Annotated in this window: 51 protein-coding genes and 1 tRNA gene (1 of these 52 running past the window's edge); 34 read left to right on the top strand and 18 right to left on the bottom strand. The window is 70.0% G+C overall.

What is annotated here, in order from left to right; all coding sequences use genetic code 11:
• Window positions 1–922, bottom strand: the 5' portion of a protein-coding gene (gene hemA / locus ML342_RS07470) for a glutamyl-tRNA reductase (protein WP_240126419.1). It extends 344 nt beyond the left edge of the window; only the first 922 of its 1,266 coding nucleotides appear in the window; it begins with the start codon at window positions 920–922; the stop codon falls past the left edge of the window.
• A gap of 87 nt (window positions 923–1,009) precedes the next feature.
• On the opposite strand from hemA, the gene ML342_RS07465 reads away from it, so the two are divergent.
• From ML342_RS07465 to ychF, 8 genes are all read left to right on the top strand, one after another.
• Window positions 1,010–2,698 carry a tetratricopeptide repeat protein gene (locus ML342_RS07465; RefSeq protein WP_240126634.1) on the top strand — a complete coding sequence of 563 codons (1,689 nt, stop codon included), beginning with the start codon at window positions 1,010–1,012 and terminating at the stop codon, window positions 2,696–2,698.
• Window positions 2,695–3,351: a lipoprotein insertase outer membrane protein LolB gene (gene lolB / locus ML342_RS07460; RefSeq protein ID WP_240126418.1), complete on the top strand. Its 657-nt coding sequence runs from the start codon at window positions 2,695–2,697 to the stop codon at window positions 3,349–3,351. Before ML342_RS07465 ends, lolB begins: the two co-directional genes overlap by 4 nt.
• Window positions 3,344–4,234 (top strand): 4-(cytidine 5'-diphospho)-2-C-methyl-D-erythritol kinase, encoded by an 891-nt coding sequence (gene ispE / locus ML342_RS07455; protein WP_240126416.1) that lies wholly within the window; start codon window positions 3,344–3,346, stop codon window positions 4,232–4,234. Before lolB ends, ispE begins: the two co-directional genes overlap by 8 nt.
• Before the next feature lie 121 nt (window positions 4,235–4,355).
• A tRNA-Gln gene (locus ML342_RS07450) sits at window positions 4,356–4,431 on the top strand.
• A gap of 50 nt (window positions 4,432–4,481) precedes the next feature.
• Window positions 4,482–5,441: a ribose-phosphate diphosphokinase gene (locus ML342_RS07445; protein WP_240126415.1), complete on the top strand. Its 960-nt coding sequence runs from the start codon at window positions 4,482–4,484 to the stop codon at window positions 5,439–5,441.
• A 109-nt stretch (window positions 5,442–5,550) separates the two neighbouring features.
• On the top strand, window positions 5,551–6,204 hold the full coding sequence (locus ML342_RS07440; protein WP_240126413.1) for a 50S ribosomal protein L25/general stress protein Ctc: 654 nt from the start codon (window positions 5,551–5,553) through the stop codon (window positions 6,202–6,204).
• A gap of 63 nt (window positions 6,205–6,267) precedes the next feature.
• Window positions 6,268–6,852, top strand: coding sequence for an aminoacyl-tRNA hydrolase (gene pth, locus ML342_RS07435; RefSeq protein ID WP_240126412.1), 585 nt, complete (start codon window positions 6,268–6,270; stop codon window positions 6,850–6,852).
• Between the two features lie 49 nt (window positions 6,853–6,901).
• Entirely contained in the window at window positions 6,902–7,993 is a 1,092-nt protein-coding gene (gene ychF, locus ML342_RS07430) for a redox-regulated ATPase YchF (protein WP_240126411.1), read from the top strand.
• A 99-nt stretch (window positions 7,994–8,092) separates the two neighbouring features.
• Here the strand turns inward: ychF and mfd are convergent, their stop codons facing one another.
• From mfd to ML342_RS07410, 4 genes are all read right to left on the bottom strand, one after another.
• Window positions 8,093–11,848 (bottom strand): transcription-repair coupling factor, encoded by a 3,756-nt coding sequence (gene mfd, locus ML342_RS07425; RefSeq protein WP_240126409.1) that lies wholly within the window; start codon window positions 11,846–11,848, stop codon window positions 8,093–8,095.
• A gap of 90 nt (window positions 11,849–11,938) precedes the next feature.
• Window positions 11,939–12,526: a GNAT family N-acetyltransferase gene (locus tag ML342_RS07420; protein WP_240126408.1), complete on the bottom strand. Its 588-nt coding sequence runs from the start codon at window positions 12,524–12,526 to the stop codon at window positions 11,939–11,941.
• A 59-nt stretch (window positions 12,527–12,585) separates the two neighbouring features.
• The gene (locus ML342_RS07415; protein WP_240126407.1) at window positions 12,586–13,527 is read right to left on the bottom strand and encodes a DUF808 domain-containing protein; all 942 of its coding nucleotides are present in this window, start codon (window positions 13,525–13,527) and stop codon (window positions 12,586–12,588) included.
• A gap of 55 nt (window positions 13,528–13,582) precedes the next feature.
• On the bottom strand, window positions 13,583–14,440 hold the full coding sequence (locus ML342_RS07410) for a 23S rRNA (adenine(2030)-N(6))-methyltransferase RlmJ (protein WP_240126406.1): 858 nt from the start codon (window positions 14,438–14,440) through the stop codon (window positions 13,583–13,585).
• 38 nt (window positions 14,441–14,478) lie between these two features.
• On the opposite strand from ML342_RS07410, the gene ML342_RS07405 reads away from it, so the two are divergent.
• The 3 genes from ML342_RS07405 to ML342_RS07395 all read left to right on the top strand — a co-directional run bounded on the left by ML342_RS07405 (window position 14,479) and on the right by ML342_RS07395 (window position 17,640).
• Complete coding sequence (locus tag ML342_RS07405; RefSeq protein ID WP_240126405.1) at window positions 14,479–15,084, top strand: GNAT family N-acetyltransferase; 606 nt, start codon at window positions 14,479–14,481, stop codon at window positions 15,082–15,084.
• Entirely contained in the window at window positions 15,081–15,971 is an 891-nt protein-coding gene (locus tag ML342_RS07400; protein WP_240126404.1) for a carbon-nitrogen hydrolase family protein, read from the top strand. The genes ML342_RS07405 and ML342_RS07400 overlap by 4 nt, the downstream gene beginning before the upstream one ends.
• A gap of 73 nt (window positions 15,972–16,044) precedes the next feature.
• Window positions 16,045–17,640: a M20/M25/M40 family metallo-hydrolase gene (locus ML342_RS07395; RefSeq protein WP_240126403.1), complete on the top strand. Its 1,596-nt coding sequence runs from the start codon at window positions 16,045–16,047 to the stop codon at window positions 17,638–17,640.
• A 37-nt stretch (window positions 17,641–17,677) separates the two neighbouring features.
• Here the strand turns inward: ML342_RS07395 and ppx are convergent, their stop codons facing one another.
• The 5 genes from ppx to ML342_RS07370 all read right to left on the bottom strand — a co-directional run bounded on the left by ppx (window position 17,678) and on the right by ML342_RS07370 (window position 25,432).
• Entirely contained in the window at window positions 17,678–19,207 is a 1,530-nt protein-coding gene (ppx, locus tag ML342_RS07390) for an exopolyphosphatase (RefSeq protein WP_240126402.1), read from the bottom strand.
• Window positions 19,208–19,531: 324 nt separating this feature from the next.
• Window positions 19,532–21,610, bottom strand: a complete 2,079-nt coding sequence (ppk1, locus tag ML342_RS07385; protein ID WP_240126401.1) for a polyphosphate kinase 1 — start codon at window positions 21,608–21,610, stop codon at window positions 19,532–19,534.
• Entirely contained in the window at window positions 21,607–22,932 is a 1,326-nt protein-coding gene (gene phoR, locus ML342_RS07380; RefSeq protein ID WP_240126400.1) for a phosphate regulon sensor histidine kinase PhoR, read from the bottom strand. Before phoR ends, ppk1 begins: the two co-directional genes overlap by 4 nt.
• Before the next feature lie 115 nt (window positions 22,933–23,047).
• Window positions 23,048–23,749, bottom strand: coding sequence for a phosphate regulon transcriptional regulator PhoB (gene phoB / locus ML342_RS07375; RefSeq protein ID WP_240126399.1), 702 nt, complete (start codon window positions 23,747–23,749; stop codon window positions 23,048–23,050).
• Between the two features lie 75 nt (window positions 23,750–23,824).
• A complete protein-coding gene (locus ML342_RS07370) occupies window positions 23,825–25,432 on the bottom strand; it encodes a M48 family metalloprotease (protein ID WP_240126398.1) in 1,608 nt (535 codons plus the stop codon).
• 122 nt (window positions 25,433–25,554) lie between these two features.
• Between ML342_RS07370 and grxC the strand changes: the two genes are divergently transcribed.
• From grxC to ML342_RS07355, 3 genes are all read left to right on the top strand, one after another.
• Window positions 25,555–25,836, top strand: coding sequence for a glutaredoxin 3 (gene grxC, locus ML342_RS07365; RefSeq protein WP_240126397.1), 282 nt, complete (start codon window positions 25,555–25,557; stop codon window positions 25,834–25,836).
• Window positions 25,833–26,219, top strand: a complete 387-nt coding sequence (locus tag ML342_RS07360; protein WP_240126395.1) for a carboxymuconolactone decarboxylase family protein — start codon at window positions 25,833–25,835, stop codon at window positions 26,217–26,219. Before grxC ends, ML342_RS07360 begins: the two co-directional genes overlap by 4 nt.
• 120 nt (window positions 26,220–26,339) lie before the next feature.
• Window positions 26,340–27,344 carry an isocitrate dehydrogenase gene (locus ML342_RS07355; RefSeq protein ID WP_240126394.1) on the top strand — a complete coding sequence of 335 codons (1,005 nt, stop codon included), beginning with the start codon at window positions 26,340–26,342 and terminating at the stop codon, window positions 27,342–27,344.
• A gap of 93 nt (window positions 27,345–27,437) precedes the next feature.
• On the opposite strand, the gene ML342_RS07350 is transcribed toward ML342_RS07355, so the two are convergent.
• From ML342_RS07350 to ML342_RS07340, 3 genes are all read right to left on the bottom strand, one after another.
• Window positions 27,438–28,205 carry a Bax inhibitor-1/YccA family protein gene (locus tag ML342_RS07350; protein ID WP_240126393.1) on the bottom strand — a complete coding sequence of 256 codons (768 nt, stop codon included), beginning with the start codon at window positions 28,203–28,205 and terminating at the stop codon, window positions 27,438–27,440.
• Window positions 28,206–28,472: 267 nt separating this feature from the next.
• Window positions 28,473–29,357, bottom strand: a complete 885-nt coding sequence (locus tag ML342_RS07345; protein ID WP_240126392.1) for a PhzF family phenazine biosynthesis protein — start codon at window positions 29,355–29,357, stop codon at window positions 28,473–28,475.
• Window positions 29,358–29,389: 32 nt separating this feature from the next.
• A complete protein-coding gene (locus ML342_RS07340; protein ID WP_240126391.1) occupies window positions 29,390–30,256 on the bottom strand; it encodes a PhzF family phenazine biosynthesis protein in 867 nt (288 codons plus the stop codon).
• Window positions 30,257–30,361: 105 nt separating this feature from the next.
• On the opposite strand from ML342_RS07340, the gene ML342_RS07335 reads away from it, so the two are divergent.
• The 4 genes from ML342_RS07335 (at window position 30,362) to ML342_RS07320 (ending at window position 36,634) form a co-directional block, all read left to right on the top strand.
• Complete coding sequence (locus ML342_RS07335) at window positions 30,362–32,977, top strand: bifunctional aspartate kinase/diaminopimelate decarboxylase (RefSeq protein ID WP_240126390.1); 2,616 nt, start codon at window positions 30,362–30,364, stop codon at window positions 32,975–32,977.
• Window positions 32,978–33,002: 25 nt separating this feature from the next.
• On the top strand, window positions 33,003–34,364 hold the full coding sequence (murL, locus tag ML342_RS07330) for a UDP-N-acetyl-alpha-D-muramoyl-L-alanyl-L-glutamate epimerase (RefSeq protein WP_240126389.1): 1,362 nt from the start codon (window positions 33,003–33,005) through the stop codon (window positions 34,362–34,364).
• Window positions 34,365–34,368: 4 nt separating this feature from the next.
• The gene (murD, locus tag ML342_RS07325) at window positions 34,369–35,766 is read left to right on the top strand and encodes a UDP-N-acetylmuramoyl-L-alanine--D-glutamate ligase (RefSeq protein ID WP_240126633.1); all 1,398 of its coding nucleotides are present in this window, start codon (window positions 34,369–34,371) and stop codon (window positions 35,764–35,766) included.
• Between the two features lie 88 nt (window positions 35,767–35,854).
• Complete coding sequence (locus tag ML342_RS07320) at window positions 35,855–36,634, top strand: dienelactone hydrolase family protein (protein ID WP_240126388.1); 780 nt, start codon at window positions 35,855–35,857, stop codon at window positions 36,632–36,634.
• A 21-nt stretch (window positions 36,635–36,655) separates the two neighbouring features.
• Here ML342_RS07320 and ML342_RS07315 read toward each other — a convergent pair whose 3' ends face one another.
• On the bottom strand, window positions 36,656–37,657 hold the full coding sequence (locus tag ML342_RS07315) for a polyprenyl synthetase family protein (RefSeq protein ID WP_240126387.1): 1,002 nt from the start codon (window positions 37,655–37,657) through the stop codon (window positions 36,656–36,658).
• 146 nt (window positions 37,658–37,803) lie between these two features.
• Here ML342_RS07315 and ssb point away from each other — a divergent pair, with 146 nt between their 5' ends.
• Both ssb and ML342_RS07305 read left to right on the top strand, forming a co-directional pair.
• Window positions 37,804–38,313 (top strand): single-stranded DNA-binding protein, encoded by a 510-nt coding sequence (gene ssb / locus ML342_RS07310; RefSeq protein WP_240126386.1) that lies wholly within the window; start codon window positions 37,804–37,806, stop codon window positions 38,311–38,313.
• 43 nt (window positions 38,314–38,356) lie between these two features.
• A complete protein-coding gene (locus ML342_RS07305; RefSeq protein WP_240126385.1) occupies window positions 38,357–38,854 on the top strand; it encodes an acyl-CoA thioesterase in 498 nt (165 codons plus the stop codon).
• A 101-nt stretch (window positions 38,855–38,955) separates the two neighbouring features.
• Here the strand turns inward: ML342_RS07305 and ML342_RS07300 are convergent, their stop codons facing one another.
• Both ML342_RS07300 and ML342_RS07295 read right to left on the bottom strand, forming a co-directional pair.
• A complete protein-coding gene (locus ML342_RS07300; protein ID WP_439655181.1) occupies window positions 38,956–39,642 on the bottom strand; it encodes a C40 family peptidase in 687 nt (228 codons plus the stop codon).
• Window positions 39,643–39,790: 148 nt separating this feature from the next.
• Window positions 39,791–40,357 (bottom strand): C40 family peptidase, encoded by a 567-nt coding sequence (locus ML342_RS07295; RefSeq protein ID WP_439655180.1) that lies wholly within the window; start codon window positions 40,355–40,357, stop codon window positions 39,791–39,793.
• A 58-nt stretch (window positions 40,358–40,415) separates the two neighbouring features.
• Here ML342_RS07295 and ML342_RS07290 point away from each other — a divergent pair, with 58 nt between their 5' ends.
• Both ML342_RS07290 and ML342_RS07285 read left to right on the top strand, forming a co-directional pair.
• The gene (locus ML342_RS07290; RefSeq protein ID WP_240126384.1) at window positions 40,416–40,898 is read left to right on the top strand and encodes an FKBP-type peptidyl-prolyl cis-trans isomerase; all 483 of its coding nucleotides are present in this window, start codon (window positions 40,416–40,418) and stop codon (window positions 40,896–40,898) included.
• 47 nt (window positions 40,899–40,945) lie between these two features.
• Window positions 40,946–42,208, top strand: coding sequence for an NAD(P)/FAD-dependent oxidoreductase (locus ML342_RS07285; RefSeq protein WP_240126383.1), 1,263 nt, complete (start codon window positions 40,946–40,948; stop codon window positions 42,206–42,208).
• 16 nt (window positions 42,209–42,224) lie between these two features.
• On the opposite strand, the gene parE is transcribed toward ML342_RS07285, so the two are convergent.
• Window positions 42,225–44,114: a DNA topoisomerase IV subunit B gene (parE, locus tag ML342_RS07280; RefSeq protein WP_240126382.1), complete on the bottom strand. Its 1,890-nt coding sequence runs from the start codon at window positions 44,112–44,114 to the stop codon at window positions 42,225–42,227.
• On the opposite strand from parE, the gene ML342_RS07275 reads away from it, so the two are divergent.
• From ML342_RS07275 to truD, 8 genes are all read left to right on the top strand, one after another.
• Window positions 44,113–45,300, top strand: coding sequence for a glucokinase (locus ML342_RS07275; RefSeq protein WP_338064998.1), 1,188 nt, complete (start codon window positions 44,113–44,115; stop codon window positions 45,298–45,300). The genes parE and ML342_RS07275 overlap by 2 nt on opposite strands.
• A 132-nt stretch (window positions 45,301–45,432) precedes the next feature.
• Window positions 45,433–47,100 carry a CTP synthase gene (gene pyrG / locus ML342_RS07270; RefSeq protein ID WP_240126380.1) on the top strand — a complete coding sequence of 556 codons (1,668 nt, stop codon included), beginning with the start codon at window positions 45,433–45,435 and terminating at the stop codon, window positions 47,098–47,100.
• Window positions 47,101–47,108: 8 nt separating this feature from the next.
• Window positions 47,109–47,942, top strand: coding sequence for a 3-deoxy-8-phosphooctulonate synthase (gene kdsA / locus ML342_RS07265; RefSeq protein WP_240126379.1), 834 nt, complete (start codon window positions 47,109–47,111; stop codon window positions 47,940–47,942).
• A gap of 36 nt (window positions 47,943–47,978) precedes the next feature.
• Entirely contained in the window at window positions 47,979–49,271 is a 1,293-nt protein-coding gene (eno, locus tag ML342_RS07260) for a phosphopyruvate hydratase (protein ID WP_240126378.1), read from the top strand.
• Window positions 49,272–49,289: 18 nt separating this feature from the next.
• Entirely contained in the window at window positions 49,290–49,625 is a 336-nt protein-coding gene (gene ftsB / locus ML342_RS07255; RefSeq protein WP_240126377.1) for a cell division protein FtsB, read from the top strand.
• A complete protein-coding gene (gene ispD / locus ML342_RS07250) occupies window positions 49,622–50,308 on the top strand; it encodes a 2-C-methyl-D-erythritol 4-phosphate cytidylyltransferase (RefSeq protein ID WP_240126376.1) in 687 nt (228 codons plus the stop codon). Before ftsB ends, ispD begins: the two co-directional genes overlap by 4 nt.
• Window positions 50,308–50,790, top strand: coding sequence for a 2-C-methyl-D-erythritol 2,4-cyclodiphosphate synthase (ispF, locus tag ML342_RS07245; RefSeq protein ID WP_439655179.1), 483 nt, complete (start codon window positions 50,308–50,310; stop codon window positions 50,788–50,790). Before ispD ends, ispF begins: the two co-directional genes overlap by 1 nt.
• Window positions 50,787–51,857 carry a tRNA pseudouridine(13) synthase TruD gene (gene truD, locus ML342_RS07240; protein WP_338064997.1) on the top strand — a complete coding sequence of 357 codons (1,071 nt, stop codon included), beginning with the start codon at window positions 50,787–50,789 and terminating at the stop codon, window positions 51,855–51,857. Before ispF ends, truD begins: the two co-directional genes overlap by 4 nt.
• Before the next feature lie 45 nt (window positions 51,858–51,902).
• On the opposite strand, the gene ML342_RS07235 is transcribed toward truD, so the two are convergent.
• A complete protein-coding gene (locus ML342_RS07235; RefSeq protein WP_240126375.1) occupies window positions 51,903–52,457 on the bottom strand; it encodes a Smr/MutS family protein in 555 nt (184 codons plus the stop codon).
• Between the two features lie 72 nt (window positions 52,458–52,529).
• Here ML342_RS07235 and surE point away from each other — a divergent pair, with 72 nt between their 5' ends.
• Genes surE through ML342_RS07215 form a run of 4 tightly spaced genes read left to right on the top strand, consistent with a single transcriptional unit; the run spans window position 52,530 to window position 55,418 of the window.
• On the top strand, window positions 52,530–53,318 hold the full coding sequence (gene surE, locus ML342_RS07230; protein ID WP_240126374.1) for a 5'/3'-nucleotidase SurE: 789 nt from the start codon (window positions 52,530–52,532) through the stop codon (window positions 53,316–53,318).
• Window positions 53,315–53,995, top strand: coding sequence for a protein-L-isoaspartate(D-aspartate) O-methyltransferase (locus tag ML342_RS07225; protein ID WP_240126373.1), 681 nt, complete (start codon window positions 53,315–53,317; stop codon window positions 53,993–53,995). The genes surE and ML342_RS07225 overlap by 4 nt, the downstream gene beginning before the upstream one ends.
• The gene (locus ML342_RS07220) at window positions 53,995–54,609 is read left to right on the top strand and encodes a YqaA family protein (RefSeq protein WP_240126372.1); all 615 of its coding nucleotides are present in this window, start codon (window positions 53,995–53,997) and stop codon (window positions 54,607–54,609) included. The genes ML342_RS07225 and ML342_RS07220 overlap by 1 nt, the downstream gene beginning before the upstream one ends.
• Window positions 54,609–55,418 (top strand): peptidoglycan DD-metalloendopeptidase family protein, encoded by an 810-nt coding sequence (locus ML342_RS07215; RefSeq protein WP_240126628.1) that lies wholly within the window; start codon window positions 54,609–54,611, stop codon window positions 55,416–55,418. The genes ML342_RS07220 and ML342_RS07215 overlap by 1 nt, the downstream gene beginning before the upstream one ends.
• Window positions 55,419–55,651: the final 233 nt, after the last annotated feature.

The following is a 55,651-nucleotide window of genomic DNA, read 5'->3' as shown; positions in this document are numbered from 1 at the left end:
GGCGGTTGTCTTCGATCGCGCGCTGCAGGTCGTCCACGGTGTACAGAAACACATCGCGCAGCCCGGACACGTCCTGCGCGATGTCGCGCGGCACCGCCAGGTCGATCAGCAGCATCGGCCGGTGCCGGCGCTGGCGCAGCGCGTGCTCGACCTGCTCGCGGTGCAGGATCGGAGTGCGGCTGGCGGTGGCCGAGATCACGATGTCGGCCTCGGCCAGGTGCCGGTCGAGTTCCTCCAGCGGCAGCGCGATCCCGCCGTGGCGGCTGGCCAGCGCCTGCGCATGGGCGAGGGTGCGGTTGGCGATCAGCAGTCGCTGCACGCGCGCCTCGGCGAGGTGGCGGGCGGCCAGCTCGATGGTCTCGCCGGCGCCGATCAGCAGCACGCAGGATTCGTCCAGGCGCGCGAAGTTTTCCTCCGCCAGGCGGACCGCCACCGATGCCACCGAAACCGGATGGGCGCCGATGCGGGTGTCGGTGCGGGCGCGCTTGGCGGTGGCGAAGGCATGCTGGAACATGCGGTCGAGCGGGCCGCCCAGAGTGCCGGCGGCGCGCGCGGCGCTCCACGCCTGCTTGACCTGGCCCAGGATCTGCGGCTCGCCCAGCACCAGCGAGTCCAGCCCGCTGGCGACCCGGAACAGGTGGCGCACGGCGTCGCCGTCGCGATGGCGGTACAGATAGGCGTGCAGGTCTTCGCCCGCATCGGGGTGGCGCGCCAGCCAGTCGGCCAGCGCCGTATCGTCGCCATCGACGCGCGCGTACAGCTCGGTGCGGTTGCAGGTGGACAGCAGCACCGCTTCGCGTACGCCGTCCACCGCGCGCAGGGCCTGCAGCGCCGACGGCAGCGCTTCCGCGCCGAACGCCACCCGTTCGCGCAGGGCGACCGGCGCGGTCTGGTGGTTGATGCCGAGGGCGAGCAGGGGCATGGGCGGGGATGGCGTGGACGCGGGAGGACTCGTTCAGGCGCCTGCGCTAAGCTGCGGGCCCGACCGATCATTGTAGCCGCCGTGTCCATGCCCATACCGTTCTGCTCTGGCTTGCGCCTGTCCATTCTGTTGTTGGCGCTGGCCTGCGGCGCGCCTGCACGGGCCGTGCCGATTTCCGAGCCGGGCGCACAGGCAGCGCGAGTGGACCCGCTGGAGGCCAGCATGGCCGGCGAGTTCGCGCTGCAAAGCGGCTTGCTGGCAGAGGCGGCGCGTGATTATCTGGCCGCTGCGCGAGCGGCCGCCGACCCAGTGCTGGCCGAGCGCGCCACCCGCATCGCGCTGCTGGCCGATCGCGACGCGCTCGCCGCCGAGGCGCTGGCGGCCTGGCGTCAGCTGCAGCCGCAGGACAGCCAGACCCGGCACATGCTGGCCGCCACCTTGGCCTTGCGTGCCGGGAAAAAATCCACGGCGCGACGTGAGCTGCGGCAGCTGCTGACTGCTCCGGATGGCTGGCAGGCCGCGCTGGCCGCGCTCACCGGTGCCATCGGGCAGCGGCAGCCGCTGGTGGTGGCGATGCTGGAGGAGATCGTCGCGCGCGGCGAGCTGCCGGCGCAGCTGCAGGCCTGGCTGGCATTCGGCGGGTTGGCGCAGCGCCTGGAGCAGCCCAAGCTGGTCGATCGCATCATCGCCCAGCTGGTGGCGCGGTTTCCGAATGAGCCGCAGGTGGCCCTGCTGCGTGCGCAATGGTTGCGTGAGGCGGGCGCAGTGGAGCAGGCGCATGCAGTGCTGGATGCAGTGCCGGCGCTGGCCTGGCAATCGACCGCCCTGCGCAGCAGCCTGGCCAGCGAATACGAGGCCCTGGGCGATGCCGCGCGCGCCGCGCAGGTACTGGCGTCCGGCCCGCAGGACGACTCTACCTATGCGCGGCGTGCCGATCTGTTGGATGCACTGGGCGACAAAGAGGCGCTGGCGGCGCTGTATGCCGAGCTCAAATCCGGTGCCACCCAGCCCAACCCGATGCGTCGCCTGCTGCTGGGCCAGGTGGCCGAGCTGCTGCAGCGCTATGACGAGGCGCTGGCGTGGTATGCCAGCGTGCCGGGCAGCCGCGCGCAGGCGCTGGCGCGGCTGCGCGCGGTCGGCGTGCGGCATGCGATGGGGCAGAAGGCGCAGGCTTACGCGGAGGCGCGTGCGTTGCAGTCGGATGCCAGCCTCGACGATACGGCGCGCCGCGACGGCTATCTGCTGGAGGCCGAGCTGCGGCAGAAAGATGGTGACGTCGCCGCTGAGCGGGATGCCTACGCGCGCGGGCTGGCGGCGTTTCCCGACAACCTCGAGCTGCTGTATGCGCGCGCCCTGATGTGGGAGCGGCAAGACCAAATCGATCGCGCCGAGGCCGACCTGCGCCGGATACTGGTGATCGCGCCGGACAACGTGGCCGCGCTGAACGCGCTCGGCTACACCCTGGCCGACCGCACCAACCGCTACCGCGAGGCGCTGGAGTTGATCGACCGCGCGCGTGTGGCCGATCCCGGCAACGCCGCCATCATCGACAGCTACGGCTGGGTGCTGTTCAAGCTGGGCAAGCCGCGCGAAGCGCTGGAGCAGCTGCGCCGCGCCTATGCCCTGCAGAAGGATCCGGACATCGCCAGCCATCTTGGCCAGGTGCTGTGGGTACTGGGGCGCAGGGACGAGGCGCGCCGTTATTTCGACGAGGCGCGCAAGCTCGATCCGAACAACCGCGCTCTGCAGCGCGCGCTGCGGGAGACCGGCGCGTGAGATGGCAGAGGTGCATGGCGCTGACGGCGCTGCTGGGATTGGCCGGCTGCGCATCGCTGCCGCCTCCGGCGGCGCCGGCGGGCGATGCGGACACGGGCGCGGCCGCCCAGCGCCGGCGCCTGCAGGCCCTGGGCCTGGACGACGGCGGCGATTGCACAACGCCCGCCTGGCGATTGACGGCGCGGGTGGCCCTGGCCAGCGGGCGCCAGGGTGGTAGTGGCCGGCTCGACTGGTCGCAGGGCGCAGGCCAGCTGCATCTGCAGCTGGCGGCCCCGGTGACCCGCCAGGGCTGGGCGCTGGACGTGGATGCCGGCGGCGCCACCCTGCGCGGGCTCGAGGGTGGGCCGCGGCGGGATGCCGAGGCCGCGCGTCTGCTGCGTGATGCCACGGGCATGGAGATCCCGCTGGGCGCGCTCGGCTGCTGGCTGCGTGGCGCGCAGGCGCCGCAGGCCGCCTTCGGTCCGGCGCGGATCACCTATGCGCCCGACCTGCTGCCGCAGCGGATCATGCAGGCCGGCTGGGTGGTCGATTACACCGCCTGGGCGGCCGGATCGGATCGCGTGCCGGCATTGCCGACCCGAATCGAGCTCCGCCGCGGCGAGGATCGGGTGCGGCTGGTAGTGGAGGCCTGGGAGGAAGGCGCGGATGAATGAGTGGATGGCCGGCACGGCGGCTTTCCCGGCGGCAGAGGGCTGGAGTGCCTGGCCGGCGCCGGCCAAGCTGAACCTGTTCCTGCACATCACCGGCCGCCGCCCCGATGGCTATCACGAACTGCAGACGGTGTTCCGCCTGCTCGAGTGGGGCGATACCGTGTTCCTGCGCCCGCGCACGGACGGCCGCATCGTGCGCGCCGATGCCGGCGTGCCCGGCGTGGCGGAGATCGACGACCTCCTGCTGCGTGCCGCGTATCTGCTGCAAAAAGATGCAAACTGCGCGAATGGTGTGGAGATCGGCATCGAAAAGCGCATTCCGATGGGGGGCGGCTTCGGTGGCGGCTCGTCCGATGCCGCCAGCGTGCTGGTGGCGCTGAACCGGCTCTGGGGATTGCACTTGGGCGAGGACCGGCTGGCCGCGCTGGGCCTGCGGTTGGGGGCCGACGTGCCGGTGTTCGTGCGTGGTCGCAACGCCTGGGCGGAGGGCGTGGGCGAGAGGCTGACGCCGATCGACTTGCCGGCGGCCTGGTACGTGCTGGTGCACCCCGGCGTGCACGCCGCCACCGCCGCGCTGTTTCAGTCGCCCGATTTGACGAAGAATGCCAAGCCCGCGAAAATACTGGACTTCGTTTCCGGGCACGTGCGCGGCAACGCGTTCGAGCCGGTACTGCGCCGCCGCGAGCCTGCCGTCGAAGCGGCGTTCGCGGTGCTGGCGCGGGTCGGACAACCGCGTTTGACCGGCTCCGGCAGCGGCTGCTTCCTGGAATTCGCCGATCGCGATTCTGCGGAAGCAGCGTTGGCGGCGCTCCCGCCAGGCATGAACGCCTGGCTGGCGCGCGGCGCGGAGCGATCCCCACTGCTGGAGGCGGTGGGACGAGTTTAGGGAGCCTCTGTTCAACTCAGAGGTTTCCGCCGGCCATGGAGGCCGTGTGAGCCGAGTCCGGGCCCATACCGGACTCGGCGTGGGCTGACAACGCCTGGATGGCGTTGTTCAGGCCTTCCTTAGGGGCGTCGCCAAGTGGTTAAGGCACCGGGTTTTGATCCCGGCATGCGTAGGTTCGAATCCTTCCGCCCCTGCCAGATTCAACCCGTCACGCTCACCTTCTTTGCCATTCGACGCGGTCATCGCCATGCAGGACAAACCCAACTTGCTGGTTTTCTCGGGCAATGCCAATCGCGCATTGGCGCAGGCCGTGTGCCGCGAACTCGGCGTGCGGCAGGGCAAGGCGCTGGTCGGCCGCTTCTCCGATGGTGAGGTGCAGGTCGAAATCGAGGAGAGCGTGCGCGGGCAGGAGGTATTCGTCATTCAGCCGACCTGCGCGCCGACGGCCGAGAACTTCATGGAGCTGCTGGTGCTGATCGATGCGCTCAAGCGCGCATCGGCCGATCGGGTGACGGCTGTGGTGCCGTACTTCGGCTATGCCCGTCAGGACCGCCGCCCGCGCTCGGCGCGGGTGCCGATCACCGCCAAGGTCGCCGCCAAGATGTTTGGCGCGGTGGATACCGACCGCGTGCTGACCGTGGATCTGCACGCCGACCAGATCCAGGGCTTCTTCGACATCCCGGTGGACAACGTCTACGCCTCGCCGCTGCTGCTGGCGGACATTTGGCGCGTGCATGGCACCGAAGGCGTGATCGTGGTGTCGCCCGACGTCGGTGGCGTGGTGCGCGCGCGTGCGATCGCCAAGCGCCTGGACGATGCCGAGTTGGCCATCATCGACAAGCGTCGCCCGAAGGCCAACGTAGCCACGGTGATGAACATCATCGGCGACGTCGAGGGCAAGACCTGCGTGCTGGTGGATGACATCGTCGACACCGCCGGCACCCTGTGCGCCGCCGCCAATGCGCTCAAGGAGCGCGGCGCGCGCAAGGTGGTTGCCTACTGCGTGCATCCGGTGCTGTCGGGCGCGGCCATCGAAAACATCAACCGCTCGTCGCTGGACGAACTGGTCGTCACCGACACCATCGCGCTGTCGGAAGCGGCGCGCGCCTGCGGCAGGATTCGTCAGCTCAGCGTGGCCGAACTGTTGGCCGAGACCATCCGCCGCATGGCGTTTGGCGAATCGGTCAGTTCGCTGTACGTCGACTGACCCCCCTTCGTGCCGCCGGTTCGCCGGCGGGACACCCACTCACCTGGTCGCGGGTGAGTGTCTTTGCCGCCGCGAGGCGGCTCCATCGCAACGAAAAGTGAGTCATTCCATGTCCGAACATACTCTCCAGGCCACCGGCCGCAATGTCGCAGGGAAGGGTGCGAGCCGCCGCCTGCGTCGTTCCGCGGCGATCCCGGCGATCGTCTATGGCGGCAAGTCCGCTCCTCAGCCCATTCAGCTCGAGCACGAGAAGATCTGGCAGGCCAGCCAGCACGAATGGTTTTATTCCTCGATCCTGAACCTGGACATCGACGGCAAGGTCGAGCAGGTCCTGCTGCGCGACATGCAGCGTCATCCCTACAAGCAGCTGATCCTGCACCTGGATTTCCAGCGCGTGGACGCCAGCCAGACGCTGCGCGCCAGGGTGCCGCTGCACTTCCTGAACCAGGAGAAGTCGCCGGCGGGCAAGACCAGCGGCGTGGTCATCACCCACGAGCTGACCGAAGTGGAAGTCAGCTGCCTGCCGAAGGATCTGCCGGAGGCGATCGAGGTTGATCTGGCCGACCTGGCCGTGGGCGCCGTGGTGCATCTGTCCGACCTCAAGCTGCCGGCCGGTGTCGAGCTGCCGGCGCTGAAGCTGGGCAAGGAGCACGACGTGGCCGTGGTCATCGCCAAGCACGCCAAGGAAGAAGTGGCGGACGAGGCGACCCCGGCGGCGGCCGACGTGCCGGCCACCAAGGCGGCCAAGAAGGACGACAAGTAAGCCTGGAGGCATCCTCCGGCGCGCGGCCAGGCCGTCGCCGGAGGATGCGTCGGCAGAGCTGCGATGGCTGGTCTTCGCCTCATCGTCGGGCTGGGCAACCCCGGTGCCGAGTATCTTCGAACCCGGCACAACGCCGGGTTCTGGTTTATTGACGCGCTGGCGCAGGCCGCCGGCGCGCGCTTCGGGCTGGAAAGCAAGCTGTACGGCGAGACTGCGAAGCTGGACATCGCCGGCCTGCCGGTGTGGCTGCTGCGCCCGGCGACGTTCATGAACGCCAGCGGCAAGTCGGTCGCTGCCGCGCTGCGCTACTGGAAGATCGCGCCGGAGGAAATGCTGGTCGTGCACGACGAGCTCGACCTGCCTCCGGGCGTGGCGCGGCTGAAGTTCGATGGCGGCCATGGCGGCCAGAACGGCCTGCGCGACATCATCCGCCTGCTGGGGCACGGCAAGTTCCACCGCCTGCGCATCGGCATCGGCCACCCCGGGCACAAGGATCGGGTGACGCCGTGGGTGCTCGGACGTCCGGGCGCAGCCGACGAGGCGCTGATCCTGCGCGCGATCGGAAATGCGGCCGAGGTGCTGCCGCTGGCGGTGCAGGGCCAGTTCATGGAGGCGATGACGCGGCTGCATACGCCGCGCTCGCCATGACATCATCGCGCCGGCGAGTGGTCGGCGCGGCAACCGAGCAAGAGGCATCATGGGCATCAAATGCGGCATCGTCGGCCTGCCGAACGTCGGCAAGTCCACCCTGTTCAACGCGCTGACCAAGGCCGGCATCGCCGCGGCCAACTTTCCGTTCTGCACGATCGAACCGAACGTCGGCGTGGTGCCGGTGCCGGATCCACGGCTCAACGCGCTGGCCGAAATCGTCAAGCCGCAGAAGGTGGTGCCGACCGCGGTCGAGTTCGTGGACATCGCGGGTCTGGTCGCCGGCGCAGCCAGCGGTGAAGGGCTGGGGAACAAGTTCCTGGCGCACATCCGCGAGGTGGACGCGATCTGCCACGTGGTGCGTTGCTTCGAGCATCCCGACGTGATCCATGTCGCGGGCCGGGTCGATCCGATCGCCGATATCGAGACCATCGACACCGAGCTGGCGCTGGCCGATCTGGAAACGGTGGACAAGGCGATCGCCCGCTATGAGCGCGTGGCCAAGAGCGGCGACAAGGACGCCAAGGCGAAGATCGAGGTGCTGGGGCGCTTGCGCACGGCGCTCGATGCGGGCAAGGCCGCGCGCACGGTCGCGCTGGACGAGGAGCAGCGCGCGTCGGTGCGCGAGCTGTTCCTGCTCACCATGAAGCCGGTGATGTACGTGGCCAACGTGCTGGAAGACGGTTTCACGAACAATCCGCACCTGGATGCGGTGCGCGCGCATGCGGCCAGCGAGGGCGCCGAGGTGGTGCCGGTGTGCGCGGCGATCGAGGAAGAGCTGAGCCAGCTGGACGAGGCCGACCGTGATGCCTTCCTGGCCGACCTCGGGCTGGACGAGCCGGGCCTGAACCGGGTGATCCGCGCCGCCTACAAGCTGCTGGGGCTGCAGACCTACTTCACTGCCGGCGTGAAGGAAGTGCGCGCGTGGACGGTCAAGGCCGGCGCCACCGCGCCGCAGGCGGCGGGGGTGATCCATTCCGACTTCGAGAAAGGCTTCATCCGCGCCGAAACCATCGCTTATGAGGATTTCATCCGCTATCGCGGCGAGGCCGGGGCGCGCGATGCGGGTCGTCTGCGCCTGGAAGGCAAGGACTATCGGGTGCAGGAAGGCGATATCCTGCACTTCCGCTTCAACGTCTGAGAGCGCCGCCTGCCGGCGCGGCGGCGTGCCGACGCGATGCGCGCTTCGCCTCCTGCCGCTGCTGCCAGGGGATGCCCGCCGTCATCCGCGCGTGGCAGGTCAAGCGGGATGCAGCGCGGTCAGCAGTCCGCGCGCGGCCTGCAGGCGCGCCGCCGGCTCCGGCAGGTCGAGGCTGATGCGTAGTCTGTCCGGGCCGTCCATGCGGTAATGCTTGGGCTGACCCTGGATCAGGCGAATCACCGCCATCGGATCGACGTTGGGCTTTTCCACGAACTGGATGCGGCCGCCGCTGGCGCCGAGGTCGAGCTTGCGGATGCCGAGCCGGGTCGCGGCCAGCTTCAGTTCCGCCAGCGCGAACAGATGCTTGACGGGGTCGGGCAGCAGGCCGAAGCGGTCGATCATCTCCACCTGCAGCTCGCGCAGCGCGGCCTCGTCGCGGGCGGCGCTGATGCGCTTGTACAGCGTCAGGCGGGTGTGCGGATCGGGCAGGTAGTCGTCCGGGATCAGCGCAGGAATGTGCAGGTCAACGTCGGCGCCGTGACGCTCGTCAGCATCCAGGTCGGGCAGCTTGCCCTGCTTGATACTGCGCACCGCGCGTTCCAATAGTTCGGTATACAGGCTGAAGCCGACCTCGGCCATCTGCCCCGACTGCTCTTCGCCCAGCAGTTCGCCGGCGCCGCGGATTTCCAGGTCGTGGGTGGCCAGGGTGAAGCCGGCGCCCAGTTCGTCCATTGAGCTGATCGCATCCAGCCGCTTGCGCGCATCCTCGGTGATGCTGCGGCGGTCGGGGATCAAGAGGTAGGCGTAGGCGCGGTGGTGGCTGCGGCCGACGCGCCCGCGCAGCTGGTGCAGCTGGGCCAGGCCGAACTTGTCGGCGCGGTGGATGATGATGGTGTTGGCGTTGGGGATGTCGATCCCGGATTCGATGATGGTGGTGCACAGCAGCACGTTGAAGCGCTGCTTGTGGAAGTCCAGCATCACCCGCTCCAGCTCGCGTTCCGGCATCTGGCCGTGGGCGATGCCGATGCGTGCCTCCGGCACCAGCGCCTGCAGTTGGTCGTGCATGCGCCCGATGCTCTCCACGTCGTTGTGCAGGAAGTACACCTGGCCGCCGCGGCCCAGCTCGCGCTGGAACGCCTCGCGCAGCAAGGCATCGTCCCAGGCGTGGACGAAGGTCTGCACCGCCAGCCGGTTGGCCGGCGGGGTGGCGATGATGGAAAGATCGCGCAGGCCGCTCATCGCCATGTTCAGCGTGCGCGGGATCGGGGTGGCGGTCAGCGTGAGCAGGTGCACGTTGGCGCGCAGCTTCTTCAGCGCTTCCTTCTGGCGCACGCCGAAGCGCTGCTCCTCGTCCACGATGACCAGGCCGAGGTCGGCGAACTTCACGTCCGGCTGCAGCAGGCGGTGGGTGCCCACGATCACGTCGAGCTTGCCCTCGGCCAGCTTCTGCAACTCGGCCTCGATCTCCTTCTTCGACTTGAAGCGCGACAGCACCTCCACCCGCAGCGGCCAGTCGGCGAAGCGGTCGCGGAAGTTACGGTAGTGCTGCTCGGCCAGCAGGGTGGTGGGCACCAGCACCGCGACCTGCTTGCCCGCGCTGGCGGTGGCGAAGGCGGCGCGCACCGCCACTTCGGTCTTGCCGAAGCCGACGTCGCCGCACACCACCCGGTCCATCGGCAGGCTGGATTGCAGATCGCGCAGCACTGCTTCGATGGCCGCGAGCTGGTCGGGGGTTTCCTCGAACGGAAAGCTGGCCGCGAACGGTTCGTACATGGCGCGATCGATTGCAATCGCGAGTCCCTGGCGAGCCTGCCGTCGGGCCTGGATCTCCAGCAGCTCGGCGGCGACGTCGCGCACCTTCTCGGCCGCTTTTCGCTTCGCCTTGGTCCACTGCTCGCCGCCCAGGCTGTGCAGCGGCGCGGTATCCGGGCTGGCGCCGGAATAGCGGCTGATGCGGTCCAGCTGCGCCACCGGCACATACAGGCGGTCGCCTTTGGCGTATTCGATTTCGAGGAACTCGCCCGGCAGGCCGCCCACGTCCATCGTCACCAGTCCGCGGTAGCGGCCGACGCCGTGATCCTCGTGCACGATCGGCGCGCCCTCGGTCAGCTCGCCCAGATCGCGGATGATTGCCTCCGGCTCGCGCCCGGCGCGTTTGCGTCGGCGCGGCTGGCTGGCGCGCTCTGGGAACAGCTGGCGCTCGGTGAGCACGCACAGTGCGGGCGACGTCAGCGCGAAACCATCGTCCAGCGGGGCGACGGTGATCGCGAATCCAGGCAGGCAGGTCTGGGATGCATCCGCCGCCCCTGGCCCGCCTGCGGTGGCGGAAGGCGCGGGGCGAGCCGGTGATGCGGCCGCAGTCGCTCCCCGAAACTCGCTTGGTGCGTCCGCATGCCCCGGCCCGCCTGCGGTGGCGGAAGGCGCGGGGCGAGCCGGTGATGCGGCCGCAGTCGCTCCCCGAAACTCGCTTGGTGCGTCCGCATGCCCCGGCCCGCCTGCGGTGGCGGAAGGCGCGGGGCGAGCCGGTGATGCGGCCATCGGCCCCGGCGCGCAGTCCAGGAAATGCGCGATGTCAGGCAGCACATGTGGCTGCAGGCCGGCTGTCCGCAATATTTCCAGCAGCGCTTCGCGGCGGCCTGGCGAATCGGCCGCCACCAGCACGCGCCCGGGATAGGCGGCGAGAAAGTCGCGCAGGGCCTGGCCGGCCGGCAGCTCGCGATGGCCGATGGGCAGCGTCGGCGCAGGGGCGAGCGGCAGCGCATGGGCATCGCCATGGCGCGGATGGTCAGCGGCGCAGATCTCGATGCGCGCGCCGCGATTGAGCCGCTCGCGCAGCGCGTCCGGCGGTAGCCAGAGTTCGGCCGGCGGCAGTAGCGGGCGTTCGAGGTCATGCCGCAGCTGTTCGTAGCGCAGGCCGATCTGCTCCCAGGCATGCTCGGCGGCGTCCAGCGCGCCCGCTGCCAGCAGCGGCAAGGTGGCGGTCGGCAGATAGTCGAACAGCGTCTGCGTTCTCTCGCCGCCTTCACGTGCCGGCTCGAAAAACAGGGGCAAGTAGTATTCGATCCCGGCTGGGGCCAGTCCGGCCTTCAGGTCCTGCACCAGCGCACTGCGCCGAAGGTCGATGTCGAAGCGCTCGCGCAGCGCTTCCAGCGCCCGTCGCACGTGGGGCTCGTCCAGCGGAACCTCGCGCCCGGGCAGCAGCGCGATCGCATCGATCCGCTCCAGCGAGCGCTGGCTCTCGGGATCGAACAGGCGGATGCTGTCGATCTCGTCATCCAAGAGTTCGATCCGGAAGGGCGTCTGCGCGCCCATCGGATACACGTCCAGCAGGCCGCCACGCACCGCGAAATCGCCGGGGTCGTACACCTGCGGCACGTGCCGATAGCCGATCGCTTCCAGGCGCCGTTTTTCCGCGTCCAGGTCCAGGCGCTGGCCGATGCGCAGGTCGAAACGGCTGCCGAGCAAATGCTGGCGCGGCGGCAGCCGCTGCATCAGGGTGGCCGCTGCGACCACCACCAGGCCATGTGTCAGCGTTGGCAGGCGCGTCAGCGTGGCCAGGCGCTGGCTGGTGATGTCAGGGTGCGGGCTGAACCGGTCGTAGGGCAGGGTTTCCCAATCAGGCAAGCCCAGCACCGGCAGCGCAGGGTCGTCGCCGCTCAGGGTGCGCAGGTCGGTTTCCAGCTGGTGCGCGGCGTGGTTGTCGCGCGCCACCAGCAGCACGGGCCCGGCATGCTGGCGCGCCGCGGCCAGCGCGGCAAATGCCAGTGCGGTGCCATTGGCCGGCGCGCGCCACCAGGCACGCTGCTGACCGGGACGGGGCAGAGGAACCGGGAACTGCAGCGGGGATCGGGTCATCGAATGGGCAAGGGCGCCGGACGCATGGCGCGCCAACGCGGAATCGGTGTGGGGGATGCAGGCGTGATTGTAGCCGCCTGCGCGACTGGCTCAGGCCGCAGGCGGTGCCGGCGGCGCCGATGCCGGGGCTTTCGGTTTGGGCGGCGGCAGGTCCAGCACCACGCGCACCAGGCCCGGTTCCAGGGTGGCTTCGCGGCGGAATCCCAGAGACGCAGCCAGCGCCTGCATCGGCAGATTGCTCTCCAGCACGTGGCCGAAAATGCGTCGCACCTTGCGGCCTTTGGCCCAGCGCACCAGCCGCCGCATCAGGTGGCGGCCGAGGCCCATCCCGTTGATGTAATGGCTGACCAGAATGGCGAACTCGGCTTCCTCGCCGCCGTCCTGGATCGAGATGCGGGCCACCGCGCCCACCAGCGCCTCGCCCGGCGGCAGCGGCTCGGCCGCGACCAGGGCGAAGTCGCGGCGCGGATCCGGCCGGGTGAGCTGCTCGGCCTGCTTGGGGCTGAGCTCTTTCATCGGGTGCAGGAAGCGCTGGCGGATCTCGTCCGGCTCCAGCAGGGTGAAAGCGGCGCGAATGGGGGCGGCGTCCTCCGGCCGGATCGGACGGATCAGCAGCTCGCGCCCATTCTGCAGGCGAACGTGTTCGTGCCAGGGAGGCATGCGGTTGCGGCGGGCCATGGCGGCATCATCGCGTGCGGCGGGTTAAAAAAATGAACGGCGCGTGTCTGCGCGACGGGTCAGCCGCCGGCCGGGGGGCGCAGGCCGCGCAGGCGGGTCAGCAGGGTCATTGCGACCAGCACCACGGCGCCGGCCACCGCCCCGAAGGCGGCGTTGGCCAAGGCCGTCCACAGCCAGCCCGGCGGCACCGCCGTCAGGCCCTGCAGCGCGTGGTGCAGCGGGCCGATGCCGTGCACCAGGATGCCGCCACCGACGAGGAACATTGCCGCGGTCCCGGCCACCGACAGCGCCTTCAGCAGGCGCGGGGCGAAGGCGAGGATGCCGCGGCCCAGTGCGGCGCGCCCGCGGCTGGCGCCGGGCTGGGCCAGATGCACGCCGATGTCGTCCAGTTTCACGATGGCGCCCACCAGCCCGTACACGCCCACCGTCATCGTCAGCGCCACCGCCACCAGCACGCCCAGCTGCACCGGCAGAGGCTTGGCCGCCACCGTTCCGAGGGCGATGACGATGATCTCGGCGGAGAGGATGAAGTCGGTGCGGATCGCGCCGCGGATCTTGTCGCGCTCGAACGCCACCAGGTCCACTGCGGCGTCCGCTACTGCCTGGGCCAGCGCGGCGTGGTGGCCGGCCTCGTCGCGCCCGTGCAGCAGCTTGTGGGCCAGTTTCTCGGCGCCTTCGTAGCAGAGGTAGGCGCCGCCCAGCATCAGCAGCGGCAGGATCAGCGGAATGCCCAGCCCGCGCGTGGCCAGCCAGCCTTCCAGCGCCGCGATGCCCAGCGCCGCCGGCACCAGGATGGCTTTGTTGACCAGCGAACCCTTGGCCACCGCCCACACCACCGGAAGCTCCCGCTCGGGGTGTAGGCCGCTGACCTGCTGCGCATTGAGGGCCAGGTCGTCGCCCAGGACGCCCGCGGTCTTGCCGCCGGCCACCTTGGTCATGGCGGCGATGTCGTCCAGCAGGCTGGCGATGTCGTCGAGCAGGGCGAACAGGCTGGCAGGCATAGGCGGATTCGGGGCTTCACAGCATGTCAGTTTGACATGCTGGCAGCGTGTCTGTTTACGGCGGAGGCTTCAGCCAGGTGATCCCAGCGCTGGCGCCGGGCTCGCCCAGCGCGGCGCGCAGTGCTTCCAGCGGCGGACGCATGGCGACATCGAACTGCCAGGGCGGGTTCAGCACTAGCAGGCCGCTTCCGTTCATCCGCAGCGGGGAATCGTCCGGCCGCACCAGCAGCTCCAGCAGCAGCGCGGACTTCGCGGGCAGCTTGGCGGCGGCGCGCCGGAACGGCTGCAGCGCGCGGCCCTGCTTGATCGGATACCACAGCGCGAAGGTGCCCTGCGGCCAGCGCGCCAGGCCCTCGCCCAGCGCGGCCAGCGCGGTGTCGAACTCGGCCAGCTGCGCCTCATAGGGCGGATCGATCAGCACCAGCCCGCGCGCGAACCGGGTGGCGCCGTGCTTCGGCGGCAGCAGCGCCTTGAGCGCCGCGTAGCCGTCGCGTGCGTGCACGGCGATTCGGGTGTCGTCGGTGAACTGCGCGCGCAGCACGTGCGCCTCCTCCGGGTGCAGCTCGCAGGCGGCGATGCGGTCACCCTCGCGCAGCGCGTGCGCCAGCAGCCAGGGCGAGCCGGGGTAGGCCTGCGCGCCGTGCCTGGTCCGACAGGCGCGCACCGCCGCCAGGTAGCGCTGCACCGCGGGGTCGCGCGGGGCCTGCGCCTGCAGCCGGGCGATGCCGTCCTGCGCCTCGCCGGTCTTCTGCGCAGCCTCGCCATCCAGCCTGTACAGGCCGCGCCCGGCGTGGGTGTCCAGCGCGAAGCAGGGCGTCGGCTTGGCGGTCAGGGCATCGCACAGCGCCAGCAGTACGACGTGCTTGAGCACATCGGCGTGGTTGCCGGCGTGGAAGGCGTGGCGGTAGTTCATCCCGGCATTGTCGCATCGCGCATCGCTACAATCGCCTGATGTCCACTGCGATCACCCTGCACACCCTGACCGGCGCGGCGATCGCGCCCCATCTGGAGGCCATCGCCGCGCTGCGGATCGCGGTATTCCGCGACTGGCCCTACCTCTACGACGGCGACGTCGACTACGAGCGTGAGTACCTGCGCGCCTACGCCGACTGCCCGCGCAGCGTGGTGGTGCTGGCCGTGGATGGCGAACGCGCGGTCGGTGCCAGCACCGGGTTGCCGCTGGCGGAGGACGACGCCGCGTTCCAGGCGCCATTCCATGCGCGCGGGATCGACCCGGCGCGGGTGTTCTACTGCGGCGAGTCGGTGCTGCTGCCGGCCTACCGCGGGCGCGGCATCGGGCATGCGTTCTTCGACGCGCGCGAGGCGCATGCGCGCGCGCTCGGCGGGTTCGACTGGACCGCGTTCGCGGCGGTGGATCGGGATCCGGACGATCCGCGCCGGCCGCCGGCCTACCGCGGCAACGAGGCGTTCTGGGTCAAGCGCGGCTACGTGCGCCAGCCGGGCATGACCATGCACCTGCATTGGAACGAAGTCGGCACGGGCGAGATCGCGCATGCGCTGACGTTCTGGCTGCGTCCGCTGGAGCAGGTGGCATGAAGGTCGCCGCCTGCCGCTACGCGGTCGGGAGGCCGGCCGATTTCGCCGCCTTCGCTGCGCGCATCGAGGCGCTGCTGGCGCAGGCCAGGGCGCAGGGCGCGCGCCTGGCCGTGCTGCCGGAGTACCTGGCGCTGGAGCTGGCCGCGCTGTTTCCGCCGCCGGTTCATACCGACCTGCACGCCTCGCTGGCCGCGCTGCAGGCGCTGCGCGGCGACTGGATCGCGCTGTTCGCGGGGCTGGCGCGACGCCTGCAGCTGCATATCGTCGCCGGCAGCTTCCTGCTGGAGGTCGCGCCGGGCCGCTACCGCAACCGCAGCGACCTGTTCAGCGCCGACGGCGCGCACCTGTGGCAGGACAAGCTGCAGCTCACCGGTTTCGAGCGTCAGGCGCGGGTGATCGAGCCTGGCGATGCCCTGCACGTGATGGTGCTGGACGGCGTGCGGGTGGGGATCGCGGTCTGCTACGACAGCGAGTTTCCGCTGCCGGTGCGCGCCCAGCGCGAGGCGGGCATGCAGCTGCTCCTGGTGCCCAGCTGCACCGATACCGAGGCCGGCGCGACCCGGGTGCGGGTCGGCTGCCTGGCGCGCGCGCTGGAGAACCGGATCTACGTGGCGCAGGCGGTGACCGCAGGGTGCGCGGACTGGAGCCCGGCGCTGGACGTGAACACCGGCCGCGCCGCGCTGCTGGCGCCGATGGACGTGGGTCTGCCGGCCGATGGCGTGCTGGCGCAGACCGGCGACGCCGATGCCTGGGCGCTGGCGACGCTCGATTTCGCGCGGCTCGAGGCCAGCCGCGCGCAGGCGCAGGTGGCCAACGACCGCGACTGGCCGGGCCAGTGGCAGCCGCGGTTGCGGCGGGCACGGCTGCAGCAGGCGTCCGGGACATGACCATCGGCCCGTGAGCGCGGCCGGCGCGAGCTGGCAGACTCGGGACTTTGCCGAGAAAGAATCGGGGAACACGATGAAGCGATGGATACTGGCCTGCGCCCTGCTGGCGGCAGGATGGGCGAGCGCGCAGGGCGTCTCCGCGCCGGAACGGGTGGATCTGGACATGACCGCGCGCATCCGCCAGGAGGCGTTCCAGCGCTCGCAGGTGATGGACCTGCTCGACCACCTCACCGACGTGATCGGTCCGCGCCTGACCAACTCGCCGGCGATGGCCGCGGCCAACCGCTGGACCCGCGCCAAGTTCCAGCAATGGGGCCTGGCCAACGTGCATGACGAGGCGGTCGAGGACCTCGGCCGCGGCTGGCAGTTCAGCCGCGCCGACGTCGAGATGCTCAGCCCGCGCGCGATGCCGCTGCACGCCCTGCCCAAGGCGTGGACCCCGGGCACGCCGGGTGCGATCGAGGGTGAGGCGATGTACGCCCGGCTGGAGTCGAAGGCCGATCTCGAGCAGTGGAAGGGCAAGCTGCGCGGAAAGATCGTGTTTCTCGATCCGCTGCGTCCATATAAACCCAACGAAAAACCGGACTTCCAGCGCTACGGCGCTGCCGATCTCGACGAACTGCTCACCTTCCCGCTGCCCAAGCCGCGTGCGCTGGATGGCGAGGCGCTCGCGCGCATGCGCGCGCGGATGGAGCTGATGCCCCTGCTCAACCAGTACCTGGCCGACGAGGGCGTGTTGGCCACGGTGTCGATCAGCAGCTGGAACGACGGCATCGTGCGGGTGATGGGCGGCGGCTCGCGCAAGGCCGGCGAGCCGGTGGGCGTGCCGGCGCTGGTGATGATGGCCGAGCACTACAACACGGTGATGCGCGCGCTCGAGCGCAAGGAACAGGTCAGGTTGCGGCTGGACGTGGATTCGCGCTTCCTGGACGAGACCAACCAGCCGGGCTACAACACCATCGCCGAGATTCCCGGCGTCGGCCCGCACAAGGACGAAGTGGTGATGCTGGGCGCGCACATGGATTCTTGGCACGCCGGCGCCGGCGCCAACGACAATGCCGCCGGCGTGGCGGTGATGATGGAGGCGATGCGCATCCTCAAGGCGGTGGGCGCGCGCCCGGACCGCACCATCCGGGTCGCGCTGTGGACCGGCGAGGAGCAGGGCCTGCTCGGCTCGCAGGCCTATGTCGCCCGCCATTTCGCCAAGTTCGAAGAGCCGTCCGATCCGGCCCAGAAGGCGCTGCCGGCGTTCATGCGCAGCCAGCGCGGCAAACTCGTGCGGATGCCCGAGTACGCCAAGATTTCGGCTTATTTCAACCTCGATAACGGCAGCGGCCGCATCCGCGGCATCTATGCGCAGGAGAACCTGGCGGCGGCGCCGATCTTCGCCGAGTGGCTCAAGCCCTGGCACGACGTCGGCGCGACCATCGTCACCCAGCGCAACACTGGCAGCACCGATCACGTCAGCTTCGATGCGGTCGGCATCCCGGGCTTCCAGTTCGTGCAGGACCAGCTGGACTACTTCAGCCACGTCCATCACACCGACCTGGACGTGCAGGACCATGCGGTGGCCGACGACCTCAAGCAGGCGTCCGCGATCGTGGCCGCGTTCGTGTACAACGCCGCGACCCGTCCGCAGCCGCTACCGCGCAAGCCGCTGCAGGAATGAGGAGCTGAGCTGCGCCGCTGCTCCGCCGGAGTGGTGATCAGGCGGCGACGACCCGCAGCTGGATCCCGAGGCCCAGCATGTCTTCGGGCTCCGCTTCCAGATCGGCGCGCAGCAGCGGCCTGGAGTGCAGCCAGCGCCGTTCCATGGACAGGGTCAGGGCTTCGCCCTCGGCGTGCAGGCGCAGTCCCGGCGGCAGTTCGTCTTTGCGCGCCCGATGCAGCAGCACCGCCAGCCGCAGCAGTGCGGCGCAGCGGCGGGCGCTGTGGCGCAGGCGGTCGGGCAGCCCCTCGAAGGCCGATTTCGGCACGCTGCGGCGATGGCAGCGCACCAGCGCGGCGAGGAAGCGCTGGTCCTGCTGCGAGAATCCGGCGATGTCGGAATGCTCCAGGATGTAGGCTCCATGCACGTGGTAGCCGCTGTGCGCGATCGCCAGCCCCAGCTCGTGCAGACGCGCGGCATACGCGAGCATGGCGCGTTCTTCATGCCCCAGCGCCCAGGCGGCCTCCACTTGATCGAACAATTGCAAAGTGGTGGATTGCACCCGCTGGGCCTGCGCCGCATCCACTCCGTAGCGTTGCATCAGCGCAGCCACCGACAGCTCGCGCGGATCGTCCGCGCCGCCGCGGCCAAGCAGGTCATACAGCACGCCCTCGCGCAGCGCGGCCTTGCTCACCTGCAGCTGTTCCAGCCCCAGCACGGCGAATGCGGCCTCCAACACCAGCACGCCGCCGGCGATCACCGGGCGGCGGTCATCGGACAGCCCTGGCAGCTCGATTTCTTCGATATGTCCGGCCTGCAGCAGGCGCTCGCGCACCTTCGACAGACCTTCGCGGCTGATGCTGCCCTTGCTGCAGAGCTTCATCGCCGCGCAGATGTTGGCCAGCGCCTTGTGGGTGCCGGAGGTGCCGATCGCCTCGTCCCAGCCCAGGCGGCGGTAGGCGGCGGCGAACTGCTGGAACTGCAGCTCCACTTCGGTCAGCGCCGCTTGCCAGCGCTTGCGGCCGAGCTTGCCGCCGGGAAAGAAGCGGCGGGTGCTGGCGATGCAGCCGACTTGCAGGCTCTCGCGCTCCAGCGGGGTAAAGCCGCGGCCGATGATGCACTCGGTGGAACCGCCGCCGATATCGATGACAAGACGGTTTTGATCGGGCGCCGGCGGCTGTTCGTGGGCCACGCCCAGATACACCAGGCGGGCCTCTTCGCGCCCGGAGATCACGTCGATCGGATGTCCCAGCGCGGCTTCGGCCGGGCGCAGAAAACTCTCCGGATCGCGCAGCTGCCGCACCGTATGCGTGGCCACCGCCCGCACCTGGCCGCGCGGGATGTCCGCCACCCGCTGACCAAAGCGCGCAAGGCAGGCCAGTGCGCGTTCGCGAACGGCAGGATCCAGTCCGCCGAGCGCGTTCAGCCCTTCGGCCAGACGCACCGTCTCGCGCAGGCGATCCAGCACCCGCAACTGACCCAGCACGCGCTGCGCCACCACGATGTGAAAGCTGTTGGAGCCGAGATCGACGGCGGCAAGAAAATCGCCGTCACGCAGGGCAGGTGGTTGCTGGGCAGTGGCAGGCATGCGGAAGGCGTGTGCGGGTGGTAGCCGGCATTATCGACGGGAACTGTGTGGGCCTGGCAATGATCACCGTCCGTTCAGTCCATTCGGCACCGCCGCATGCGCTCCGGCAAGCCCATGCGCGCCATCTCTCGCGCCGGTCTGCGCGGCTTTTGCGGACTACCAGGACTGCTAGGGGACCTCTGATCAACTCAGAGGTTCCTGCCGGCCATGGAGGGCCGGCCACGCATCGATCACGCGAGTGATCGATGCGTGTGAGCCGAGTCCGGGCCTGTACCGGACTCGGCGTGGGCTGACAACGCCTGGATGGCGTTGTTCAGACCTTCCCTAGGTGTAGAGCTCTTCCAGCAGGCTGAGCTGGGCCGAGAATGCGACTTCGCCCGCAGCCGGCGTGCAGCGCTCATAGTGGCCGTCAGGATGCAGCTGCCAGGCATTCTGGTTGTCGGCCAGGTAGTTCAGCAGGCCTTCGCGATGCACGCGGTGCGCGATCAGCGGGTCTTTGATCGGGAAGGCGACTTCGACCCGGCGGAACAGGTTGCGCTCCAGCCAGTCGGCCGAAGAGCAGAACAGCTCCGGTCGGCCATCGTTGCCGAACCACCACACCCGGTGATGCTCGAGGAATCGCCCGACCACCGAGCGCACCCGGATGTGCTCGGAGACGCCCGGAATGCCGGGGCGCAGGGCGCAGGCCCCGCGCACGATCAGGTCGATTTCCACACCGGCCTGCGAGGCCTCGTACAGCGCGCGCACCACCGTCGGTTCGTTGAGCGCGTTCATCTTCGCCACGATCCGGCCTGGCTTGCCGGCACGCGCATGCGCCGTCTCGCGCGCGATCCGTTCCAGCACGCCCTGGTGCAGGGTGAATGGCGACTGCAGCAGGCGCTTGAGCGTCAGCGGCGCGGCCAGCCCGGACAGCTGCTGGAAGATCAGATGGACGTCGTGGGTGATGTCCGGATCGGCCGTCATCAGGCTGAAGTCGGTATAGGCGCGCGCGGTGCCGCTGTGGTAGTTGCCGGTGCCCAGGTGCGCGTAGCGGCGCAGGCCGCTGCCCTCGCGGCGCACGATCAGCAGCATCTTGGCGTGGGTCTTGTAGCCGACCACGCCGTACACCACCTGCACGCCGGCATCCTGCAGACGGTCGGCCAGGCCGAGGTTGGCCTCTTCGTCGAAGCGCGCGCGCAGTTCCACCACCACCGTCACGTCCTTGCCGTTGCGCGCGGCCTGGATCAGATGATCGACGATCGGGGAATCCTTGCCGGTACGGTACAGGGTCTGCTTGATCGCCAGCACGTCCGGGTCTTCGGCGGCCTGGCGGATCAGCTCCAGCACGGGCGTGAAGGCGTCATAGGGGTGATGCAGCAGCACATCGCCCTGGCGAATCGCCTCGAACATCCCCTCCATCTCGCGCGGCAGGCGCGGAGTGAACGGGCGGAACTTGAGGTCGGGGCGCTTGACCAGGTCGTAGACCTGGATCACCCGGTTCAGATTGACCGGGCCGTTGATCTTGTACACCGCGTTCGGCGGCAGGTCGAAGTTGGCCAGCAGGTAATCCACGATGTCCTGCGGGCAGCGCTCGTCGATCTCCAGGCGCACCGCGCGCAGGTAGCCACGGCCCAGCAGCTCGTCGCGCAGGGCCAGGGCGAGGTTGTCTACGTCGTCCTCGTCCAGGATCAGCTCGGAGTTGCGGGTCACCCGGAACTGGTAGGCGCCCTTGACCGTCATCCCCGGGAACAGCTCGTCCACGAATGCCGACAGCACCGAGCTGAGGAACACGAAGTCCAGGCTGGTATCGGTGTCCCCCCCGTCCAGGCCCGGCACCCGGATGATGCGCGGCAGCGAGCGTGGTGCGCGCACGATCGCCAGGTGGCCTTCGCGTCCGAACGCGTCGCGGCCCTCCAGCAGCACCACCACGTTCAGCGACTTGTTGAGGATCTTCGGGAACGGATGCGCTGGATCCAGCCCCAGCGGCGACAGCACCGGCATGATCTCTTCGAGGAAATAGCGGCGCAGCCACTCGCGCTGTGCGGCGGTCCACTGCTCGCGCTGTAGCAGGCGGATCCCTTCCTGCATCAGCGCGGGCCGTAGCTCCTCGTGGAAGCAGCGGTACTGGGCTTCGACCAGCTTGGCGGCGCGCTCGTGGATCTTGCCGAGAAGGCGTGCCGGATCAAGTCCGTCCACGCCGGCCGGCAGGTTGAGATCCACCGCGTGCAGCACCGCGCCGCCGCGAATCTCGAAGAACTCATCGAGGTTGGTGCAGGAGATGCACAGGTAGCGCAGGCGCTCCAACAGCGGCACTGTCGGGTCTTGCGCCTGGGCCAGCACGCGGAAGTTGAAATCTAGCTGCGACAGCTCGCGGTTGGCATACAGCGAAGGGTCACGCAGATTGGGGACGGCTGGAGCGGTCATGGGGTGGTGTCGGAAAGATAGGGCTCGCGGGGCAGCACGCGGTCGCGACTGAACCGGCAGCTGAAGATACTGCCTGCGCCGACGTCGCTGGTAATGTTCAGCTGCGCCCCGTGCAGCCCCAGCACGTGCTTGACGATGGCCAGCCCCAGCCCGGTGCCGCCGCTCTCGCGCGAGCGGCTGGTGGAGACGCGGTAGAAGCGTTCGGTCAGGCGCGGCAGGTGCGCGGCGGGGATGCCGTAGCCGGTGTCATGGACGGCCAGTACCGCGCCGCCATCGGTCTCGCGGCTGAAGCGGACGACGATCTCGCCGCCGTCCGGGGTGTAGCGCACGGCATTGCTGACCAGGTTGCCGAACGCGCTGTGCAGCTCCTTGCTGGCGCCGCGCAGGTCCACCTGGGCCTCGTCCTCGACCCGGATGCGGTGGCGGCCGCCGCTGAGCGCCTCCGCCTCGCGCCGCAGGGTGGCCAGCATCGGTGCCATCGCCACGTGTTCCTCGGCCAGCTGGTCGCGCGCCTCCAGCCGCGACAGAGTCAGCAGATCCTCGACCAGCCGCGCCATCCGCTGCGACTGCCGGCGCATCTCGTCCAGCAGGCCGGCCCACTCGGGATGGTCGTCGGCGTCCAGCATCTCCAGGTAGCCGTGGATCACGGTCAGCGGCGTGCGCAGCTCGTGCGAGACGTTGGCGACGAAGTCGCGGCGCATGTGTTCCAGCCGCAGCAGCTTGCTGACATCGCGCGCCAGCAGCAGCCACAGGTCATCGGAATAGGGCAGCAGGCGCAGGCTCAGGCGCATGCCGGGATCGGCCGGCGAGGCGACGTCCTCCATCGGCTCGGCATTGCGCCCGGCGGCCAGCCATTGCGCCATCGGCAGCGGGCGCAGGGCGTCCGCCAGCGGCGTGCCGTGGTGGCGCGGGTAGCGCAGACCCAGCAGCGGGGTGGCGGCTTCGTTGAACCACAGGATGCGCTGGCTGTTGCGCTCCACCAGCACCACCGCGTCCGGCAACGCCGCCGCCACCGCGCGGTAGGCACGCAGCATCGCCAGAAGACGGCGTTTGCGCGTGCGCATTTCGATTTGGCCGCGGTAGAGCAGGGCATCCAGCCCACTCCAGACGCCGCGGCCACGCGGCGCCAGGCGTTGGCGCGCGGCCAGGCGTTGCAGCAGCCGATGCAGCCGCCAGTAGTGCCAGCTGACCACGCCCCACGCGGTGATCGCCAGTGCCGGCCACGGCTGGCCCAGCGCCAGGCCGATCAGCAGCCCGGCCAGGAGGATCAGCAGCAGATGGAGGAGAGTACGCAGCCAGGCGTGGCGGGGAATCGACGGCATGGGGCAAGTATCCGGGTTTCCGCACGCTTGCGCCCGCATGTGCGGGCCCAGCTGTCAGCTGGCGCCACGCGCAGACAGGAGCGTGGCTGGGGCGGCCGCGGGTGAATCGGGCGGCTCACACCGCAGTCGAGAAACGATAGCCGGCGCCGCGTACGGTCTGCACCATCGCATCCAGCCCGTGCGGCTCCAGGGTCTTGCGCAGGCGCCGGATGTGCACGTCCACGGTGCGCTCCTCCACATACACGCTGCCGCCCCAGACGTGGTCCAGCAACTGGGTGCGGGTGTAGACGCGCTCGGCGTGGGTCATGAAGAAGTGCAGCAGGCGGTATTCGGTGGGGCCCATCTGGATCGGGTGCGCGGTGCCGTCGATGTCGGCGAACACCCGGTGCGCGGCGCCGTCGATGCGCAGCGCGCCGACCTGCACGCTGCCGTCGTCGTCGTCCTCACGCGAACGCCGCAGCACCGCGCGGATGCGCGCCAGCAGCTCGCGCGCGGAAAATGGCTTGACCACGTAGTCGTCGACGCCGGCTTCGAGCCCGCCGACGCGGTCGTTTTCCTCGCCGCGCGCGGTCAGCATGATGATCGGGATGTCGCGGGTCAGGGTTTCCCGCCGCCAGCGCCGCGCCAGCTCCAGGCCGCTGGTGCCGGGCAGCATCCAGTCCAGCAGGATCAGGTCGGGCACCCGCTCGGCGATCCGCTCCTGCGCTTCGCGTGCGTCTGCCGCCAGCAGCGGAACGTACTCCCCTTTGCGCAGGGCGTAGGCCAGCATGTCGCGGATCGCGGGCTCGTCTTCGACGATCAGGATGTGTTTCTGCATGGCGTCCGATGATGGCGCCGTCGGAGAGGGCGCCAATGCATTACACGACGGCTGGGTGACAGTTTCATGACGTCGTCACCTGGCGTACAGCCCCAGCCGGCCGCCCACCGCCTCGTCGTGGATGCCTTGCCGGCGCAGTTCCAGCACGGTCGGGGTGATTGCGGCGATGCGGGCGTCGATCCGGGCGCGCGCGTAGTAGTCCAGGTCGTCGCGCTTCTTCAGGTTGTTCAGCTGCACCAGGGCCTGCTCGGGGCGACCGGAGAGATAGGCCGCCTCCGCCCAGGCTTCGCCCGCGCGCACCGGATCGCCCGCGATTTCGTTGGCGCGCGCGTAGATTTGCTGCAGCGGTAGGTCGGCGTTGCTGGTGGCCAGCAGCGGACGCAGCACCGCCACCGCGCGTTGGCCAGCCTCGCGGGTTCCGCGCTCGGTCAGCAGCCGCGCGTAGGACAGCGCCAGCGCGCGCTGGGTCGGCCTGCGCGCGAGCAGCGCTTCGAAGCGGCGGTCGGCTTCGGCGATCCGGCCGCTGCGGGCCTCGGCCTGACCGGTGGCGATCTGCAGCCACAGGTTGCCAGGATGCGCCAGCGCCAGCGGCGTCAGTTCCTGTAGGGCTGCGCCACTGTCGCCGGCCAGCAGCTGCGCCAATGCCAGGCCGTAGCGTTGCGGGTCGTTCAGCGCCTGCCGGGATTGCATCTGCCGGTATTCGCGGATGGCCTGGGCCGGGGTCGGCGCGCTGAGCACGCGCAGGCGTTCCTTGGCCCAGGGGAAGTCGCCGGTGTCGCCGCGCGCCGGATGCAGATCGCCCGCTGGCTGTAGGTTGGCCGGCAGCAGCGGATTGCCGCCGCTGCCGCCGGTGGTGGGCAGTGGCAGGTGCGCGGCCTCGAGTTTTTCGGCGCGCTGGCGTGCCTCGCTGATGCGCGCCAGGGTCAGTGGATGGGTCTGCAGGTAGGGCGGCAGCGCGCTGCGTTCGTCGCCCTGGTTCAGCCGCACCACGCCCTGCAGGGTCTGGAAGAAGTCGGCCATCGCCTCCGGGTCGTAGCCGGCGTTCGCCAGCAGGCGGATGCCGATGCGGTCGGCTTCGGCCTCGTTGTCGCGGGTGTAGTCGATCTGACGCTGCTGCAGCAGGCCCATGCCGGTGATCAGCGCGGCCGAGGACGCATCGCCGCTGGAGGTGCCGCCGGCTTTCTGCGCGGCCACGATCGCGCCGAGGGTGGCCAGCAGGATCGGCAGGCTCTCGCGCTGGGCCTTCTCGGCGCCGCGCAGCACGTGCTGCTGGGTGACGTGCGAGATTTCGTGCGCCAGCACGCCGGCCAGTTCGTCCTCGCGCGCGGCGGCCAGCACCAGCCCGGAGTTGACCGCCACGTAGCCGCCGAGGGTGGCGAAGGCGTTGATCTGGCGGTCGCGCAGCAGAAAGAAGGTGAACGCCTGCTGCGGGCGGTCGCTGGCGCTGGCCAGGCGCTGGCCGACATCGCTCAGCCAGCCGTCCAGCAGCGGGTCGTCCAGCACGTAGCCCTCGTGGCGCAGCTGGGCCAGCACCATCGCGCCGTACTCGGCCTGCTTGGCCGGCGAGAGCACGCTGCCGGCGGAGGAGCCGATGTCGGGCAGGCTGCGCTCCTGCGCGCTGGCCAGCCCGATGCTGGCGGTCAGGGCGAACAGCAGGGCGGCGGTGGGCAGTCGGACGGTCATATGGACAGGATGCAGTGTCATGGCAGTAGCCGGATGAATACGGCCAGAGCGGCTGTCAAACTGGTGACCGCGGCTCGGCCCATATTCGACCAAAATCCTCCCTTTCGGTTCAGGAGACCCCCGTGAGCGACCCCAGCAGCTACCCGCCGATCACCATTTACAGCACCGAGGTGTGCCCGTACTGCGTGATGGCCAAGAACTTCCTCAAGAGCAAGGGACTGACCTGGTCCGAGGTGCGGATCGACACTGATCCGGCCGCGCGCGAGAAGATGGTGGCGCTGACCGGCCGCACCAGCGTGCCGCAGATCTTCATCGGTGGGTTCCACGTCGGCGGCTACGACGACATGATGGCGCTGCATCGCGCCGGCAAGCTCGAACCCTTGCTGCAAGGAGAAGGCGCATGAGCAGCAGCGACGACCGCGTGCGCGCGTTCACCGAGTTCCGCCAGCGCATGAACAAGCGCATCCTGGACGAGCCCAACCAGGTCATCCGCCGGTTCTTCGCGCTGGACACCCAGACCTACCAGCCTGGCGCGCTGGACGTGAAAACCAAGGAATTATGCGGGCTGGTGGCCTCGCTGGTGCTGCGCTGCGACGACTGCATCAGCTATCACGTGGCGCAGTGCAAGGATGCCGGGGTCAGCCGCGAGGAGATGTTCGAGGCGTTCTCGGTCGGCCTGGTGGTGGGCGGCTCGATCGTGATCCCGCACCTGCGCCGGGCGGTGGATTTCCTCGATCGGCTGGAGCAGGGCGAAGTCGCCACGCCGGATGCGCACGAGCACGGCTGAGGCCGGCGCGCCGGCCCGCCGGCATACGCCGGCGCACGGCATCTGCCATAATGTCCAGTCATCAATCCCCACTCTTCGCCACGCCCGACGCGTGGCGGCGACCTGTCTGGACACTGGAAAATGACAACGATCACGGTCATCCGCGGCGACGGCATCGGCCCGGAAATCATGGATGCCACCCTGCATGTGCTGGATGCGATGCAACTGGGCCTTGCCTACGAGTTCGCGGATGCCGGCATGGTGGCGCTGGAAAAGCACGGCGAGCTGCTGCCGGCCGCCACCATGGACTCCATCCGCAGGAACAAGATCGCGCTGAAGTCGCCCCTGACCACCCCGGTCGGCGGCGGGTTTTCCTCCATCAACGTCGAGCTGCGCAAGCGCTTCGACCTGTACGCCAACGTGCGCCCGGCGCGCACCTTCCCCAACACCAAGGCGCGCTTTCCCGGCAACGTGGACCTGATCACGGTGCGCGAGAACACCGAGGGCGCTTACATCGGCGAAGGCCAGGAAGTCTCGGCCGACGGCGAGACCGCGGTGCTGACCCAGAAGGTGACGCGCAAGGGCTCCGAGCGGATCGTGCGCTATGCCTTCGAGCTGGCGCGGACCACCGGCCGCAAGAAGGTGACGGTGGTGCACAAGGCCAACATCCTCAAGTCCACCTCGGGCCTGTTCCTGAAGACCGCGCGCGAAGTGGCCGCGCAGTACCCCGACATCGAGTGCAACGAGATGATCGTGGACAACGCCTGCATGCAGCTGGTGATGCGTCCGGAGCAGTTCGACATCATCGTCACCACCAACCTGTTCGGCGACATCATTTCCGACCTGTGCGCCGGCCTGGTCGGCGGCCTGGGCCTCGCCCCGGGCGCCAACATCGGCAACGATGCGGCGATCTTCGAGGCGGTCCACGGCTCCGCGCCGGACATCGCCGGCAAGGGCATCGCCAACCCGTGCGCGCTGCTGCTGGGTGCGGCGCAGATGCTCGACCACCTACAGCGCGCGGATCAGGCCGAGCGCCTGCGCAAGGCAATCGTCGCCACGCTGGAAGCGAAGGACTCGCTCACCCCGGACCTGGGCGGCGACGGCACCACGCTGGCGTTCGCCAAGGCCATCGCTAGCCGCCTGTGAGCGGCGCGGCCGCGTAAACGAAGAAGGGCGCCCTACGGCGCCCTTTTTCATGGGGGAACTCCGGGCGGGACCTGGTGGCGCAGCGCCAGCCCCTCAGTTGCGCGACTGCAGCTTCGACAGCAGCCGCAGCAGTTCCAGATACAGCCACACTAGCGTCACCAGCAGGCCGAACGCGGCATACCACTCCATGTACTTCGGCGCACCTTGTCGCGCACCCTGCTCGATGAAGTCGAAGTCCAGCACCAGATTCAGCGCGGCCACCACCACGACCACCAGGCTGAACGCGATGCCGAGGGTGCTGCTGCCGTTGATGAAGCCCATCCCGGAGAACCCGAACAGGTTCATGCCCATCTGCGCGAGGTAGAGCAGGGCAATGCCGCCGGTAGCGGCCACGACGCCCAGTTTGAAGTTCTCGGTCGCCTTCACCAGCCCGCTGCGGTAGGCCAGCAGCAGCGCGGCGAGGGTGCCGAAGGTCAGCCCCACCGCCTGCATCACGATGCCGGGATAGCGCAGCTCGAACATCGCCGAGGCGGCGCCCAGGAACAGCCCCTCCAGGACTGCGTACAGCGGCGCGGTGAACGGCGCCCAGGTCTTCTTGAAGATCGTCACCAGCGCGACCACGAACCCGCCGATCGCCCCGCCCCAGACGTAGGGCAGGATTGCGCCCGGGGTGCCCGATGCCATCGCGGCATCGAACTGTGACCAGCTGAATAGCGCGCCGGCCAGCGCCAGCGCCAGTAGCAGGGCGGTCTTGTTGACGGTGCCGTCGAGCGTCATCGCCCCGGCGTCACCCTGCACCAGGGCACCGCTGCCGAGGTCGAGGAAGGTGTTGTCGGAAAGGGCGGGGTTGCCGCTGCGCATGGCGTCCATCCTGTGGCGATCCGGCCGGTTGCCGTGCCGGCAGGATAGCGCGCCGCTGCGACCACGTCACGGAATCGAAATGAGCTCACCACCGTTGATGCTCAGGCGGCGTCGAAGCAGCCATGGCAGGGGACGAAGATGCCCAGGGCGCGTTACCCCGTAGATTCCCCTGGCGTCTTGGCCGATGCGTGTTGCGCCTGAATGCGCCTTGCTCTTTGGTCAAACGAGTACAGAGGTGCGTCATGCGGCGCCCGTGTTTACGCCAGTTCAGGGGGTTGGCCAGTCCAGCGTGCCGCGCACTACCGTGACCGCGCGCCCGCCGGACCAGACCTCGCCCTGCGCATCCACGGTCAGTTCGAGGATGGCGTCAAAGCCCACTTCGCGGCCCTGGCTGACGCGGTAGAAGCCGCCCGGGCTGGGCGGCAGCGCGCCGCGCGCGGCCAGCCAGGCGGCGAGGGTGGCGTTGGCGGCGCCGGAGGCGGCGTCCTCGAAGCGTGCCGGCGCGCCGACGAAGGCGCGCACCGCGTAGTAGTACACCGGGTCGTGGCTGCGTGCGTACACGAACAGGCCCATGCTGTCGGTGGCCTCGGCCAGCGCGGCGATCGCGTCCCAGTCGGGCTGCATGCTGCGCAGGTGCGCTTCGTCGGCCAGTTCCACCAGCCACCAGCGTCGCCCGCCGTCCATCAGCACCGGTGGCAGCGCGCCCAGGCGCAGGCCAGCAAGCGCGGCGGCGAGGCGGGCATCGTCGGCCGTGGCGATCTCCTGCACCCGTGCGCGCGGCGTACGTACCGCCAGCGTGCGCGTGGCGCCTTCGCCCTGCACGCGCAGCGGCAGCAGGCCGGCGACGCCTTGCTGCACCAGCAGCCCGCCGCGCGGCGTGACCAGCCCGGCCTCCAGCAGCGCATGCGCGGTGCCGACGCTGGGATGGCCGGCGAACGGCACTTCCCGGCGCGGGCTGAAGATGCGGATGGCGTGGGTGGCCTCCGGCGCGGTGGGCGGGAACACGAAGGTGGTTTCCGGCAGCCGCGTCCAGCGCGCGATGGCCTGCATCGCGGCATCGTCCAGGCCCTGCGCGTCCAGCACCACCGCCAGCGGGTTGCCGGCGCCGGGGCGCGAGGCGAACACATCGAGCTGTACGAACGGACGCGGCATGCGGGGGCTGGGGCTGAAAAAGGGCGCGCAGCTTACCAGTCCAGCCGGCCTTCGATCACCTGCTGCACCTGGCCGCCGATCCAGACCTCGCCATCGCCGTCCACCCGCACCGAGATTCGCCCGTCGCGGCCCAGTTCGCGGCCCTGGCTGGCCACGTACGTGCCGTCGTTGCCGGGCAGCCGCTCCTGGCGATGCAGGCAGGCGGCGATGGCGGCATTCGCGCTGCCGGTGACTGGGTCTTCCGGCACGTTCACCGCATCCCCGGGGCAGAACGCGCGTACCGCCAGCGCGTGCTGGGCGGCCGCTTCGAAGGCATACACCGCGACCCCGGTGGCGGCGGTGGCGTTGATCCAGGCGGCGAGCGCGGCGAAGTCTGGCCGGAATGCGCGCAGCGCGGCGGCAGAAGCGGCTTCCAGCAACCACCAGCGCGGGCCGTTGTCCCACAGCATGGCCTGCGTGCCGGGCGCGATCAGGGTATCCAGCCCGTTCGGCAGCGCGCCGCCATGGCGCGCGACTTCGTGCGCACGCGGGCTGCGCACGAACGGCAGCAACTGCGCGCCCTGAGCCTCGAGGCGCACCGGCAGGTGCCCGGCGCCGCACTGCTGCACCAGCCTGCCCGCGCTGGGTTGCGCCAGGCGATGTTGGGCCGCGGCCCAGGCCGCGCCCACGCTGGGGTGGCCGGCGAATGGCAGTTCGCTGCCGGGGGTGAAGATGCGGATGCGGTAGTCGGCGCCGGGGTCGGGCGGCAGGAAGAACACGGTTTCCGACAGGTTCAGCCAGGCCGCCAGTGCCTGCATCGCCGCAGTGTCCAGATCCTGCGCATCCAGCACCACGCCCAGCGGGTTGCCGCGGCCCGGGCGATCGGAAAACACATCCAACTGCAGATAACGACGAGTCATGCGGGAGAGGCTCCAGACGCGGGGTGGGGCCGCTAGAATGCCTGCATGCCGCGGGCCCGCGGCATTTTCTTTAGATCCCCGTCCCCCCACACCCTTTGCGGATCCATGTCCACACGTCCTCCCGCGTCCGATGCCGGCTGGCTGGTGCTCAAGTTTGGTGGCACCTCGGTCTCCAAACGCACGCGCTGGGACACCATCGGGCGTCTGGCGGACGCGCGACTACAGGAGGCGCCGCGAGTGCTGGTGGTAGTGTCCGCGCTGTCGGGCGTCACCAACGCGCTGACCGCGATCGCCGACGGCGCGACGGATGCCGCCGCGCGGGTGGCGGATCTGGAGGCGCGCCACCGCGACTTCGCCGGTGAACTCGGGCTGCACGCCGAGGCCGTGCTGGGGCCGCGTTTGGCCGCGCTGCGCGGATTGCTGGAGGATCCGCGCGCCGCCTCCCGCACCCTGGACTGGCAGGCCGAAGTGCTGGCGCAGGGCGAGCTGCTGTCCTCCACCCTCGGCGCCGCCTACCTGCGCGCGCAGGGGCTGGACATCGCCTGGATGGATGCGCGTGACTGGCTCACCGCGCTGCCGCCGCAGCCGAATCAGAGCGCGTGGGCGCAGCGGCTGTCGGTGAACTGCCAGTGGCAGCCCGATCCCGGCTGGCGCGCGCGTTTTGCCGCCCAGCCCGGCCGGCTGCTGATCACCCAGGGCTTCATCGCCCGCCACCACGACGGCGGCACGGCGATCCTCGGCCGCGGCGGCTCCGACACCTCGGCCGCCTACTTCGGCGCGCTGCTGGGCGCGCGCCGGGTGGAGATCTGGACCGACGTGCCCGGCATGTTCAGCGCTAACCCGCGCGAGGTGCCGGATGCACGCCTGCTGACCCGCCTGGACTATTACGAGGCGCAGGAAATCGCCACCACCGGCGCCAAGGTGCTGCACCCGCGCTCGCTGCGACCGTGCCGCAACGCCGGCGTGCCGATACTGATCCTCGATACCGAGCGCCCGCACCTGCCCGGCACCCGCATCGACGAGGCCGCCGAGCCGGTGCCGGGGGTGAAGGCGATCAGCCGCCGCAACGGCATCGTGCTGGTGTCGATGGAAAGCATCGGCATGTGGCAGCAGGTCGGCTTCCTCGCCGACATCTTCGAGCGCTTCAAGCGCCACGGGTTGTCGGTGGACATGATCGGCTCGGCCGAGACCAACGTCACGGTGTCGCTGGATCCGTCCGAGAACCTGGTCACCACCGATGTGCTGGCGGCGCTGTCGGCGGATCTGGCCGAAGTCTGCCGGGTCAAGGTGATCGCGCCCTGCGCGGCGATCACCCTGGTCGGACGCGGCATGCGCTCGCTGCTGCACAAGCTGCAGGACGTGTGGGCGATGTTCGGGCGCGAGAACGTGCATTTGATTTCGCAGTCCTCGAACGACCTCAACCTCACCTTCGTGGTGGACGAGGCCGCCGCCGACGGCATGCTGCCGAAGCTGCACGCGGCGCTGATCGACTCCGGCGCGATGCCGGTGCACGAGTCCGAGGTGTTCGGCCCGCGCTGGCGCGAGATCGAGGGGACTTTCCGGCCGCGCCCGACGCCGTGGTGGCGGGCGCCGCAAGCGCGCGCGGCGCTGCTGCAACTGGCGCAGACCGGCACCCCGCGCTATGCCTACCATCTGCCGACGGTGCTGGAACGCGCGCGCCAGCTCACGGCGATCGCGGCGGTGGATCGCCGCTACTACGCGGTCAAGGCGAACGCGCACCCCGACATCCTGCGCGCGCTGGCGGGCGAGGGCTTCGGGCTGGAATGCGTGTCGCAAGGCGAGCTGGAGCGCGTGTTCGCGGCGCTGCCCGGCCTCGACCCGGCCCGCGTGCTGTTCACGCCCAGCTTCGCGCCGATCGCCGAATACGCGGCGGCGCTGGCGCGCGGCGTGACGGTCACCGTGGACAACGTCGAGTTGCTGCGGCGCTGGCCGGAGGTGTTCCGCGGGCGCGCGCTGTGGCTGCGCATCGACCTGGGGTACGGCGACGGCCACCATGAGAAGGTCAATACCGGCGGCAAGGAGGCCAAGTTCGGGCTGTCGGCGCGACGGGTGGACGAGTTCGTGGACGCCGCGCGCGCGCTGGACGTGCGCATCACCGGCCTGCACGCGCACCTGGGCAGCGGGATCGAGACCGTCGGCCACTGGCAGCAGGTGGTGGATGAGCTGGCCGGCTTCGCGCGCCGGATCGGCAGCGTGGAGGTGCTGGACATCGGCGGCGGCCTGCCGATTCCCTACAGCGACGACGACGAGCCGTTCGATCTCGACGCCTGGGCGGCCGGGCTGGCGGCGGTCAAGGCCGTGCATCCGGCATTCCAGCTGGCGATCGAGCCGGGCCGCTTCCTGGTGGCGGAGGCCGGCGTGCTGCTGGCGCGCGCCACCCAGGTGGTGGAGAAGGACGGCCTGCGCCGGGTGGGGCTGGATGCCGGCATGAACGCGCTGATCCGGCCCGCGCTGTACGACGCCTGGCACGACATCCACAACCTGTCGCGGCTGGACGATGCGGTTCGCCACGACTTCGACGTGGTCGGCCCGATCTGCGAGTCCAGCGACGTGTTCGGCCACCGCGTCAAGCTGCCCGCCGCCACCGCGCCGGGCGACGTGATGCTGATCGCGGATGCCGGAGCCTACGGCTTTGCGATGGCCAGCACCTACAATCTGCGCGCGCTGCCGGGCGAGGCCGTCCTCGCCGGCGGCGCCTGACACGCCGCGCCCGTAACGGATTCCCATGACCGACTGGACTTTCCACCGCGACGCCATCCGCACTTTCCGCTTCGTGCGCTGCGAGTTCGATGCGCACAGCGGCGTCGCGCAGCTGGCCTATGCTTTCGACGACGGCCCCGAACTGGTCGAGACCATCACCCTGCCGGGCGCGCCGTTCGCGCTCGATGAGGCGCGCGCGGCTGCCGTCCGACGCGCCCTGCGCCTGCTGCATCTGATCGCAGGCGTCAGCTACTACAAGGCGGCGGTGCCGGGCGAGATCCGCATCGAGGGCGAGCCGATCGACGCCGCCACCGCCGCGCTGCTGGAAAGCGTGTACCGCAACGGGCTGGGCGAGTTCGCCTACCGCAACGGGCTGGACCTGCGCGCGCGCATCCGCTTTCCCGCGGAGGCCGCGCCGGTGTCGGCGGCGCCCATGCTCGGCCTGCGTCCGCACGCGCTGGTCGCCATCGGCGGCGGCAAGGACTCGCTGGTCAGCATCGAGGCGCTGCGCGCCGAAGGGGTGGAGCAGACGGTGGCCTGGATCGGCGGCTCGCAGCTGATCGCCGCCTGCGCCGCGCACACCGGGCTGCCGGCGCTCAACATCGGCCGCCAGCTGGCGCCGCAGCTGTTCGAGTTCAACCGCCAGGGCGCGTGGAATGGCCACATCCCGGTGACCGCGGTGAACTCGGCCATCCTCGCGTTCGCCGCGCTGGTGCTGGGCGTGGACCAGGTGGTGTTCTCCAACGAGCGCTCGGCCAGCTACGGCTCGCAGATCCCCGGCACCGGCGAGGTGAACCACCAGTGGTCGAAGGGCTGGGCGTTCGAATCCGCGTTCGGCGACCACCTGCAATCGCACGTGGCCGCCGACCTGCGCTACTACTCGCTGCTGCGCCCGCTGAGCGAGCTGGCGGTCGCGCGCCAGTTCGCCAGGACCGACCGCTACGACGCGCATTTCTCCAGCTGCAACCGCAACTTCCACATTCTCGGCGAGCGCCCCACCAGCCGCTGGTGCGGGGTCTGCCCGAAGTGCCATTTCGTGTTCCTCGCGCTGGCGCCGTTCATGCCCAAGCCGCGGCTGGTCGGCATCGTCGGTCGCAACCTGCTGGACGATCCGGCGCAGATTCCCGGCTTCGATGCGCTGCTGGAATACCAAGACCACAAGCCGTTCGAATGCGTGGGCGAGGGGCGCGAGTCGCGCGCGGCGATGGCCGCCCTGGCGCAGCGCCCGGACTGGCGCGAGGACGCTGTGGTGCGCCGGTTCGCGCGCGAGATCCTGCCGCAGCTGGACGCGGCCGAGCTGGCGCTTGCGCCGCTGCTGGTGCCGGCCGGGGAGCACCGCATCCCCGCCGCGCTGTGGGAGCGATTGCGTGTCCGCTTCACTGCCTGAGGTGTTGCGCATCGCCGACCTGGCCGGCCGGCGCGTGGCGCTGTGGGGCTGGGGCCACGAGGGCCGCGCCGCCTACCACGCGCTGCGCGCGCGTCTGCCGGGCCAGCCGCTGACCCTGTTCTGCCACCCGGAGGAGGTCGCCGATGCGGCCGCGCTGGGCGACCCGCTGCTGGTACCGGACCATGCGGCCACCGGCGAGCGCCTGGCCGCGTTCGAGGTGGTGGTGAAATCGCCGGGCATCAGCCCGTACCGGCCCGAAGCCGCGTTCGCCGCGGAGCAGGGCACCCGCTTCCTCGGCGGCACCGCGCTGTGGATGGCCGAGCGCGCGGACGCCGACGGCAGCATCGCCAATGCGCTGTGCGTCACCGGCACCAAGGGCAAGAGCACCACCACCGCGCTGCTGGCGCATCTCCTGCGCGCGGCCGGGCTGCGCACCGCGCTGGCCGGCAACATCGGCCTGCCGCTGCTGGAACTGCTGGGCGCGCAGGCCGATGCATGGGCGATCGAGCTGTCCAGCTACCAGACCCGCGACGTGGCCGCCTCCGGCGCGCGCCCACAGGTCGCCATCGTCACCAACCTGCATCCCGAGCATCTGGATTGGCATGGCAGCGAGACGCGCTACATCGCCGACAAGCTGGCGCTGGTGACCCAGGCGCAGCCGCGGATCGCGGTGCTCAATGCCGCCGATCCACGGCTGGCCACCCTGGCGCTGCCCGATAGCGAGATCCGCTGGTACGGCGATGCGCGCGGCTGGCACCTGCGCGGGGATGCGCTGTACCGCGGCGAGGTGCTGGTGATGGACACCACGCGCCTGCCGCTGCCGGGCCGCCACAACCGCAGCAACCTGTGCGCAGTGCTGACCGCGCTGGAGGCGTTCGGGCTGGACGCGGCGGCGCTGGCGCCGCAGGCGGCGGCGTTCCAGCCGCTGCCGCACCGCCTGCAGCCGCTGGGCGAGCGCGATGGGCGGCTGTACGTCAACGATTCGATCAGCACCACCCCGATGGCCACGCTGGCGGCGCTGGAGGTGTATGCGGGCCGCCCGGTCGCGGTGCTGGTCGGCGGCCATGATCGCGGCCTGCCGTGGGAGGAGTTCGCCACGGCGATGCGCGTGCGCGCACCGCGTGCGGTGGTGACCATGGGCCAGAACGGCCCGCGCATCCACGCCCTGCTGGCGCCGGTGGCCGCGCAGGCCGGCTTCGCGCTTGGCGCGGCGTCTGATCTGGCGGATGCGATGGCGCAGGCGCGCGCGGCGCTGCCGACGGGCGGGGTGGTGCTGCTCTCACCTGGCGCGCCCAGCTTCGATGCCTATCCCAGCTACGTAGCGCGCGGCCGCCACTTCGCGCAGCTGGCGGGGTTCGACCCCGACGCGATTTCCGGCATCCAGGGCCTGGGCGTCGCCTGAAGCCTGATAGAGAAGCCGAGGCGGATTGGCGCGGGCGGCGAGCGTCGGCGCTATCGTATGGCCTCCCCAGTCCTCGACGAGGTGCCTCATGCGTCGTCTGTTCGCGCTTGGACTCTTGCTTGCCGCCGCCCCCGCGTTTGCCGCCATGCAGACCAAGCCGGTGGAGTGGACGCAGGGCAATGACCACTTCAGCGGCTACGTAGTCTATGACGACGCCAGCAAGGCGCCGCGCCCGGGGCTGCTGATGGTGCCGGACTGGTACGGGATCACCCCGGCCGCGCTGGACAAGGCCAGGCAGCAGGCCGGTCGCGACTACGTGGTGTTCGTGGTGGACATGTACGGCAAGGGCGTGCGCCCGGCCGACGACAAGCAGGCGCTGGCGCAGGTGCAGACGCTGTACCCGAAGCCTGCGCTGATGCGGGCGCGCATGCTGGCCGCGCTGGAGGCGTTCAAGGCGCAGGCCGGCAAGGTGCCGCTGGATGCCAGCCGGATCGGCGCCTTCGGCTTCTGCTTCGGCGGCTCCTCGGTGCTGGAGCTGGCGCGCAGCGGCGTCGCGCTGGCCGGAATCGTGACCTTCCACGGCGGCCTGCACACCGAATCGCCGGCCGCGCCGGGCTCGGTGAAGACTCCGCTGCTGGTGCTCAACGGTGCTGCGGATGAAAGCCAGAAGGCGGCGATCGTCCCGTTCGAGCAGGAGATGGACCGCGCCGGCGCCGATTGGACCTTCGTCAACTTCAGTGGCGCGGTGCACTGCTTCGCGCTGGAGACCGCCGACAAGCCCGGCTGCAAGTACGACCCGCGCGCGGCGCGGCGCGCCTACGCGATGATGCATCAGTTTTTCGACGAGCGGTTTGGGCGCTCACGCTGAGACAGCGCCGCAGTCGTCGCGTCAGTGGTCGCGGCTGACCGCGTAGCGGGCCAGCCCGCGCAGGGCGTCGGTGTAGGCATTGCCCGGGAGCGCGGCCAGCGCATCCTCCGCAGCCTGGGCAAAGGCGAGCGCCTGCGTCCGGCTGTAGTCCAGGCTGCCGGCGCGCGCGATCGCCGCCTGCACCACCGGCATCCCGTCGCGGTCGCCCTGCTCGATGATCCGCCGCAGCTGCGCGCACGTGGCCGCGTCCGCCTGCTGCATCGCGTGGATCAGCGGCAGCGTCATCTTTCCTTCGGCCAGGTCGTCGCCCAGATTCTTGCCCAGGGTGGCGGCGTCGGCGGCGTAGTCGAGCACGTCATCGGCGATCTGGAAGGCGTGCCCCAGCGCCAGCCCGTAGGCGCGCAGCGCCTGCCGGACGGCGGTATCCGCGCCGGCGAGCAGGGCGCCCAGCTCGGTCGCGGCGGCGAACAGGATCGCGGTCTTGCGCTCGATCACGCGCAGGTAGGCGGCCTCATCGGTGTCCGGGTTGCGCACGTGCAGCAGCTGCAGCACCTCGCCTTCGGCGATCCGGTTGGTGGTGTCGGCCAGGAGCTTCTGCACGTCCATCCGGTCCAGCTCCACCATCAGCTGGAAGCTGCGCGAATACAGGAAATCGCCGACCAGCACCGACGCGGCATTGCCCCAGACTGCATTTGCGGTGCGGCGCCCGCGGCGCAGGTCGGATTCGTCCACCACGTCGTCGTGCAGCAGGGTCGAGGTGTGGATGAACTCCACCACCGCCGCCAACTGGTGTGCATCCGCGCCGCGGTGGCCGAGCGCCGCCGCGGCGAGCAGCAGAAGCATCGGACGCAGGCGCTTGCCGCCGGCGCCGATGATGTATTCCGCGATCTGGTTGACCAGCGCCACGTCCGAAGCCAAGCGGCGGCGGATCAGCGCGTCCATCGCGGCCATGTCGGGCGCGATCAGCGTCTGGATCGCCTGCAGATCGGACGCGGGGTGGCGGGCGGCAGGAATGGCGCTCATCGGACAGCAGGCAGGGATGGGTAAAGGCTGCAGTATAAGCGCTGCGGGATTTTCCGACCCCGCGCTGCGGCCCATGCCGCTGGCGGGCGGCTATACTGCGCGGGCATCGTCCATGGCGGGCGAAATCAGCTAACGAGAGGCTTTACATGGCGCGCGGCGTAAACAAGGTGATCCTGGTCGGCAACCTCGGGAATGACCCGGATGTGAAGTACACCCAGGGCGGCATGGCGGTCACCACCTTGAGCGTGGCGACCACCAGCGTGCGCAAGGATCGCGATGGCAACACCCAGGAACGCACCGAATGGCATCGCGTCAAGCTGTTCGGCAAGCTCGGCGAGATCGCGGGCGAGTATCTGAAGAAGGGGCGTCAGGTCTATATCGAGGGCTCGATCCGCTACGACAAGTTCACCGGCCAGGACGGGCAGGAGCGCTACATCACCGAAATCATCGCCGATGAGATGCAAATGCTCGGCGGCGGCGATGGGATGCGCGGGGGCGGCGAGGGAGGTGGCGCAGGCCACCCGGCACGCAGCGGTGGCGGCTATGGCGGCGGCGAGCGCCCGTCGCGTGCGTCGGCGCAGCGTCGTGAGCCCGCCGCAGCACCGCCGCCTGCCGCGTTCGATGACGTGCCGTTCGACGACGACATCCCGTTCTGAATCGCCTCGCCGCGCGCGTCGCGGCACGGAGCCGGAGTTCCGCATGAGCGGTCAGCAGCGCCAGTTGCGCATGCGCTTCCTCGCCGAACCGACGGACGTCAACTTCGGCGGCAAGGTCCACGGCGGGCAGGTAATGAAGTGGGTCGACCAGGCCGGGTATGCCGCGGCGGTCGGCTGGAGCGGGCGATACAGCGTCACCGCGGCCGTCGGCGGGTTTCGTTTCGTGGCCCCGATCCGGATCGGCGACCTGGTCACGGTGGAGGCCACCCTGGTCTATACCGGGACGACCTCGATGCATTTCGCGGTGGACGTGCGCGCGCGCGACCCGCGCGCGGATGCAGCCGAGGCGCGGCTGTGCACCCATTGCGTGATCGTATTCGTTGCGCTGGATGGGCCGGAAGGAAGGCCGGTGCCGGTGCCGCCGTGGCGGCCGCTGACTGCGGAAGACCAGCGCATGGCCGAATACGCCCAGCAGGTGATGGCGCTGGCGCGCAATGCGGAGCAGGTGATCACACGCGAACGGACAGAGGCCGTGGGCTGACCGGAATGCAGCGACGCCGCCCAAAGGCGGCGTCGGAAACAGGCGCTCGGCGGTTGGCCGAGGAAGTTCGCGGCGGCAGAGTCAGAGTCAGCGCGGGCGTCTCACTCGCCGGCCATGAGCCGGCGTGCCTCCACGTATTTCTGCGCCCAATAGCCGCTGGTCAGGCTGGAGACGGTGACATCGCGCCCGCTGCGCGGCGCGTGCAGGAACTGGCCGTTGCCGATGTAGATGCCGACATGGTCGATCCGGCCACGGCGGCCGAAGAACACCAGGTCGCCTTCGGCCAACGCATCGCGGCTGATGATGCGGGTACCTTCGCGGGCCATCGCGCGCGAGACCCGCGGCAGGTCGATGCCGATGGTGCGGAATACGTAGCCGACCAGTCCGCTGCAGTCGAACCCGGCTTCCGGCGAACTGCCGCCATAGCGGTAGGGCGTGCCGAGCAGGCTGAAGGCGCGCTGCAATGCGGCCTTGATCGGCGAGCCTGCCCCTGCATCTTGTTGCTCGCGGGAGGGCGCGGCCGTCTGGAGTTGGGCCTGCGCCTTCTGCAGAGCCTGCAGTTGGGCGGCCAGCGGCAGGGCATCGGGGGTGGCCGCCGCAGGGGGGGGTGTAGGAACGGGCGCGGCAGCCGGCTCGGCCGTTTCCGCGGCTTTGGCCGGCGGCGGGTTCATCGCCCACGTCGGCAGGCTGGCGGCGCACAGCGCCAGCGCGACGAGAAGGGGTGAGAAGCGGCGGCGAAGGCGATTTCGGGAGGCGGTATGGCCGTGGGGCAGGTCGACTGTCTTCACGCGGTCATCACGGTTCCGGAAACGAGGGGCGACTATGCCTGCCGGCGGCCGTGAAAGGGTTCAGAAAACGTTATGGTGGCGAAATATGAACGGGAGGCCCGCCCCATTCATGGTGCTTGCATGATGGAAACGTGATGTATTTCACTTTTTAGAACAGGAGTCGGCGCGCGCCGCGGTAGTGGTCGCGCCACCACGGGCCATCGAGTCGATCCAGCCGCACCGTGCCGCCGCTGCTGGGGGCATGCACGAACCGGCCTTCGCCGACGTAAATGCCGACATGGCTGACCTCGCCATGGGTGCCGAAAAACACCAGATCGCCGCCTGCGAGCTGGTCCGGAGGGATGCGCGGGCCTTCCAGCGCGGCCAGTTCGCGGGTGGTGCGCGGCAGGCGGATGTCGAGCATGTCGCGGTAGACGTAGCCCACCAGACCGCTGCAGTCGAAGCCGCCTTCCGGGGTGTTGCCGCCATAGCGGTAGGGCGTGCCGACCAGGCTGATCGCGCGCATCAGAACCGCATTGGCCTTGGCCGGATCGGCGGGCGGCAGAACCGGCCAGGCGTGGGGCATCGGCCCTGCGACCGGGCGCGACCGCGGCGGCGTGCTGCCACAGCCCGCCAGGAGCAGCGCCGCCGCCAGCAAGGTCAGGCATGGCGCTGGCCAGGCAGAGCCACGATAATGCCGGTCCGGTCGCTGGTTGCAGTCGGCTGGGTCCCTCATCCTGCGCAGTGTTGCCCCATCCATCCGGCAACTCAAGCGCCCAACCGAAGGCAAAGCCATGAAAATCGAGAAAGATCGCGTCGTCCGTTTCCACTATGCCGTGGCCGAGGCTGGCCAAGCGCCGATCGAGAGCTCCAAGGAGGTCGGTGAGCCGCTGGCGATCCTGTTTGGTCACGGTCAGATCATCCCGGGGCTGGAAAAGGCGATGGAAGGACGGCAGGCCGGTGACAGCTTCAAGGCGTCGGTGGCTGCCGCCGATGCGTATGGCGAGCGCCGGGACGGGCTGATCCAGCGCATTCCGAAGAAGAACTTCGGCGACATGAAGCTGGAGCCCGGCATGCAGGTGGTGCTGAACACCAATTTCGGTCCGCGTGCGGTCACCATCCAGAAGGTTGGCATCAGCGTGGTCGATGTGGATCTGAATCACCCGATGGCCGGCAAGGATCTGGATTTCGACATCGAGATCGTGGACGTGCGCGAGGCATCGGAAGAAGAGCTGGCGCATGGTCACGTGCACGGCGAGGGTGGCCACCAGCATTGAACGCAGGCCCGCCTCGCGGCGGCGCGGAAGCACCGGGGGACGAGAGGATGAGGGCGGGCGCGGCGGTCGATTGCCTGGTGGTGGGCGCAGGCGTGTCCGGGCTCGCCACCGCGCTGGCGCTGGTGGAAGCCGGGCGCGAGGTCACCGTGATCGATGCCGGCACGATCGGCAGCGGCGCCTCGCACGGCAACTGCGGCACTATCACCCCCAGCCACGCGCCGCCGCTGGCCGGCCCAGGCACGCTGGCGCGGGTGCTGCGCTGGATGTTCACCCCGGACGCGCCGCTGTACGTCAAGCCCACACTCTCCCCCAGCCGCCTGCGCTGGTTCCTCGGCTTCGCCCGCCGCTGCAACGCGCGTGACTATGCTGCCAGCGCGCGCGCCAAGTACGCCCTGCTGGCGGATTCGCGCCAGCGCATCGCGGACTGGATCGCGCGCTACGGCCTGGAATGCGGGTTTCACGAATCCGGCGAGGATTACGTGTTCCGCACCCGGCGTGCGCTGGAGTCGGAGCTGGACGATCTGCCCTTGCTGCGCGCATTGGGGATCGAGGTCGAGGTGTTCGACGGCCCCGCCTATGAGGCGCAGGAGCCGGCGCTGAAGCCCGGCGTGGCTGGCGCCATTCGCTTCCGCGGCGATGCTGCGCTGCGGCCCGACCACTACGTGTCCGAACTGGCGCGCGTGCTGCGCCTGCGCGGTGGACATCTGTTCGAGCGTTGCCAGCTGCGTGGCTTGGCCCGCGATCGCCGCGGCCTGCTGGCGGATACCTCCCGCGGCCGCATCCAGGCCCGCGACGTGGTGCTGGCCACCGGCGCCTGGGCGCCACGGCTGGCGCGTGCGGTCGGGCTGCGCTGGCTGCGCGGCGCGATCCAGCCCGGCAAGGGCTATTCGATCACCTACACGCCGCCCGCGCTGCGGCCGCAACGCCCGCTGGTGCTGATCGAACCCTCGGTCTGCGTCACCTCCTGGCGCGGCGGCTACCGGCTGGGCAGCACGATGGAGTTCTCCGGTTTCGACGACAGCCTGAACGAGCGCCGCCTGGGCGCGCTGGAGCGCGGCGCCGCGGAGTTTCTGCGGCAGCCGTTTGGGCCGGAAGTCCAGGAGAAGTGGTGGGGCTGGCGGCCGATGAGCCGCGACGACGTGCCCTTGATCGGGCGCGCGCCGGGCCGCCCCGGGCTGTGGCTGAACCTCGGTCACGGCATGATGGGCGTGGGCATGAGCGCCGGTGGCGGCCAGCTGTTGGCCGATCTGATCACCGGCCGCGCGCCGGACCTGGACCCGGCCCCGTTCGATCCGGCGCGGCTTGCCTGAAGCGGGATTACGCGCCTCACACCTCCAGCGTCGCCAGGTCGCCCTTCTGCTCCAGCCAGCTCTTGCGATCCGCCGCGCGTTTCTTGGCCAGCAGCAGGTCCATCAGCGCCGTCGTCTCTGCATCGTCATCCACCGTCAGCTGCACCAGGCGGCGGGTATCCGCGTGCATGGTGGATTCGCGCAGCTGCTGCGGGTTCATCTCGCCCAGGCCCTTGAAGCGGGTGACGTTGACCGGGCCCTTGAGCTTCTCGCGCTGGATCTTCTCCAGCAGCAGGCGCTTTTCCTCCTCATCGAGCGCATAGAACACCTGCTTGCCCACGTCCACCCGGAACAGCGGCGGCATCGCCACGAACACGTGGCCGGCGCGCACCAAGGCTGGGAAGTGGCGCAGGAACAGCGCGCTGAGCAGAGTGGCGATGTGCAGTCCGTCGGAATCGGCGTCGGCCAGGATGATGACCTTGCCATAGCGCAGGCCGGATAAGTCATCCTTGCCGGGGTCGCAACCGATCGCCACCGCCAGATCGTGCACTTCCTGCGACGCCAGCACCTGGCTGGACGCCACCTCCCAGGTGTTCAAGATCTTGCCGCGTAGCGGCAGGATCGCCTGGAACTCCTTGTCACGCGCCTGCTTGGCGCTGCCGCCGGCGGAATCACCCTCGACCAGGAACAGCTCGGTGCGCGACAGGTCCTGGCTGATGCAGTCGGCCAGCTTGCCGGGCAGGGCAGGACCCTGCGTCACTTTCTTGCGCACGATCTGCTTTTCGGTCTTCAGCCGTGCGCTGGCGCGCTCGATCGCCAGCTGCGCGATCTTCTCCCCGAGCTCCACGTGCTGGTTGAGCCACAACGAGAAGGCGTCGTGCGCGGCGCCCTCCACGAACCCGGCGGCCTGCCGCGAGGACAGGCGCTCCTTGGTCTGGCCGGAGAACTGCGGGTCGGTCATCTTCAGCGACAGCACGAAGGCGATGCGATCCCACACGTCCTCCGGCGCCAGCTTCACGCCGCGCGGCAGCAGGTTGCGGAAGTCGCAGAACTCGCGCAGCGCCTCGGTGAAGCCGGTGCGCAGCCCGTTCACATGGGTGCCATGCTGGGCGGTGGGGATCAGGTTGACGTAGCTCTCCTGCACCAGTTCGCCCTCGGGTACCCAGGCCGCGGCCCAGTCCACCACCTCGGTATCGCGCGCCAGGTGGCCGATGAACAGCTCCGGCGGCAGCAGCTCGCGGCCTTCGAGCTCGCCGCGCAGGTAGTCGCGCAGGCCATCCTCGTAATGCCACTGCACGCGCTCGCCGCTGGCCTCGTCGAACAGCGCGACGGTCAGCCCCGGGCACAGCACGGCTTTGGCGCGCAACAGGTGCTTGAGCGCGCGCAGGTTGAACTTCGGGCTGTCGAAGTACTGCGGATCAGGCCAGAAACGCAGGCGGGTGCCGGTATTCCGCTTGCCCACGCTGCCGACCACCTTCAGCGGTGAGACCGGATCGCCGTGGGCGAACGCCATGTGGTATTCGTTGCCGTCGCGCTTGATGAACACATCGACCCTCGATGACAGCGCATTGACCACACTCACGCCCACGCCGTGCAGGCCGCCGCTGAAGGTGTAGTTCTTGTTGCTGAACTTGCCGCCCGCGTGCAGGCGGGTGAGGATCAGCTCGACGCCGGGGATCTTCTCCTCCGGGTGGAGGTCCACCGGCATGCCGCGGCCGTCGTCGGCCACCTCGCAGCTGCCGTCGGCATGCAGCGTGACCTCGATGCTGCGCGCGTGCCCGGCCAGCGCCTCGTCCACGGCGTTGTCGATCACCTCCTGCGCCAGGTGGTTCGGGCGGCTGGTGTCGGTGTACATGCCGGGCCGGCGCTTGACCGGGTCCAGGCCGGAGAGGACTTCGATGTCGGCGGCGTTGTAGCGGGTGTTCATGCGGTTTTGCTGCGTGGAGACGCGCGTGCGGGACGCGGCAGGATGGGCGCGCGCGCGGTCGGGGTCAAGGTCGGGGGGCAGAGGGCATGACCTACAATCCCGACGATGCTGGCGCTTTCAGGGGCCGGCCGGCGATGGTGGTCAGGCGATGGTATCCGGCGACACGGGGGAGGTTCGATTGGGGCAGGCAGCGGGCAGTGGCGCGATGGCATCAAGGATGCGGGTGATAGCGGCCGACGTTGGCGGCACCTATGCGCGGCTGGGCCTGGTCGAGCGGGTGGGGGATGGCTTGCGGATCGGCTTCCACCGGCGTTACGAGTGCGCAGGGTTTTCCAGCCTGGCGGCGCTGTTGCAGCGCTTCCGCCATGAGGCCGAGGCCGCCGGCGAGCGCGACATCCCGGATGTCGGCGTGGTGGCCATCGCCGGCGTGCTGGAGGGCGATGATCTGCGCAACGGCAATCTGGCGTGGCCGGTCTCGCTCGCCGCGACCCGGCGCGAGGCCGGCATCGCGCAGCTATACCTGATCAACGACTTCGAGGCGCTGGCGTGGGCATTGCCGCAGCTGCCACCGGCGCAGTTCCAGCCGCTGGGCGACGTGACGGGACTGCCGCGGCCGGTCCTGCTGATCGGGCCGGGAACCGGCCTGGGCGCCGCGCTGCTGGCAGAGGTGGAGGGGCGAACCGTGGTGCAGCCCAGCGAGGCGGGGCAGGCTGCGCTCGCGGCGGGCACGCCGCTGGAGCTGGAGGTGGTACGCCGGCTGCAGGCGCGCTTCGGCCACGTGGCCAGCGAGCGGGTGTTCTCCGGCCCCGGGCTGGTGACGCTGTACCAGGCGCTGTGCGCGCTGCGCGATGCGGCCCCGCGCTGGAACACGCCGGCGGAGCTGGTCGCGGCCGCGGACGCCGGGCAGGACCCCCTCGCCGCCGAGGCCGTGGCCCTGCTGTGCGCCTGGCTGGGCAGTTTCGCCGGTGATCTGGCGCTGATTTTCCGCGCGCGCTCGGTGTGCCTGGCCGGCGGCCTCGCCGGGCACCTGCGGCGGCACCTGCGCGAGGGCGACTTCATGCGCCGTTTCTGCGACAAGGGCGTGCTCTCCGAGAGCCTGCGCCGGGTGTCGGTGCAGGCGCTCGCGCACGGCGACCTGGGGCTGCTCGGTGCCGCCGCCTGGTATGCCGCGCACCCCGATGCCTGATCCGGGTGATCTGTTTTTTCTAGACCGATCAATGGGTTCCGTGCGAGGGGCGCGGCCCGCCCAGGGGCCTGGCGCGTGCATGCGCACCGGGCTTGCCGCTAGAATGCGCCTTTCCAGCGACCTGCTGCCGCCATGACGTCCCCCGTTTCCCATACGCCCCTGCTGTTCGTCACCGGGGGCGTGGTGTCCTCGCTCGGCAAGGGCATCGCCGCCGCTTCGCTCGCGGCCATCCTCGAAGCCCGTGGCCTGCGGGTCACGATGATGAAGCTCGATCCCTACCTCAATGTCGATCCGGGCACCATGAGCCCGTTCCAGCACGGTGAGGTGTACGTCACCGACGACGGCGCCGAAACCGACCTCGACCTCGGCCACTACGAGCGCTTCGTCAACACCCGCCTGTCCGGGCGCAACTCCATCACCACCGGCAAGATCTACGAAACGGTGATCCGCAAGGAGCGCCGCGGCGACTATCTGGGCGGCACGGTGCAGGTGATTCCGCATGTCACCGACCAGATCAAACGCGCGATCGATGCCGCCACTGCCGGCTTCGACGTGGGCATCGTGGAGATCGGCGGTACCGTGGGCGACATCGAATCGTTGCCGTTCCTGGAGGCCATCCGCCAGCTGCGCATCGAGCGCGGGGCGCAGCGCGCGATGTTCATGCATCTGACCCTGGTGCCTTACATCGCGGCCGCCGGCGAGCTCAAGACCAAGCCCACCCAGCACTCGGTGAAGGAGCTGCGCGGGATCGGCATCCAGCCGGACGTGCTGATGTGCCGCAGCGAGATGCCGCTGCCGGAGGGCGAACGGCGCAAGATCGCGCTGTTCACCAATGTGCCCGAGAAGGCGGTGATTTCGGCGATCGACCTCGACAACATCTACAAGATCCCACGCTGGCTGCATGCGCAGGGGCTGGATCAGCTGGTGGTCGAACAGCTGCAGCTGCAGGACAAGGCCCGCGAGGCCGACCTGTCGGAATGGGATGCGGTGGTGGATGCGGCCGAGCATCCGGACGACGAGGTGACGATCGCGGTGGTCGGCAAATATGTCGATCACAAGGACGCCTACAAATCCGTGGCCGAGGCGCTCAAGCACGGTGGTCTGCGCCAGCGCACCCGGGTCAATCTGAAGTGGGTGGAGGCCGGCGACGTCGAGCGCGAGGGCGCGGCGGCGCTGCTGGCCGACGTGGACGGCGTGCTGGTGCCGGGCGGGTTCGGCGACCGCGGGTTCGAAGGTAAGGTGCTGACCTCGCAGCACGCGCGTGCCACCGGGCTGCCGTATTTCGGCATTTGCTACGGCATGCAGGCGGCGGTGGTGGACATCGCCCGCCACGAGGCGGGATTGGCCGGCGCCAACAGCACCGAGAACGACCGCAACACCGCGCATCCGGTGATCGGCCTGATCACCGAGTGGCGCACCGCCAGTGGTGAACTGGAGCGCCGCAGCGAGGACTCCGACCTCGGCGGCACCATGCGCCTGGGGTTGCAGGAGCAGCGCATCAAGCCCGGGACGCTGGCGCACGCGCTGTACGGCAAGGACGTGGTCGCCGAGCGTCACCGTCATCGCTATGAGTTCAACAACCGCTACCGCACCCAGCTGGAGGCGGCAGGGCTGGTGATCTCGGCCAAGTCGATGGACGATCAACTGGTGGAAATGATCGAGTTGCCGCAAGCCGTGCATCCGTGGTTCCTGGCCTGCCAGGCGCATCCCGAGTTCCTGTCCACCCCGCGCAGCGGGCATCCGCTGTTCATCGGCTTCATCCGCGCCGCGCGCGAGCGCCGCGCGGCCCAGCAGAAGTGAGCACCTCCATGGATCTTTGCGGCTTCAAGGTCGGGCTGGATCAACCGCTGTTCCTGATCGCCGGCCCCTGCGTGGTCGAGAGCGAGCAGCTGCAGCTCGACGTGGCGGGGCGCTTGAAGGAGATCACCGGCAGGCTCGGAATCAACTTCATCTTCAAATCCAGCTTCGACAAGGCCAACCGCACCTCGCTGCACAGCTTCCGCGGCCCCGGGATGGAAGAGGGCCTGCGCGTGCTGGCGGAAGTGAAGCGCCAGATCGGCGTGCCGGTGCTCACCGACGTGCACGAATACACCCCGATGGACGAAGTGGCCGCGGTGGTGGATGTGCTGCAGACCCCGGCATTCCTGGTGCGCCAGACCGATTTCATCCGCAAGGTCTGTCAGGCGGGTAAGCCGGTCAACATCAAGAAGGGCCAGTTCCTCTCGCCGTGGGACATGAAGCCGGTGGTGGAGAAAGCCAAGTCCACCGGCAACACCCAGATCATGGTCTGCGAGCGCGGCGCCAGCTTCGGCTACAACAACCTGGTCAGCGACATGCGCAGCCTCGCGGTGATGCGCGACACCGGCTGCCCGGTGGTGTTCGACGCCACCCACTCGGTGCAGCTGCCGGGTGGGCAGGGCAGCCGCTCCGGCGGCCAGCGCGAGTTCGTGCCGGTGCTGGCGCGCGCGGCGGTCGCAGTCGGAGTGTCCGGCCTGTTCATGGAGACCCATCCCGATCCCGACAAGGCGCTGTCCGACGGCCCCAACGCGTGGCCGCTGGGCAAAATGGAAGCGCTGCTGGAAACCCTGCTGGAGCTGGACGCAGTGACCAAGCGCGGCGGCTTCCTGGAGCAGTCCCTTTGAATCCCCGTCAAGCCTCATCCTGAACGACTCGACGCCATGACCACGATCAGCAAGATTCACGCCCGCGAGATTCTCGACAGCCGTGGCAACCCCACCCTCGAGGCGGAGGTGACCCTGGCCGACGGCAGCTTCGGCCGCGCCGCGGTGCCCTCGGGTGCTTCGACCGGTAGCAAAGAGGCGGTCGAACTGCGCGATGGCGACAAGACCCGCTATCTCGGCAAGGGGGTGCGCAAGGCCGTGGCCAATGTCAACGGCGTCATCGCCACCGCGCTGGCCGGGTTCGATGCTGCCGATCAGGCCGGGTTGGACAGGCGCCTGATCGACCTCGACGCCACCGAGAACAAGGGGCGCTTGGGCGCGAACGCGCTGCTGGGCGTGTCGCTGGCGGCCGCGCATGCGGTGGCGGCCGCGCGCAGGCAGGCGCTGTGGCAGTACCTGGCCGGCATGGCCGGCGCGACGCCAGTGCTGCCGGTGCCGATGATGAACATCATCAACGGCGGCGCGCATGCCGACAACAACGTGGACCTGCAGGAGTTCATGATCCTGCCGGTCGGCTTCGATCGTTTCTCCGAGGCGCTGCGTGCCGGCGACGAGGTGTTCCACGCGCTCAAAGCCGTGCTGAAAAGCCGTGGGCTGTCCACCGCGGTCGGTGACGAGGGCGGCTTCGCGCCCGACCTGCGCAGCAACGAGGAAGCGCTGGAAACCATCCTCGAGGCGATCGGCAAGGCCGGCTACAAGGCCGGCGAGGACATCGTGCTGGGTCTGGACGCCGCCGCCAGCGAGTTCTTCGAGAACGGTAAATACCACCTGACCGCGGAGGGCAAGCGCCTGTCGGCCGAGCAGATGGTGGAGTTCTTCGAGGGCTGGGTGCGCCAGTACCCGATCATTACCATCGAAGACGGCATGGCCGAGGACGATTGGGAGGGCTGGAAGCTGCTGACCGACCGCCTTGGCGACAAGGTGCAGCTGGTTGGCGACGACCTGTTCGTGACCAATCCGCGCATCTTCAAGGAGGGCATCGGCCGCGGCGTGGCCAATGCCATCCTCATCAAGGTCAACCAGATCGGTACCCTCAGCGAGACCCTGGAGGCCATCGCGATGGCGGATGCGGCGCGATACGCGGCGATCGTCTCGCACCGCTCCGGCGAGACCGAGGACACCACCATTGCCGATATCGCGGTGGCGACCACCGCCACCCAGATCAAGACCGGCTCGCTGTGCCGCAGCGACCGCGTGGCCAAATACAACCAGCTGCTGCGGATCGAGGAGCAGCTCGGCGGTGCGGCCCGCTACGCCGGACGCGACGCGTTCGTGTCGCTGAAACGCTGAGACCCGGATGAGGCGGCGGTGAAGTCCGTGCGCTGGCTGCTGCTGGGCCTGACGCTGCTGCTGGCGGCGCTGCAGTACAAGCTGTGGTACGGCAGCGGCGGCCAGCGCGATCTGGCCGCGCTCAAGGCGCAGGTGGCTGCGCAGGCGGCCGAGAACGCACGGCTCAAGGCGCGTAACGACGCGTTGGCGGCGGAAGTGGCCGATCTCAAGAGCAGCGGCGAGGCGGTGGAGGAGCGCGCGCGCGCCGAGCTGGGCATGGTCAAACCCGGGGAGACCTTCTACCGGGTGATCGATCGCACACCGGCTGCCGCTCCGGCTGCGCCGTCGGCGGATGACGCCGGGTCGTCGCGATGACCTGCTGGGCGCTGGTGCCGGCCGCTGGGCGCGGCCGCCGCTTCGGTGGCGAGGTGCCCAAGCAATATCTGCAGGTGGCCGGCAAGCCGCTGATCGCGCATGCGCTGAACGCGCTGCTGGCGCATCCAGCGATCGATGGCGTGGTGGTCGCGCTGGCCGAGGATGATCCCTACTGGCCCGGCTGGACCGCATTGCACGGCAAGCCCGTCGTCGCCTGCACCGGCGGCGGCGAGCGCGCCGACTCGGTGCTGGCCGCGCTGCAGGCGTTGCCGCCCGGGGTGGCCGAAGATGCCTTGCTGCTGGTGCACGATGCCGCGCGTCCCAACCTGTGCGCGGATGACATCGGCAGGCTGATCGCCGCCGCCCAGGCCTGCGCGGATGGCGCCATCCTCGCCGCGCCGGTGCGTGACACCCTCAAGCGCGCCCGCGATGATGGCCGGATCGCGGGCAGCGAGCCGCGCGAGCGCCTGTGGCGCGCGCTGACCCCGCAGGCGTTTCGCCGCGACCTGCTGCGGCGCGCCTTGCTGGCGGCGCGCGCGGATGGCGTGATCGCTACCGATGAGGCGATGGCGGTCGAGCGCCTGGGTCTGCATCCGATGCTGGTGGAGGGGCGCGAGGACAACCTGAAGGTCACCACGCCTGCGGATTTGGCGCTGATGGCCTTCCTGCTGGAGAACCGCTGATGACCGACATCCGCATTGGCCAGGGTTTCGACGTGCATGCCTTCGGCGAGGGCGACCACGTGATGCTGGGCGGCGTGCGCATCCCGCACGAGCGCGGCGTACTCGCGCATTCCGATGGCGATGTCGCCCTGCACGCCCTGTGCGACGCCATGCTCGGCGCGCTGGCGCTGGGCGACATCGGGCAGCATTTCCCGCCGTCCGATGTGCGCTGGAAGGATGCCGACAGCCGCACCTTTCTCCGCCACTGCGATGCGCTGCTGCGCGCGCGCGGCTGGCGGGTCGGCAACTGCGACCTCACCGTGATCTGCGAGGCGCCCAGGGTCGGCCCGCATGTACAGGCGATGCGCGAGGTGATCGCCGCCGACCTCGGCATCGGCATCGAGGCTGTCAGCGTGAAAGCCACCACCAGCGAAAAGCTCGGTTTCACCGGGCGCGGTGAAGGCATCGCCGCGCAGGCGGTCTGCCTGCTGGTGCGCGCGTGAGCGATGCCGGACTGCCGGAGGAGGCTCCGCGCGATCCGCTGCCGCGCGCGCATGGCGCGCCGGTGCTCGCCGCGCGCATGCGCAGCACGGCCGCGGACTTCTTCGTGGAGGAGCTGCCCGGGTTCGCGCCCAGCGGAGCCGGCGAGCACCTGCTGCTGACAGTCGAAAAGCGCGGCATGAACACTGCGTTCGCCGCGCGCCGGATCGCGCAGTGGGCGGGCGTGGCGCAGTCAGCGGTGGGCTACGCCGGGATGAAGGATCGCCACGCCGTCACTCGCCAGCGCTTCAGCGTGTGGCTGCCGAAGAAGCAGGCGCCGGACCTGGCCGCGCTCGAGGCCGACGACCTGCGCGTGCTGGAGCATGCCTGGCACGCGCGCAAGCTGCCGCGCGGCGCGTTGGCCGGCAACCGCTTCGTGCTGGTCTTGCGCCAGGTCGCAGGTGAGCGCGCGGCGATCGAAGCACGGTTGCAGGCGCTGGCCGCGCGCGGGCTGCCCAACTACGTCGGCGAGCAGCGCTTCGGGCACGGCGGCGGCAACGTGGCGCAGGCGCTGGCGATGTTTTCCGGGCGCCGGGTCAGGCGCGAGGAGCGCGCGCTGCTGCTGTCGGCGGCGCGTTCGGAACTGTTCAACCGGGTGCTGGCGGCGCGGGTCGCGCAGGACTGCTGGGATTGCCCGCTGGAGGGCGAGGTGTGGCTGCTGGACGGCCGTCGCAGCGTGTTCGGGCCGGAACCGTTCACGCCCGAGCTGCAGGCGCGGCTGGACGCGTTCGACATTCACCCCAGCGGCCCGCTGTGGGGCGCGGGCGAGCTGCGCAGCGCGGGTGCTGCCCGCGAACTGGAGCTGGCCGCGCTGGAAGGCGAGACCGCCGCCCGCCTGCGGCGCGGGCTGGAAGAGGCGGGCCTGGCGCAGGAGCGCCGCGCCCTGCGCCTGCGTCCGCAGCAGCTGGGCTGGGAGTGGATCGCGCAGGACGCGCTGGAACTGCGTTTCGCGCTGCCGCCCGGCGGTTACGCGACGACCGTGCTGCGCGAGCTGGGCGCGATCGTGGATGCGGCCGCGCCGTCGCAATGAGCCGCACGCCCCGCGCCTTCGTCGCGAGCGAGGGTAGGGGCGGCTTCAGTGCTTTTCCAGCAGCACCAGCACCGCGCCGGTGCCGCCCTGCGCGGCCGGCGGGGAGTGGAAGGCGAGCACGTCGCCGCGCTGGCGCAGCAGGCGGTCCACCAGGTTCTTCAGCACTGGCAAGCGTTCCTCCGAGTTGCGGCCCTTGCCGTGGATGATGCGGACGCAGGCCACGCCATGCGTGCGGCAGTCGCGCAGGAAGGCGCGCAGCAGGTCTTCCGCCGCGCGCGCGGGCAGGCCGTGCAGGTCCAGTTCCTCCTGCGCTGCATAGCCGCCGCGCGCCAGCGTCTTCAGCACCCGCGGCGGCACGTCCTCGCGGCGATAGGCCAGCGGGTCGCCGGCCTCCAGCGCCGACACCAGCAGCTGGCGGAACGCCTGCCGCGCATCGTCCTCGTCGCGGCGGGCCATCCGAGCCGTGGGCTTGGGCTTGGGGGGCGCCGGCGGTGGCGGGGTCGGCGGCAGCGGGCGCACCCGGCCGCGATCGGCGCCGATCGCGGCGCGGAACAGGTCGGCATCGTCCTCGGGAACCGGAGCGGGCGGAGCCTTGCGCATGCTGCAAGGGTACCGCGAAGTCGAATGGGCATCCGGTATCATCCGCGCATGCACATCATGTCCTTGCCGTAAATGCGGATCCTGGTCAGTAATGATGACGGCGTCGATGCGCCGGGGATCCACGCACTGGCGGGCGCCCTGCGCGAAGCCGGGCACGACGTCGTGGTGGTGGCGCCCGATCGGGATCGCAGTGGCGCCAGCAACTCGTTGACCCTGGATGCGCCGATTCGGGTAGTGCGTCTGGATGCAGCCACCTGGAAGGTGTATGGCACGCCCACCGACTGCGTGCACGTGGCGGTCACCGGCATGCTGGAGGCGCTGGGTCTGCAGCCGGACATGGTGGTGTCCGGCATCAACAATACTGCCAACCTGGGTGACGACGTGATTTATTCCGGCACCGTGGCGGCAGCGATGGAAGGGCGGTTCCTGGGGTTGCCGTCGGTGGCGGTCTCGCTGGTGACCGAAGATCATCAGGGCCGGCATTACGCCAGCGCGGCGCGCGCCGCGGTGGAGATCGTCGCGCGCCTGCGCCGCGACCCGCTGCCGGCGTCCACCATCCTCAACGTCAATGTGCCCGATTTGCCGTGGGAGCGTATCCGCGGCTTTGCGACTAGCCGCTTGGGACACCGTCACCGCGCCGAGACGTGCACGCCGCAGCAGGATCCGCGCGGCCGCCAGTGGTGGTGGGTCGGCGCTGCGGGCGACGAGCAGGACGCCGGGCCCGGGACCGATTTCCACGCCGTGCGCGGCAGCTTTATCTCGATCACGCCTTTGCATGTCGATCTGACCCGCTACCAGGCGCTGGAGCAGGTGGCCAGCTGGGTGGATGGGCTGTCCGCCGCGCTGGAGGTGAGCGCATGATCGCCCGTCTGCGCCTGCAGCCGGATGATCTGGGGGTCGGCCTCACCGGGCAGCGCGTGCGCGACCGGCTGATCGAGGATCTGCGCGCCGCGGGGATTGCCGACGAGCGCGTGCTCGAAGCCATCCGCAGTGTGCCGCGGCATCGGTTCGTGGACGAGGCGCTGGCCAGCCGCGCGTATGAGAACAACGCGCTGCCGATCGGGCACGGGCAGACCATCTCGCAGCCCTATGTGGTGGCGAAGATGACCGCGGCCCTGCTGCGCGATGGCAGCCCGCGGCGGGTGCTGGAGATCGGCACTGGCTCGGGCTACCAGGCGGCGGTGCTGGCGGCGCTGGGGCTGGAGGTGTTCACCGTCGAGCGGATCGGCGACCTGCTGCGCGCGGCGCGCAAGCGTTTCCGCGCGCTTGGCCTGCACGTGCGCAGCAAGCACGACGATGGCCGGCTCGGCTGGCCGGAGCAGGCCCCGTTCGACGCCATTCTCGTCACCGCTGCCGGTCCCGCGCTGGTGGAGGCGCTGCTGGAGCAGCTGGCCCCCGGCGGCGTGCTGGTGGCTCCGGTCGGCACGGCTGGCGCACAGACTTTGCTCCGCCTGTGCAAGGACGCCGATGGGGCGATCACGCAAGAGGATCTCGGCGCGGTGGTATTCGTGCCGCTGCTGTCGGGGATGATCGACTGATGCGCCTATTCGGCCCCCTGTACCAGCGCACGCTGGCCTGGTCACGGCACTCGAAGGCACCCGCGCTGCTGGGTGGGCTCAGCTTCGTCGAGGCCATCGTGTTCCCGGTGATGCCCGAGGTGATGCTGGCGCCGATGTGCCTGGCGCAGCCGCGGCATGCGTTCCGCTTCGCGGGGATCAGCCTGCTGGGCTCGCTGCTGGGGGCGGTGGTGGGCTATCTGCTGGGCCACTACGCCTATGAGCTGGTGAAGCCGGCGCTGGCCACTCTGGGCTGGCTGGAGCGGATCGATGCCCAGGTGGAGGACCTGCGCGCGATCGTCGCGCACTCGCCGTGGCAGGCGTTCTGGCTGTTGGTGCTGGCCGGGTTCACCCCGATTCCGCTGAAGATCTTCACCTGGGCCAGCGGCGTGGTCGGGGTGCCGCTGCTGCCGTTCCTGGCCGCGATGCTGGTCGGGCGCGGCAAGCGCGTGTACCTGCTGGCGCTGGTGATCCGGCTCGGCGGCGAGCGCGCCGAGCGCGCCTTGCATCGCTGGATCGAGCACATCGGCTGGGCGGCGCTGGTGCTGCTGGCGGCGCTGGCCGGGTGGTTGCTGCTGCGCGGGCATGCGGCATGATGATGCGCATGTCCACGTTTCGCCTGTCTGCAGTGATGGTATCGGTGGCAGCGCTGCTGCCCGCCTGCAGCCATACCCGGGTGGTCAAGCCGCCGCGCGATGCCGCGCCCGGCCGCACGGTCGGTGCGCCCGCCGCGCCGGCGGTGCGGGTATCCCAGCCCAAGTACGGGGCGACGGTGGTGGTGCAGCGCGGACAGACGGTGTACCGGATCGCTACCGAAAACGGCATCACCCCGCTGGACCTGGCGCTGTGGAACGACATCCCGCCGCCCTACACCATCTATCCCGGCCAGCGCCTGCGACTGTATCCGCGCGACGGGCGTGCGCCTGCCAGCGCGTCGCCGCCGCGCTCCTCCGCCCAGGAAGGGGCGCCGCCGGCGCCTGCGCCGCGCCCGGGGGCGGCGCCGACGCCCGGATCGGCGCCGTCTGAGGCCAGCCGCCTGACCTGGCAATGGCCCGCCGATGGTGAGGTGGTTTCCACCTATGCCGCGGGAGATCCCACCCGCCAGGGCGTGGACATCGCCGGCAAGGCCGGACAGCCGGTGCGGGCCGCCGCCGATGGGGTCGTGGTGTATTCCGGCTCTGGGCTGGTCGGCTATGGCGAGCTGATCATCGTCAAGCACAACGACCAGTGGCTGTCGGCCTATGGTCACAACCGCGCGCGCCTGGTCAACGAGGGTGCGCTGGTCAAGGCCGGCCAGCAGATCGCGGAGATGGGCCGCAGTGGCGCGACCCGCGACATGCTGCACTTCGAGATCCGCTACAACGGCAAGCCGGTCGATCCGCTGCAATACCTGCCCCGCCGGTGAGGGGAGCAATCGCGTTGATGTCGCAGCGGATCCCCCGCCCGCTGCGAATACGCAGCGGGCGCGCGCAGGCGCGCAGTCCTGCGGACTGCAAGCGCGCCTGCTTGCCCACCACAACGGCAAGCCGGTCGATCCGCTGCAATACCTGCCCCGCCGGTGAGGGGAGCAATCGCGTTGATGTCGCAGCGGATCCCCCGCCCGCTGCGAATACGCAGCGGGCGCGCGCAGGCGCGCAG

Origin of the sequence: Thermomonas alba, from assembly GCF_022419205.1 — a bacterium.
Taxonomy (GTDB): Bacteria; Pseudomonadota; Gammaproteobacteria; order Xanthomonadales; family Xanthomonadaceae; genus Thermomonas; species Thermomonas alba.
Note: the sequence above shows the minus strand (reverse complement) of the source record. Positions and strands in the feature narration are given on the sequence as shown.

Bases quoted from the DNA above. Each gene is read 5' to 3' on its own strand.
- pth (WP_240126412.1), top strand. From the start codon at position 6,268: ATGGCTGGTCTTCGCCTCATCGTCGGGCTGGGCAACCCCGGTGCCGAG.
- pyrG (WP_240126380.1), top strand. From the start codon at position 45,433: ATGACGTCCCCCGTTTCCCATACGCCCCTGCTGTTCGTCACCGGGGGC.
- kdsA (WP_240126379.1), top strand. From the start codon at position 47,109: ATGGATCTTTGCGGCTTCAAGGTCGGGCTGGATCAACCGCTGTTCCTG.
- ML342_RS07370 (WP_240126398.1), bottom strand. From the start codon at position 25,432: ATGACCGTCCGACTGCCCACCGCCGCCCTGCTGTTCGCCCTGACCGCC.
- ispD (WP_240126376.1), top strand. From the start codon at position 49,622: ATGACCTGCTGGGCGCTGGTGCCGGCCGCTGGGCGCGGCCGCCGCTTC.
- ML342_RS07285 (WP_240126383.1), top strand. From the start codon at position 40,946: ATGAGGGCGGGCGCGGCGGTCGATTGCCTGGTGGTGGGCGCAGGCGTG.
- ML342_RS07440 (WP_240126413.1), top strand. From the start codon at position 5,551: ATGTCCGAACATACTCTCCAGGCCACCGGCCGCAATGTCGCAGGGAAG.
- ML342_RS07360 (WP_240126395.1), top strand. From the start codon at position 25,833: ATGAGCAGCAGCGACGACCGCGTGCGCGCGTTCACCGAGTTCCGCCAG.
- ppk1 (WP_240126401.1), bottom strand. From the start codon at position 21,610: ATGACCGCTCCAGCCGTCCCCAATCTGCGTGACCCTTCGCTGTATGCC.
- ssb (WP_240126386.1), top strand. From the start codon at position 37,804: ATGGCGCGCGGCGTAAACAAGGTGATCCTGGTCGGCAACCTCGGGAAT.
- ML342_RS07305 (WP_240126385.1), top strand. From the start codon at position 38,357: ATGAGCGGTCAGCAGCGCCAGTTGCGCATGCGCTTCCTCGCCGAACCG.
- ML342_RS07345 (WP_240126392.1), bottom strand. From the start codon at position 29,357: ATGCCGCGTCCGTTCGTACAGCTCGATGTGTTCGCCTCGCGCCCCGGC.
- ML342_RS07395 (WP_240126403.1), top strand. From the start codon at position 16,045: ATGAAGCGATGGATACTGGCCTGCGCCCTGCTGGCGGCAGGATGGGCG.
- ML342_RS07215 (WP_240126628.1), top strand. From the start codon at position 54,609: ATGATGCGCATGTCCACGTTTCGCCTGTCTGCAGTGATGGTATCGGTG.
- surE (WP_240126374.1), top strand. From the start codon at position 52,530: ATGCGGATCCTGGTCAGTAATGATGACGGCGTCGATGCGCCGGGGATC.
- ML342_RS07340 (WP_240126391.1), bottom strand. From the start codon at position 30,256: ATGACTCGTCGTTATCTGCAGTTGGATGTGTTTTCCGATCGCCCGGGC.
- ML342_RS07445 (WP_240126415.1), top strand. From the start codon at position 4,482: ATGCAGGACAAACCCAACTTGCTGGTTTTCTCGGGCAATGCCAATCGC.
- ML342_RS07465 (WP_240126634.1), top strand. From the start codon at position 1,010: ATGCCCATACCGTTCTGCTCTGGCTTGCGCCTGTCCATTCTGTTGTTG.
- ML342_RS07355 (WP_240126394.1), top strand. From the start codon at position 26,340: ATGACAACGATCACGGTCATCCGCGGCGACGGCATCGGCCCGGAAATC.
- ML342_RS07295 (WP_439655180.1), bottom strand. From the start codon at position 40,357: ATGAGGGACCCAGCCGACTGCAACCAGCGACCGGACCGGCATTATCGT.
- ispE (WP_240126416.1), top strand. From the start codon at position 3,344: ATGAATGAGTGGATGGCCGGCACGGCGGCTTTCCCGGCGGCAGAGGGC.
- parE (WP_240126382.1), bottom strand. From the start codon at position 44,114: ATGAACACCCGCTACAACGCCGCCGACATCGAAGTCCTCTCCGGCCTG.
- ML342_RS07405 (WP_240126405.1), top strand. From the start codon at position 14,479: ATGTCCACTGCGATCACCCTGCACACCCTGACCGGCGCGGCGATCGCG.
- phoB (WP_240126399.1), bottom strand. From the start codon at position 23,749: ATGCAGAAACACATCCTGATCGTCGAAGACGAGCCCGCGATCCGCGAC.
- ML342_RS07315 (WP_240126387.1), bottom strand. From the start codon at position 37,657: ATGAGCGCCATTCCTGCCGCCCGCCACCCCGCGTCCGATCTGCAGGCG.
- ychF (WP_240126411.1), top strand. From the start codon at position 6,902: ATGGGCATCAAATGCGGCATCGTCGGCCTGCCGAACGTCGGCAAGTCC.
- ispF (WP_439655179.1), top strand. From the start codon at position 50,308: ATGACCGACATCCGCATTGGCCAGGGTTTCGACGTGCATGCCTTCGGC.
- ppx (WP_240126402.1), bottom strand. From the start codon at position 19,207: ATGCCTGCCACTGCCCAGCAACCACCTGCCCTGCGTGACGGCGATTTT.
- ML342_RS07415 (WP_240126407.1), bottom strand. From the start codon at position 13,527: ATGCCTGCCAGCCTGTTCGCCCTGCTCGACGACATCGCCAGCCTGCTG.
- ML342_RS07320 (WP_240126388.1), top strand. From the start codon at position 35,855: ATGCGTCGTCTGTTCGCGCTTGGACTCTTGCTTGCCGCCGCCCCCGCG.
- ML342_RS07420 (WP_240126408.1), bottom strand. From the start codon at position 12,526: ATGGCCCGCCGCAACCGCATGCCTCCCTGGCACGAACACGTTCGCCTG.
- phoR (WP_240126400.1), bottom strand. From the start codon at position 22,932: ATGCCGTCGATTCCCCGCCACGCCTGGCTGCGTACTCTCCTCCATCTG.
- ML342_RS07235 (WP_240126375.1), bottom strand. From the start codon at position 52,457: ATGCGCAAGGCTCCGCCCGCTCCGGTTCCCGAGGACGATGCCGACCTG.
- ML342_RS07400 (WP_240126404.1), top strand. From the start codon at position 15,081: ATGAAGGTCGCCGCCTGCCGCTACGCGGTCGGGAGGCCGGCCGATTTC.
- ML342_RS07410 (WP_240126406.1), bottom strand. From the start codon at position 14,440: ATGAACTACCGCCACGCCTTCCACGCCGGCAACCACGCCGATGTGCTC.
- eno (WP_240126378.1), top strand. From the start codon at position 47,979: ATGACCACGATCAGCAAGATTCACGCCCGCGAGATTCTCGACAGCCGT.
- ML342_RS07275 (WP_338064998.1), top strand. From the start codon at position 44,113: ATGCGGTTTTGCTGCGTGGAGACGCGCGTGCGGGACGCGGCAGGATGG.
- ML342_RS07350 (WP_240126393.1), bottom strand. From the start codon at position 28,205: ATGCGCAGCGGCAACCCCGCCCTTTCCGACAACACCTTCCTCGACCTC.
- murL (WP_240126389.1), top strand. From the start codon at position 33,003: ATGACCGACTGGACTTTCCACCGCGACGCCATCCGCACTTTCCGCTTC.
- ML342_RS07335 (WP_240126390.1), top strand. From the start codon at position 30,362: ATGTCCACACGTCCTCCCGCGTCCGATGCCGGCTGGCTGGTGCTCAAG.
- mfd (WP_240126409.1), bottom strand. From the start codon at position 11,848: ATGACCCGATCCCCGCTGCAGTTCCCGGTTCCTCTGCCCCGTCCCGGT.
- ML342_RS07290 (WP_240126384.1), top strand. From the start codon at position 40,416: ATGAAAATCGAGAAAGATCGCGTCGTCCGTTTCCACTATGCCGTGGCC.
- ML342_RS07220 (WP_240126372.1), top strand. From the start codon at position 53,995: ATGCGCCTATTCGGCCCCCTGTACCAGCGCACGCTGGCCTGGTCACGG.
- ML342_RS07225 (WP_240126373.1), top strand. From the start codon at position 53,315: ATGATCGCCCGTCTGCGCCTGCAGCCGGATGATCTGGGGGTCGGCCTC.